The organism is Streptomyces sp. NPDC001634 (assembly GCF_040298185.1).
Classification (GTDB): domain Bacteria; phylum Actinomycetota; class Actinomycetes; order Streptomycetales; family Streptomycetaceae; genus Streptomyces.
In genome coordinates, this window is record NZ_JBEOZU010000004.1 from 1 (window position 1) to 56,728 (window position 56,728).

The window sequence follows — 56,728 nt, forward strand, 5'->3', positions numbered from 1 at the left end:
GGCGCCGCCCGGTCCCGGTGGTCCGCGGGGCCGGCCGCCCGGTGCCGCTGCGCGGCGCGGGCCGGGCCCCGGAACGGCTCGTGTTGCGCTGGGCCGCCGTCGGGCGCGCCCCCGGCCGTGAGCCGTTGCTGCGGGGCGGGGGAGTACCCGGCCCCTGCGCACGCCGTACGGTGCGCTGCTCGGCGTACTGCTCCGCCAGGCGCCCCGACGGCCGGTCCGGCCCGCCCCGCTGGGCGGACGGCCGTACCTCCGTGAGCCCCTGGGCCTCCCGGGCCGCGATCTCCTTGAGCCGGAGCGAGAGTTGGAGGGTGCTGGGCCGCTCCTCGGGGTCCTTCGCCAGGCAGGCGCGGACGAGCGGGGCCAGGGCGTCCGGCACGCCGTGCAGCTGGGGCTCCTCGTGCACCACCCGGTAGAGCATCACCTCGGAACTGCCGTGCCCGAACGGTGAGTCACCGGTCGCCGCGTACGCCAGCGTGGCGCCCAGCGAGAACACGTCCGTGGCCGGGGTGACGGCGGCTCCGCGCACCTGCTCGGGGGCGAGGAAGCCGGGCGACCCGACGGCCGTGCCGACGTGCGTGAGCGTCGAGGCACCGGTCGCCCAGGCGATGCCGAAGTCGATGATCCGCGGTCCCTTCGGGGACAGCAGGATGTTGGACGGCTTGAGATCGCGGTGGACGACGCCGGCCTCGTGCACCGCCACCAGCCCCTCGGACAGGGCGGCGCCCACGGCCGCAACGTCGGCGGCCGTGAGGGCCCCCTCCTCGGCGACCTTGTCGTGCAGGGAGGGTCCGGGGACGTACTGAGTGGCGAACCATGGACGGTCCGCCTCCAGGTCGGCGGCCACGAGCCGTGCCGTACACCCGCCGCGGATCCGCCGTGCCGCCGAGACCTCACGTGCGAACCGCGACCGGAACTCCTGATCCTCCGCCAGATCCGGCCGGATCACCTTCAGCGCGACCCGCTGACCCCGCTTGTCGGAACCCAGGTAGACGACGCCCATCCCGCCCGCGCCGAGCCGCCGGTGAAGCCTGAACGAGCCGACGACACGCGGGTCCTCACGCCTCAGGCGCATCATCGCCATGTCCATCCCCGCTGCCCGGTCCGTTTGACGAGCCACAGCTTACGTTTCCACGGCCGGGTGCGCGCAGAGGCCGCGCCCTCTCGCCCCGATCGATTGTCAGTGCCGGGTGGGAGACTTGAAAGGTGGTCAGGAGGGATGCGAACAGGACGGCCGTGCGCCGCCTGTGATCCCAACCACCCACAGCGGAAGGGGGATTGAACCCGTGAAGGGTGATCGCGTGGAGATAGTCGTGGACGCCGGGGACACGACGCGCACGTACGAGGTGGTGGCGAGCAGGGCGGGCCGCCGAGTGGAGACGGCGGTGCGCAGGGGAGTCGTGGAAGTGAGCGAAGTCACCCGCAGCGGGACCGTGGTGCGGACGGCCCGCTTCATGGCGAACCGGGTGCTCGCGCTGGTGGAGCAGCCGGTTCCGCGGGAGGACGGCTCGGAGCAGAAGGGGCACTCCGGGCGTCCCCTCCGGGAAGACCCTGAGACCTAGGACCTCGTCTCCACCCAGGGGAGTACGCCGCAGGTCATCGCTCATCCTCCGGGAGGCCAGGCAATCGATACGAGGGCATGACGACCCCGGCCCTCCCCGAGCCTAGATTTGAGGTCAAGCGGCGGGTGCAGCACTCGTCCCCCGAGGTCAGACACCCGCCGCTGCCAAGGACAACAACACAACGGTCAGGAGAGGGACCATGGCCCAGACGGCACCGCGGATGCTGATCCGCACGCAGGGACGCAGGGTGTACGCCGCGTTCGGCAACCGCCGCCCGGGCCGCCGCCACCCGCTGGTGGCGACCGTGATGGTCCTCCCCCTGGCGGCCCTGCTCGTGTACGCCTTCGGCGGCTGGGATGCAGTGGTCACACAAGCGTCGTCCGTGGGCGTGATGCTGGGGCGCTGAGCGGCGCCCCAGGCCCGGAAGAGCGGTCCGGGCGGGGACATCCACCCATGAAACCCCGTGGGGACGGGGGTGCGGCGGACGGCACAAACGCCCGCGCAGCTGGGGAGCTGCGCGGGCGTTGTTTTTGCGTCGGGTGTCCTACCCGCGGGCATCCGTGCGGCTGGGGCGGCGCCCGCCAGACGTCGGTCGCCGTGGCTGCGGGCAGTCCTGCCGCTGGGGCGATGGGGGTCCCCTGCTCGAGCGAAGCCAAGAGCTTGGGGATGGGGGTGCAGCGGCATCCGCCCGGCGCCGGCAAGCGAAACCCACCCCGGCCGGCCCCAGTACCGGCTACAGCTCAAACACCGGTCACCCGACCACGTACGCTCCCCGACACAGCCGCACTCACCCAAGGGGAACCGTGAACGCACTACTGCCCGCGCTTGCCGCAAAAGTATGTGCCGCGGTGCACACGCCCCCCGGCAGGGACTGCCACTGCCCGACCTCCGACACCGTCCTCGCCGACCGCGCAGACGCGACCGTAGTCCGCCACGCCGATACGGTGGCCAAGGCCCACGCCCCCGGCACCGACCCCGCCGAACTCTCCCTGCGCCTCACCACCGCCGCCCGACTCCCCGGCACCCTCCTCGCCCCGCTCCACCCGAGCCCCGTCGACCTCCACGGCCGCCTCGTGACCTTCTGGCCGTACGGCACCCCCGTGGACCCCGGCACCCCTGAGGCCGCCCCCTGGGAGGAGGCCGCCACCCTCCTCGCCCGGCTGCACCTGGCCCCTGCTCCCGTCGGCCTCCCACCCATGCGAGGCCCCGCCAAGGCGGCCCGTGCGATGGGGCGCCTCCGTGCGGCCGGCCCCCACCCCGCCGCCGAGCCCGTCCTCCGCGCCTGGGCCGCCCTCCCCGCCTGGGCCCGCGCCGAGGCCCCCGCGCCCCCCTCGGGGACCCTCTGCCACGGCGACCTCCACCTCGGCCAGCTCGTACGTCATCCCGCGGACTGGGGCCCCTGGCGGCTCATCGACATCGACGACCTCGGCGTGGGCGAGCCCGCCTGGGACCTGGCCCGCCCGGCCGCCTGGTACGCCTGCGGCCTGCTCCCGCCCGACGAGTGGACCCGCTTCCTCACCGCGTACCGGAAGGCCGGTGGCCCCGCCGTCCCCGCCGCCGGCGACCCCTGGCCCGCGCTCGACGTTCCGGCCCGCGCCCTCACCGTGCAGACGGCGGCCCTTGCCATCGCCAAGTCCGTCGCCGCGGACCGTCCCTTGGACGAGGTGGAGCAAACGGTGGTCGACACCTGTGTCCGAATGGGCACCATTCCGCCGCAGTTGACGCAAGGACGTGCGACGTAGGCTGCAACCGGCCAGGCCGGGAGCGAGTCCCTCCCTGGCGAAGCACCACCGACCGGCGAGGAGTTGAGCCGACCATGCAGTGTCCGAAGTGTCATGCGCCGATGCACACGTACAACCGCAACGGCGTCCAGATCGAACAGTGCAGCGGCTGCCGCGGCATCTTCCTGGACTACGGGGAGTTGGAGGCGCTCACCCGCCTGGAGGCCCAGTGGGCGCAGCCCGCGCCGCCGGCCCCGCCCGCCCCGGGGGCCTACCCGGCCGCTCCCGCGTGGGGTGCCCCGCACGGCGGCCACCACGGAGGCCACGGACACTACGACCACCACCGCCACAAGAGCTTCGGCCACATGCTGTTCTCCAGCTGAGCCCACTCGGCCCACGAAGAAGCCCCCGGCCACAGGGCGAATTCGAGGGGTCGTTGCAACACTGCTGGTCGGCTGGCGGGATCCAGTAGCTTAGCGAGGCGCTCGGCTGGGGTTTCCCAGCCGAGCGTTGTGCGTGGGCGGCTGTCGAGTTCGGCGGCCACGGCCTCCAGGTGCTCGGGCGGGTGGACGGCCAGGTCGGTGCCCTTGGGGAAGTACTACCGTAGCAACCCGTTCGTGTTCTCGTTCGACCCGCGCTGCCAGGGGCTTGCCGGGTTGCAGAAGTAGACCGGGATGTCGGTGGCCATGGTGAAGGCCCGGTGGGCGGCCATTTCCGAGCCCTGGTCCCGGGCGCACCCTGCGTGACGGCACAGCCGTCCCGGCGCTGCCTCCGTCCCCCAGTCCACGCACCATCAGCGGGTGGATCATGCGCCGTCTGCAGAGTCAAGCTCCTCAAGAGAAGCATGTACGGCCGAGCGTCCTTCGCGCTCCTGAGAACCCGCATCCTCACACGGCACCGACTGGCTGGGGCGGCGTTCAGCGGCCCATCAAGGCGAATCCAACTGGCCCCAGTTCGCGGATGGTTTGTGAGGATCAGGCGTTGCGAAGTGGCTCCGGGTGGCGGCTTGTCCTGGGACCACCGGTCTCCAGATCGGTTGCCGGGACCGGCGCAGTTGTCACCGCGCGAGTCCAGGAGGAGCCGGGACGCCCACCTTCCGAACAGGGCCAGGTCCGCAGTCGGACGGAGAGCCGAAGGTAAACGACCCGACCGGCTCTGGTGCCACTGCAGGCACCCAGCAGATGCCGTCGAGGAGGTCTCCCGGCGGGACCGCCATCGAGCCGACCAGCTTGGTCAGGGTGTCGATCCGGCAGACCCGCCAGGGACCCCCGGGCCCTACGGCCCTCCGGCCTGCTCCAGGTTCGACTGGTGGGGGCCGGAAAGCCAGTCTGCATGCGGCCCGAGACGCGCGTCGACCGGTTCCTCTCCTCGCCGGAGCGCGTCGATGTAGGCATGATCGGCGGCGAGGCGGGCCGCCACCTCGGGACCTTCGGCAACGGCGCCGTGGCCGGGGACCACGACATCGACGTGCCCGGCGGCCTCACCCAGCCGGTCGAGCGCGGCCTCGTAGGCTCCCACCTGATCGTCTTGGCGAACGTCGAAGAGCGGGATCAGGACGTCGGAGAGCATGTCGCCGGCGAGCAGGACGCCACGGTCCGCGAGGAGGACCGCGGCGTGGCCGACAGCGTGCGCCTGATGCTCGATGATCTCGCCCGGCACCACCCCGCCGTCCGCGGGCAGCGGGGTGACTAGCGCGACCAGGTCGAGAGGGATGCCGGACGCGCTCTCCGCCGCCATCGCCTGCGCCCGCTCTCGGGCTTGACTGGCAACGTGGGCGGCTGCGGGGGTGGCATAGCGCGGCACGTCGCCGAACCGGGGATGCCAGAGCAGGTGGTCCCAGTGGGGATGGGTGGAGAACCCGGCGACCACCGGAATGCCGAGCCGGTCCACGTCATCGGCGAATTGGTTCAACTCGGAGCCATCGATGCCGGGATCGATCAGGATCAACCCATCCTCCCCGCGCACCGCGATGGAATTGGTCCAGACCCACTCGCTCTGCCGGACCCAGACGCCGTCGGCCACCTGATTCAGCTTGCCCATCTCCACTCCAATCGGTTGATTAGAGTGCTGAGACTGCGATCCGCAGCCAAATTCATCGCTTTCAGCGCCCGCTGGGCGCGATGTTGTGATTGAGGTGAAAGACGTTGTCGCCGACGTTCAGGTCATCCGCTGATCGGCCGTCCGCAGGGCGAGTTGGCCCGGATCTTGCATCAAGGTGACCGCCCCGGCCAGGAGGTGGTCCCGAACGCCGCCTTCGGGTCATGGACGAGCTGATCGAGGAGAAGCTGATCCGCCTCTGCGGCCCGAAGGGCAAGCACGACCCGGAGCGAGGCGCGAAGCGCCACGGCGCCCGGCAGGCCAAGGTGGTGCTCGGGGGCGCAAGGTCAAGGCCCGCCGACCCAGGGCCCGGACGACCGCGGGCGAGGAGGCGAAGCTCCGCACCTGGGAGCTGTTCGCATCCGAGGACGTGCTCAAGGAGCGGACCGTGGAGACGATGCTCGCCGGACTCTCGACCCGGCGCTACGAGACGGCGCTCGAGCCGACCGGCGAGCCCGGCTCTTCGACCTCGCGCTCGGCGGTCTCGCGCCGCTTCGTCAGGGGCACCCGCGAGTGGCTCGGCGAGCTGATGAGCCGGACCGTCCGCCGCTCCGATGCGAGACGTCAGTCGCCAGGCAACGTTTAGGCACGTAACGTCGCCCTCGAACCGGCCTCCTCCCCGGTCCTGACCATCGGCAAGCCCGGCCCACATCGAGTCGAAGGCATCGCCACCGGCATCGTTCTGCTGGAGGTACCGCGACGGACGAGCGGGCGGTTCCTGCGACTCCTGCGGAGCTGCGGGCGTTTGCCCGTGGTCCTGGTAGATCGGAGGAACCGCCTTGAGGCCCTTGCCGGGCGAGTGCTGGCCGTTGCGCCACTTCTTGCCCGTGCGGAGGTTGATCCCGACGATCCGGGCCGCTTCCCGCTTCCTGCCCCGGCCATCCGGTTCTTGCGGATCTCGAAGTCCATCGCACCCCTTGAACCGGGGTGTTGCAACGACCACTAGAACTGAAGCAGGGCCGAGGGCTTAGGTGTGTGGACGATACTGGGATTGAACCAGTGACCTCTTCCGTGTCAGGGAAGCGCTCTCCCGCTGAGCTAATCGTCCTTGGGAATCCACGATCCGAAGATCGTGGACACTGCGTGCGCGATACTGGGATTGAACCAGTGACCTCTTCCGTGTCAGGGAAGCGCTCTCCCGCTGAGCTAATCGCGCGGGATCCTTGCGAATCATACAGACCCTCGCGGGTCGCGGTCCGTGGGGACCAGTGGACGATACTGGGATTGAACCAGTGACCTCTTCCGTGTCAGGGAAGCGCTCTCCCGCTGAGCTAATCGTCCTTGGAGGTGGAGACGGGATTTGAACCCGTGTAGACGGCTTTGCAGGCCGTTGCCTCGCCTCTCGGCCACTCCACCAGGAGTGCAGGGGCTCGGGAAGATCCCCTGGTTCCTTCGAGCGGACGACGAGGCTCGAACTCGCGACCTCAACCTTGGCAAGGTTGCGCTCTACCAACTGAGCTACGTCCGCTTGTCGTTTCGGTCCGCTCCCGCGTCCCGGCGACGTGTTGAACTCTAGCGGATTCCCGGGCCAGCACAAAAACGCGTTTGTGCAGCGTGCTGCCCTGCGCCTGGTCAGGGACATCGTCGGGGCACCGTGAGGACACGACCGGGCCACCCGAAGGACACCCGCCCTAGACTCGACCCCGTGCTCGACCTCCCTCCTCTCGCCCGTTTCGGCGACCGCGTCGCCACCGGTCTCCTCGACGTCACCAGCGACCCCGCGGCCCTCGACTCCAGCGGCTTCTGGGCCGTGTGCGCGGACTACGAGGGACGTCTGACCTGCGCCCGCTTCAGGGACGTACGAAAAGAGCCCGTGCCCGCACCCGTGCCGGGCCGATGGCAGGGACCGGCGGCCGGTGACTGGACGTCCTCGCTCGACCGCGCCGCGTACACGGCCGGGGTACGGCGGATCCGCGAACTCATCGCGACCGGCGAGGTCTACCAGGTGAACCTCTGCCGTGTGCTCTCCGCCCCGATAGCACCCGACGCCGACATGGACGCCCTGACCGCCGTGCTGGCGCGCGGCAATCCGGCCCCGTACGCAGGAACGATTCGTCTGCCGGAGCACGGAGTGGAGATCGCCACCGCGTCTCCCGAGCTCTTCCTGCGCCGCGACGGAGGGGTCGTCGACTCCGGCCCGATCAAGGGCACCGGCCGTACCGAGGCGGACCTGTTGGAGAAGGACTACGCCGAGAACGTGATGATCGTGGACCTGGTCCGCAACGACCTCGGGCGCGTCTGCGTCACCGGGAGCGTGACCGTCCCCGATCTGTGCGCCGTCGAGAAGCACCCCGGCCTGGTCCACCTCGTGTCCACGGTCCGCGGCGAACTGCGGCCGGACGCCGGCTGGCCGGAACTGCTCGCCGCCACCTTCCCGGCCGGTTCGATCACCGGCGCCCCCAAGTCCAGCGCCCTGCGGATCATCGATGCCCTGGAGACCGCGCCCCGCGGCCCCTACTGCGGCGGCATCGGCTGGGTCGACGCGGACCGGCGGGTGGGGCAGCTGGCCGTCGGCATCCGCACCTTCTGGATCGACCGCACCACCACGGACCAGGCGGTCCTGCGCTTCGGCGCCGGCGCCGGCATCACCTGGGGTTCCGACCCCGAGAGAGAGTGGTACGAGACCGAGCTGAAGGCCGCCCGGCTGCTCGCGGTAGCGTCGGGGGAGTACCAGGACAGGGGAGCGGCATGAACCGGCTCACGTGCCGTGCCCCGACCGGAGGACGGCGCGCCCGGCCATGGCCCTGCCGCGGGTTCGGGCCACGGCCCTGCCGCGGGCTCGGAGCACGGCCCTGCTGCGGGCCGGACCCCCGGCCGGACCGATGCGTCGGAGGACGCTTCCGCCACCATCTTGCGAGGTAATGACCAGTGAAGCTCTGGCTCGACGGCGGGCTGCAGGACATCGAGTCCGCCCGCGTCTCCGTCTTCGACCACGGACTGACCGTCGGCGACGGCATCTTCGAGACCGTCAAGGCCGTCGAAGGACGGCCGTTCGCGCTCACCCGCCACCTCGACCGGCTCACCCGCTCGGCGCGCGGCCTGGGCCTTCCGGACCCCGACCTCGACGAGGTCCGCCGCGCATGCGCCGCTGTCCTGGAAGCCAACCCGATGCCCCTCGGGCGCCTGCGCATCACCTACACCGGCGGCCACGGACCGCTCGGTTCCGACCGCGGCGACCACGGTCCCACCCTCGTGGTCGCCCTCGGTGAGACCACCCGGCGCCCCGACTCCACCGCCGTGATCACCGTGCCCTGGACCCGCAACGAACGCGGCGCGCTGACCGGCCTCAAGACCACGTCGTACGCCGAGAACGTCGTCGCCCTCGCCCGCGCCTCCCAACACGGCGCCTCCGAAGCGCTGTTCGCCAACACGGTCGGACAGCTCTGCGAGGGCACGGGATCCAATGTCTTCGTCGTCCTCGACGGCGAGATCCACACCCCGCCGCTCGCCTCCGGCTGCCTCGCGGGCATCACGCGCGCGCTCACCGTCGAGTGGACCGGGGCCAAGGAGACCGACCTGCCGCTGGACGTCCTGGAACGCGCCGAGGAGGTCTTCCTCACCTCCACACTGCGCGACATCCAGTCCGTGCACCGTGTCGGCGGGCGCGAACTGCCGGGCGCGCCAGGCCCGGTGACCGCCAAGGCCATGCGGGTCTTCGACGAGCGCTCAGGGGACGACCTCGACCCCTGAGCGCCGCATGATCGCTCGGCCCGCAATCCGCGGATAATCTGCTGACCCGCGGCTCGACTCGGGGTAGAACACCCCTGATGACCACGACCCTGCGGCCGGTCGAGCCGCTTCAGCACCACGCGGACGGGACGCGTTCACGGCGCTACCAGGTGTGCGTGAACGGCCGTCCGGTGGGCGGCCTGCGCCTGTCCACCCACTCCGAGTACGGGCCCTCCGTGGCCCGTATCGAAGACCTGCGCATCGAAGAGCCGGATCGCAGAAGGGGCCGGGGCACAGTGGCCGCGCTCGCCTCCGAGGAGATCGCGCGCGGCTGGGGCTGCAAGCGCATCGAGGTGTCGGTGCCCGGGGACGCCGAGGCGGCCCTGAGGCTCGTCACGGCACTCGGGTACGTCCTGCGCAACAGGAACATGGCAAAGCGCCTGGACGACACCCCGCCCCGACTGCCCGCCGGCAGCGTCGCCCGGCCCATGACCGAGACCGAGTACGGGCCGTGGCTGGCCTACGAGCGGGACGACTTCGCGCGAGACCTCATCGAGCGGGGTGTGCCCGAGACCGAGGCCTACGCCAAGGCGGACCAGGGGTACGCCCGGTATCTGCCGGACGGCCTGGCGACCGAGAACACCCTGATCAGCGTCCTGGAACACGAGGGGAGCCCGGTCGGCACCCTGTGGCTTGCCCTGTGGCCCGAGACGGCGTTCGTGCTCAAGATCGAGATACGGGCGCAGCAGCGGGGCCGCGGTCACGGGCGCGCGCTGATGCTGCTTGCGGAGGCACAGGCGACCGAGGGCGGCAAGAACGACATCGCCCTCAATGTCTTCGCGGGCAACACCCCGGCCGAACGGCTCTACGCCTCGCTGGGGTACGAGACGACCGAGTATCACCTGTACAAGGAGCTGACCTGAGCCTCGGGCCCGCTCCTTGTACGGGGAGACCGGTCTGAGCCTCAGGTTGTACGGGGAGACCGGTCTGAGCCTCAGGTTGTACGGGGAGACCGGTCTGAGCCTCAGGTTGTACGGGGAGACCGGTCTGAGCCTCAGGCCCCGTCGGCCAGAAGCCGGTCCGCGATCTCCTCGATGCGCTCGCGCAGTCCCTCCTGGCTCTTGCCGCCGTCCAGACGTTCGCCGCCGATGACGTACGTCGGGGTGCCGGTCACACCGATCGCCTTGCCCTCGGCCTGGTCGGCGTCGACGATCAGGATGTGCCGACCGTCGATCAGCGCCGTGTCGAACTCCTCGGCGTCCAGACCGAGTTCGCGGGCCACCTCGACCAGGAACGCCTCTCCCTTGCGGTCCAGTTCCTCGACCCGGCCGAGCACGGCCTCGACGTACGGCCAGCCCTGCCCCTGCTCCAGCGCCTCCTCGGCGGCCTGCGCGGCGGCGAAGGAGTGCTGGTGCTTGTCCAGCGGGAAGTGCCGCAGCCGCAGCTCCAGCCGGTCGCCGTAGCGGGCGCGCAGCGCGCGCAGGTCGTCGAGGGCGCCGCGGCAGTCGGGGCACTGGAGTTCGCACCAGACGTCCAGGACGGGGACGGCAGTGGGGGCGGGAGAGGAGTCACTCATGGTCACCAGTCTCCCAGCACCGCGGACGCGCCCCAAACGGGACCTTCGCAGCCGGGGTGGAGGCGTGACCCGGACCTGTGGTGTCACGGGTGGAGACGGGGCCGCACCCTGAGGAGGAGCTGACCCGGAGATGTCCCTGAGGTCCGGTCGGACCGTGGCATATGGGGCGCCGAGCGGTGCAGGATGGAAGGGACGAACCGACCCTGCCCGACCGATCTCCGCCTGGAGGACCGGATGATTGCCGAGACAGTCTGTTCCGCCGTCTCCGCGGCCGGCCTGGGCATTGCCGCGGTCACGGCCTATCGCAAGCGCTTCCGCGCCGCGGCCCGCATCGCCGCGTACGCACTCGTGCCCGTCGGCCTGGTGATGACGGGCGTCGTGGGCTGGCTGTCCGACACGGCGTTCAGCCCCACGGCATGGGCGGGCTTCGGCGTGCTCGGTGCCGCCTGGGTGCTGTTCGCGACCACCCGGGCCGTGGAGCGCCGGGGCGGCGGGACCCGCAAGGAGCGCAAGGCGGCGAAGACCGCGCAGAGTAGCGATGCGGTGGCTCCTTCGACCTCTTCCGCGCCCGCGCTGGGCGCCGCGGGCAGCCCTGCGGTCCGGCCCACGGCCAAGCCCCGGACGCCCGCCTCCACGGACGACTTCAGCGACATCGAGGCCATCCTCAAGAAGCACGGCATATGACGGTTTGAAACGACACAGCGCCGGCTGATGGCGCGCGGTGATCAAGGGCGATCAAGGGAGCGCATACCGAGATCATCTTCGTTCCGTACGGCGCGGATATTGGCGAACTCCCGGGCATTCCGGGCGTGTTGATCGCGTGGCGGCTGTCAGCTGCGCCATCATCGCGGCGAGATGCTGGACACAACCCAGAGCGACACCGCTGCTCCTCCCGAGGAGCGCCGGGGTTGTCTCTTCGCGCTTTCCCAGCCACCGCTGATGATCTTCCTTGCGGTGATCGGCTGCCTGCTGCTCATGGCATCACTGCACGACCTGCTGATGCTCTGAGCCGTATGCGGAGCCCCTGGCGCCACCCGCCGAGGGCTCCGTCAGCCCCACCACCGGATCGCGACGAAGGGGTGTCCACACCGGCTCGTACGGCACCTCGGCCAAGTCGAGCGAGGGGACCTGACCAGACCCCCGGGGGCCGGGCTCCACATTCAGCCCGCCGCTTCCTTCCGGCGTGCCCGGTACGCGGCCACGTGAAGCCGGTTTCCGCAGGTGCGGCTGTCGCAGTAGCGGCGGGAGCGGTTGCGGGAGAGGTCGATGAAGGCGCGCCGGCAGTCGGGCGCCTCGCAGCGGCGCAGCCGCTCCTGTTCCCCGGCCACCACGAAGAATGCCAGCGCCATACCGCAGTCCGCGGCAATGTGATCGGCGACGGAAGCGCCGGGCGCGAAGTAGTGCACATGCCAGTCGTAGCCGTCGTGGTCGGTCAGCCGGGGTGTGGTCCCCGCCGCCGCGACCAGCTCGTTGATCAGCCCGGCCGCGGTCCGGGCGTCCGTCGCGGCGAAAACCGCGGCGAACCGCCCGCGGATCTTGCGTACAGCCGAGAGGTCGAACTCCGACAGGACGCCGACATCGCTCATGTCGTGCCGGTGCACGAAATCGCCGAGGGCGGCGACATCCGGGAGGCCGTCCGTCTCGTCGCCCTCGGGTGTGGTGTTCACCAGATCCACCACGAGGTCGAGCGCGCACCGGGTGTCATGGGTGATCAGCACGTGTCGCTCCCTGGCCTGGGGGGTCGGGCGGGCGCCCGCCGATGCTGGCCGAGCCTAGCGGCTCACCGCCGCCACGGGACGGCCACAGGTCAAGACGGATCATCTCGTGACAACCGCTGAGGCTCAGTGGCATCCGAGAGGTGGTGCCCATCACAAGCCGGATCACCATCGTCACCCTCCGTACGCACCCGGGCGCCGCCTCCACGAGAGATCGCGGCGGCGGCGCCCGGGTGTGCCGTATGCGGTTGTCCTGGCCCGAGCCGTCTCCCCGAGTGGACGGCGCCGGGCGGCTTGAGGGTCTTGCGCTAGCTCTCCGCCAGGATGTGGGAGAGCTCTGTGTCGAGATCGAAATGGCGATGCTCGGTGCCGGGCGGCACCGCGGCATCCGTCCGCTTCAGAAACGATTCCAGGGCCCGCGCCGGGGCCTCGAGGAGGGCCTCGCCCTCAGGGGAGCTCAGCGCGATGCAAACAACGCCCTGACCATGACTGCGGGACGGCCAGACGCGGACGTCTCCCGTCCCTGTGGGCCGATGCAGGCCCTCTGCGAGGAGGTCGCGGGCGAACACCCACTCGACGGTCTCCTCGGCTCCGGTGTGGAAGGTGGCGTGCACGGCGTAGGGATCGGCCGTGTCATACCGCAGTCCTGCGGGAACAGGGAGTGAGGACTCGCTCGACACAACGAGGCGCAGGTGCAGCTCGCAGCTGACCGTGGTGTTCATAAGCGCCAAGGCCTTTCGCTCAGTGTGCGCTCGGGGATTCGCACGTCGGCGAAATCGACATGCCACCTACGATGCCGTTGTAAACCCCTCTGAGTGTTTTGCCTGTCTTTACGTAGCTCATCCGGCCGAGACATCGTTCGCCCGATACGGCCATTCCGGTGACTGGTTTCTCTCCGGTAGGATCGCGCCGTATGAATACGGGGAGTGACGAGCGGGGTGAGGCCGCTGTGGTCGCTGAGGAATCGAGGGCCGAGTGGGCACTCGGTTCCAGGGCGCCGCAATTCATCAAGGCGCGACGGGCACTGCATCTCAGCTGGCAGGTGGGCGTATTCGTGGTCGGCCTCGCGGTCGTCGTCGCCGGCGTGATCATGCTTCCCCTGCCCGGCCCGGGCTGGCTGGTGATCTTCGCCGGTATGGCGATCTGGGCGACCGAGTTCGTCTGGGCCCAGCTGGTGCTCCGCTGGACGAAGCGCAAGGTCACCGAGGCGACCCAGCGCGCGCTCGACCCCAAGGTGCGCCGCCGCAACATCATCCTGACGACGGCCGGTACGGCGATCGCGGCCACTCTCGTCGGCGTCTACCTCTGGAAGTTCGGCCTTGTGACGCCCTGGAACATCAGGGAAGAGTGATCCGGTACTGGTCGGAGGCATCCCCTGACATGGGGTAATGTTCTTCCTGCGCCCGGGCGATTAGCTCAGCGGGAGAGCGCTTCGTTCACACCGAAGAGGTCACTGGTTCGATCCCAGTATCGCCCACAGCAACGAGGGCGGCGGGTATCCGCGGACAACGCGAGCACCCGCCGCCCTCGTCGTGTACCCCCACGGATTTGCGTGTGACCCGACTGCGGGCAGGGAAGGCGGAGCGGTCGTCGCACGTCCTGTCGGCGCGCCGCTGGTCGAAGGGCCGGGGACGGCTGTCACAGACCTCTGCAGGATGCCGTTGAACGCTCCTGCCGCCGCGGAGTGAACGGGTTGGGGTGCGGCTGCGGAGAGCTCGGTTGGGGCGCCATCGGCGGGCTTTGCCTGCGTGTGTGACCGCTGGTTGAGGGTGGGGGGCGGCTGGTTGAGGGTCGGGGGCGGCATGCTTGCGCGTGGGTACGCCGGTGGCTGAAGGAGCTGGGGTGCGGCTGCCCCAGGTCTGGGGTGGGGCGCCGTCGGCGGGCTCTGCTTCCGCGTGTTACCGCTGGTCGTGGGCGGGTCGGGGTGGCATTCCCGTGCGTGGGTGCGTCGCGGATTGACCGGGTTGGGGGTGCGGCTGCCCCGGGGCAGGTCGCCGTCGGCGGGCTCTGCTGCCGCGCGTGCCCGCTGGTCCTGAGCGGGTCGGGCGGCATCCGGTGCGTGGGTGCGTCGCGGATTGACCGGGCTGGGGGTGCGCCTGCCCCGGGCCCGCGGCAGGCCCCCTCGGCGGCTCTTGCTCGCGCGTGTGACTGTTCGCTGTCCACGGGCCGGGCGCGGCATGTCCCGCGCGCGGGTACGCCGCGGAGCGAACGGCTCGGGTGCGGCTGCCCAAGGCCCCGCGCAGCTCGCCCCGGCGGCCCATGCTCGTGCGCGTGAACGCACGTCGCCCGTGGGCCGGGCCTGCCACGCCCCACCGATACGCCGCTGGTCGCAGCGCTGGAGGAGTGTGCCGGCCGACGGACCTCAGGATGCCCGGCGGGCGGTCGATTCCCCGGAGAACGGCCCCAGCCCGGAGGGCTCCGCGCCAACCCGACCCGCTCACCAGCACCCCGCACCGCCGTCCCGCGGCCCCACCCACTCACCCGTCCACCCCACGCCGGACACCCCCACATGCCCGCCGCCATCCTCAACGCCCACCCCACCCCCGCTCTCCCCTCGTCCCCCCGGCTCTCCCCTCGTCCACCCGCCCGACCTGCGCACTCTCCGCCTCGCGCAGCTCGCCCCCGGCCCCGGAGGCCACCCCCGCCGCCCAACCCCGTCCCATCAATTCCTGTCCGAATCATTGACGTGCCCGGAGGGCCTCCGTACCTTGTGCCAGCAAGCGCTTACTTGAAACGATTCACGAACGGCTGGCGCCCTGGCGCGAGGAGGCCTGATCATGCGTGAGAACGGGAAAGTCGAGCGACGGACGGTCCTGAAGGCGGCCGGTGCCTCGGTGGCCGCGCTGGGGCTGGCCACGGCGACCGGCTGTGGCGGGAACAGCGGCACGGGGGACGGGGCGGTCACGATCCGCTACGCCTGGTGGGGTGCCGACGAGCGCGCGAAGAGGATCAACCAGTCCATCAAGCTCTTCGAAAAGAAGTACCCGAAGGTCAAGGTCAAGACGGACTTCCAGGATTACGTGGCCTTTTGGGAGAAGTTCCAGACCCAGGCGGCGGGCGGAAATCCCCCGGACGTATTCCAGAATGCCGTCGCATTTCTTCGGAAGTACGACAAGAGAGGTGTTCTGCTCGACCTCAAGTCCCAGGTGGACGCCGGGAATTTGAGCCTGGACAACTTCCGTGCCGACGTCACCAAGGTGGGCGAGGTCGACGGAAAGCAGCTCGGGATTCCCGTCGGCTCCAACACCATGGCACTGGTCATCGACAAGAAGGTCTTCGACAAGGCCGGCATCGACCCGCGTGCGGGCTGGACCTGGGACGAGTACTTCAAGGCGCTGAAGACGATCAAGGGCAAGACCGGGGTCCCGGGCGACACCGGCTACTTCAGCATCATGTACCTCTACGACCTCTACCTCCGCCAGCACAGCAAGGCGTTCTTCACCAAGGACGGACTCGGCTTCGACCAGTCCGATCTGACGGAGTGGTGGACGGACGGCTACAACCGCGTCAAGGCCGGCATCGTCACCGACCCCAAACGCGTCGAGCAGGACAAGCCCAAGTCCTCGGTGACCGCGGGGCACGGGGCCTCCGAGTTCACCTGGGACAACTTCACCGTCCGCTACACCGCCGAGGGCACCAGCACCTACGGCCTCGCCCCGATCCCGACAACGGACGGCAAGCAGACGGGCCAGTACCTCGCCTCGCTGATGCTCAGCGCCTCGGCCCGCACCTCGCACCCCAAGGAAGTGGCCCAGTTCATCGACTTCATGGTCCACGACCCGGAGGTCGGCAAGATCATGGGCTATGACCGCGGGATCCTGGCGAGCAAGGAGCAGTACGAGGCGTTCAAGCCTACCGACGCGGTGAACAAGGAGATCGCCCAGTACGAGGACGACACCGCGAAGGCAGGCGTCCTCGGCACGATCACCCCGCACCCGTCCGGCGCCGACACCGTCGAGTCCGCCTTCCTGCGCATCGGCGGTGACATGTCTCAGGGCAAGACCAAGGTCTCCGACGCGGTCAAGCAGTTCTTCTCCGAGGCGCAGTCCGCCTTCTCCGCCTGATGGGAACCGCCGTGACGCTCGTCAAGGACACTCCGGCGAACGCCCCGGAGATACGTTCCGCCGGCCCCGCCGCCGTAAAGCGGCGGGGCCGCAGGGAGAACCTCGCCGGTTATCTGTTCATGTCCCCGTGGATCGCGGGCTTCCTGCTGCTGACCGCGGGCCCGATGGTCGCCTCCCTCTACTTCGCGTTCACCGACTACAACCTCTTCAATTCACCGAAGTGGGTAGGCGTCGACAACTTCACCAAGATGTTCGACGACCCGCGGTGGCAGAAGTCGGTGGAGGTGACCGCCAAGTACGTCGTCATCGGCACACCGCTCAAGCTGCTCCTCGCCCTCGGTGTGGCTCTGCTGCTCGCCCAGAGCCGCCGTGGACAGGCCTTCTACCGAGCCGCGTTCTATGCTCCCTCGCTGATCGGCGCGAGCGTCTCCGTCGGATTCGTCTGGCGGGCCCTCTTCTCCGACGACGCGATCGTGGACCGCACGCAGTCGGTGTTCGGACTCCATGTGGGCGGCTGGGTCGGCAACCCCGACTGGGTGCTCTACAGCCTGGTCGCCCTCACGGTCTGGCAGTTCGGCGCGCCCATGGTGATCTTCCTGGCCGGGCTCAAGCAGGTACCGAAGGAGCTCTACGAGGCCGCCGAGGTGGACGGCGCGGGGCCCCTCCGGCGGTTCTGGAACATCACCCTGCCGATGATCTCCCCGGTCCTCTTCTTCAACGTCCTCCTTGAGACCATCCACTCCTTCCAGATCTTCGGCTCGGCGTACGTCGTCTCGAACGCGACCTGCGGACCGGCCGACGCCACGCTCGTCTACACCTGCTACCTGTACCAGAAGGGCTTCAAGGAGGCCCAGATGGGCTTCGCCTCCGCGATGGCCTGGATGCTGCTGCTCGCCGTGGCTCTGGTGACGGCCGTCCTCTTCTGGTCGCAGAAGCGGTGGGTGCACTACGAGGAGGACGTCCGATGAGCTCGACCACGACGAAACCCCTGGCCCTCGGCCGCAGGCGGACCGGCTCGCTCGCCTGGCACCTCGGCGCCCTGGCCGTCCTCGCGGTCGTCCTCTACCCGGTCGTCTGGGTCATCGGCGCCTCGTTCAAGCCGAGCAAGGACATCATCGGCAGTCTGGAGCTGTTCCCGCCGAAGCCCGTCCTGGCCAACTTCACGGGACTCGCCGACGGCATCGCCGACATCTCCGTCCTGACCTTCTTCCAGAACTCCCTCTTCTACGCGCTCGGCGCGGTCGTCGGCGTCCTGATCTCCTGCTCGCTGACCGCATACGCCTTCGCGCGCATCCGGTTCGCGGGGCGGAACCTGCTGTTCTCGCTGATGATCGGCACGCTCCTGCTGCCGTACCACGTGCTGCTGATCCCGCAGTACGTGATGTTCCAGAAGATGGAGCTGATCAACACCTACGTCCCGCTGCTCATCGGCAAGTACCTGGCCACCGACGCGTTCTTCGTCTTCCTGATGGTGCAGTTCATGCGGAACCTGCCCAGGGAACTGGACGAGGCGGCGCGGCTCGACGGCTGTGGGCACCTCCGGATCTACTGGTCGATCGTGCTGCCGTTGTGCCGCCCGGCCCTCACCACCAGCGCCATCTTCACCTTCATCAACGCCTGGAACGACTTCATGGGCCCGTTGATCTACCTCAACGAGCCCGGCAAGTACACCGTGTCGCTCGGCATGATGATGTTCCGCGACCAGGAGGGCGTCGCCAACTACGGCGGCATGATCGCGATGTCCCTGGTCGCGCTGCTGCCCGTGCTGCTCTTCTTCCTGGCGTTCCAGCGGTACCTCATCGACGGTATGGCGACCTCCGGACTGAAGGGCTGACATGGCCACCCACCAAGTGCGCCCCAAGCCCCGCAGGGAGTCCGTCCTCGCCGAGAGGTTCGCCCTTTTTGCCGAGTGTCTGCTCACCGGGGTGTGGATCGCCGTGGCCTCGCTGCCGCTCGTCACCTATCCCGCCGCCTTCGCCGCCGGCGCCCGGCATCTGCGCCGGCGTACGGCCCATGAGGGCGGCGGCCTGCGGGAGTTCGCCGCGGATTTCGCCGCGGCCGTGCGCCGGGGCTGGCTCGTCGGGCTCGCCGGATGGGCGGCGGCTGTCGCGGTGTGGGTGGACGTCCAGGCGGTGCGTGCCGGGCTGCCCGGTGGCCCGCTGGTCGGTGCCGTCGGGCTCTTCGCCCTGATCGGCGGGGCCGTCGCGGGGCTGCGCGCGGCTGCGGCCTGGACACCGGGCGCCTCGTGGCGTGTCCTGCTCGCGGCTGCCGCCCGCCGGACCGTCCTCGACCCGGCCGGGTCCTTCCTGCTCGTCGGCGGACTGGCCGTCGTGCTCTGTTCCGCGATGTTCACTGCGCCGCTCGCGGTCCCCGTCCTCGGGGCCGTCGCGGCGGCCGCCGTCGCCGTCGAGGAGCGTCACCGCCGCCGCTGACCCGCGGTACCCCCTGACCAGGTCGGCGCCCTGGGTGCCGCACCTCTCTCTGTCATGCCCCTGACCTCTCTGCACGACCCGCACGGAAAGGAAAGGACATGTCTCCCATCCCCCGCAGGTCCCTCCTCAAGGCCGCCGCCGTCGCCGGAGCCGCCGCCCAGTTCAGCTGGGCGCTGGGGGCGAAGGACGCGCAGGCCGAGCCGAGAGCCGAGGCCGCCGTCGCGGATCCCGTGACCCTGGACTGGCTGGAGGACGGCGGACTCGGCGCCGCCCCCGGCTCCACGGTCGGTGTGCCCTGGCCGAAGGGCGCGTACCAGGAGGACCAGACGTTCGCGCTCACGGACGCGGCCGGCAAGACCGTACCCGTGCAGTCCTGGCCGCTCGCGTACTGGCCGGACGGCTCCCTCAAATGGACTGCGCATGCGGTCGGTTCGGGCTCCGGCAAACTCACCCTCGCCGCCGGCACGCCCGCCGCGCCCGACAAGAAGGTCACCGTCGACAGGAGCGGCGGCACGATCGACATATCGACCGGAGTCATCACCGCCAAGATCGGCAAGTCCGGGTCCACGCTGGTGAAGTCCGTGACCCGCGGTTCCACCGAGATCGCCAGGAACGGCCGCCTCGTCCTCATCCGCCAGCCGGAGATCGAGGACGAGGACCAGGGCACGGTGAAGACCGAGCGCTTCGAGAGCGCCATCTCCGAGGTCACCGTCGAACAGGAGGGCCCGGTCCGAGCCGTGGTCCGGATCGACGGCAAGCACCGCAAGGGCGACCGCAGCTGGCTGCCCTTCTCCATCCGGCTCTACTTCTACGCGGGCGCCGACTCCTTCCGCATGGTGCACACCATCACGTACGACGGCACCCAGGAGCCCGGCAAGGCGAGCGGCGACTTCATCCGAGGGCTCGGCGTCCGCTTCGGCGTGCCGATGCGGGACGCCGCGTACGACCGCCATGTCCGCATCGGTGGCGACGCCACGGGTCTGCTGCGGGAGGCAGTGCAGGGCATCACCGGGTTGCGCCGCGATCCGGGAGCGGCCGTGCAGGCGGCGCAGTTCGCGGGCCAGAAACTGCCCGACCCGTCGACCTGGGACCAGCGGGTGACGACCAGGCTGCAGTACATCCCCCAGTGGGGCGACTACACGCTCGCCCAGCTCTCCGCCGATGGCTTCACCCTGCGCAAGCGCACCAAGAAGGGGTACGGCTGGATCGCCGCGGGCGGCGGCAAGCGGGCCGCCGGCTTCGGCTACGTCGGCGGGCCGAGCGGCGGATTCTCCTTCGGCCTCAGGGACTTCTGGGAGAAGTTCCCGGCCCAGCTCGACATCCGCGACGCCCACACCGACGAGGCCGAGGCCACGCTCTGGCTCTGGTCGCCCGAGGCGCAGCCCATGGACCTGCGCTTCTACCACGACGGCATGGGCCAGGACACATACGCGAAGCAGCTCGAAGGCCTCAACATCACCTACGAGGACTACGAGCCCAAGTTCGGCACCCCCTACGGCATCGCCCGCACCTCCGAACTCCTGTTCTGGGCCAACGACTCGACGCCCACGCCCGAGGAGCTCGCCCAGCAGATCGAGGCCGTCCGTGTGCTGCCGCAGCTCGCCGCCCCGCCGGGGCAGCTCATCAAGGCCAAGGTCTTCGGCCCCGGCCTCTACTCCGAGCCCGACCGCTCCACTCCGGCCAAGGCCAGGATCGAGGACCACCTGGACTTCCTCTTCACCTACTACAAGCAGCAGGTGGAGATGCGCCGCTGGTACGGCTTCTGGGACTACGGCGACATCATGCACTCGTACGACCCGGTCCGGCACCAGTGGCGCTACGACGTCGGAGGCTATGCCTGGGACAACTCCGAGCTCTCGCCCGACCTGTGGCTGTGGTTCGCGTACATCCGCTCGGGCCGGGCGGACATCTTCCGCTTCGCCGAGGCCCTGACCCGCCACACCGGCGAGGTCGACGTCTACCACCTCGGCCAGTGGGCGGGCCTCGGCACCCGGCACGGTGTGCAGCACTTCGGCGACAGCGCCAAGCAGCAGCGCATCGCCAACACCACCTACCGGCGCTACTACTACTTCCTCACCGGCGACGAACGCGTCGGCGACCTCATGCACGCCAACGTCGACTCCGACGAGACGTTCCTCGTGCTCGACCCGCAGCGGAAGGTGCGCACCGACCCCTACACGCCCGACCCGCACGCGCTGTCCATCGGCTTCGGCACCGACTGGAGCGGACTCGTGTCGGCGTGGCTCACCGAATGGGAACGCAAGGGCCCCAAGTGGGAGAAGGCCAAGGCGCGCGTGCTTTCCACGATGGAGACGATCGCCGCCCAGCCCAACGGCTTCGTCCAGGGCAGCGGGCTCTACGACCTCGACACCGGCAGGTTCGCCGTCGCGTCCAAACCCGTTGTCGCGGTCTCGCACCTGTCGGCGGTCTTCGGCCTGGGCGAGCTGTGCGCGGAACTGATCGACCTGGTCGACATGCCCAGGTTCAAGGAGGCCTACCTCGACTACTGCCGCTACTTCAACGCCACCAAGGCGGAGCAGAAGGCGCGGTACGGCTCCGACTTCGGCACGCTGCTGCTGTTCCAGGGCCACTCGCGGCTCGACGCGTACGCGGCCGTCCAGACCGGGGACGACACGCTTGCCAAGCGCGCGTGGACGAAGTTCTACAGCTCCGACGGCTACAGCGAGTCCCTGCCCTGGAAGACGGAGGAGCTGAGCGGCCCGGTCACGCTCGTCCCGGGCAGCGAGGCCAACTGGGTGTACACCAACGACACCGCGCTGTACGGGCTCGCCGCCATCGAGAACCTGGCGCTGCTGGGGGACAGGATGCCGTCGTAACCGCCTCTCAGCGCATCCGCCCCAGCACCTCCCGCACCCGCCGGGCGTCCCGGATCCGCTGCTCGTACGTCGCACCCAGCGCGAGGAGCAGCAGCCCGGCGAGCGCGGGAGGCAGCCAGCGGGGCAGTGCGCCCGCCAACTGCACCAGGTAGGGGGCGAGTTCGTGCAGCGCGACCGATACGAGCACGCCACCGCCGAGAACGAGCGGCGCCTGCAGTCGGTGGCGGGCGCCCAGCAGGGTCAGGGCGAGAGCCGCGGCGCCGAGCAGCAGCGGACGAGGCCAGTCCGCGTCGCCCCACGCCGTCAGCAGACTCGGCAGGAGCGTCATCGAGAGCCCCGGACCGTACGCCGTCCACGAGGAGGCCAGCGGGTCCCGGCGCTGTCGGACGAACCCCACGACGAGCGCCGGGACGGTCACCGGCAGGGTGTACGCCTCCGGGGCGCCCACGGCCCAGGACCCGAGCCGCACCCAGGTGGCCAGCACGAACAGCGTGGCCGCTACGTATCCGGCCTGGCGGCGCTCCGCGCGCACGGCGGTGCCGGCGGCGATCACCCCGCACACGGCAAGGACGAGCGCCAGAGCGGGTCCGTCGGTGAGGGCGAGGCCGATGGCCACGAGACCGGCGACCACTGCCGTGGCCTCGGCCGGAACCGCGATCCGCGGGAACCGGGCCGCGAGCAGGGCCGCGACGGCCGGGACGGCCAGGACGAGCAGCGCGGTGTGCGCGGTCGGCCAACCCGCGGCGGCACCCACCGCACAGGCCAGGCCGGTCGCACCGGCCAGGGACGCGCTCGCGCAGACCCCGGCCGGACGCCGGCGCACGGCGGCGAGGCCGAAGAGCACGGTCAGCGCGGCAAGCACGGCCAGGGTGGCGCCCTGGGAGGCGAGGGCGAGAAGAGCCAGGCCGGCCGCGGTGAGGAGGGAAAGCAGGAGGGCGGTCACGGATGCCGGTGCCCGACGCGCGAACGCCGCCACGGCCAGCGTCACCACAGCCGTCAGTCCCTGTAGGAACATCCCCACGGGGTAGGAGAGTTCCAGCGTCGACGGGAGCACGAGCACGGTGGCCCAGGCCGTGACCACGGCACCGGTCGTGGCCCGGACCTGCCACGCCGGTATCGTGCGGGCCACCCAGGCCAGGACTGCCGCGACGACGGCGAGCACCAGCGGCGCGGTCGCCGTGCCGGCCGGCCAGGGCGCCCAGACCGTCACCGCGGCGCGCAGGTCCGAAGGGACCCCGGACCAGACGCGTCCCGTCCAGGCGAACGGACCGAGCAGCGCGACGACGACCAGGGGCAGCGCCCACACCACCGCCAGGACCTGCACGGACCCCGAAGCCCGGGCGAAGCCACGCCGCACCGGCTCCGGGAGCGGGTCGCGTACGGCCGCAAGCAGCGCGACCCCGAAGGCCAGATAACCGGGCGTCACCCACACCTGAGGCAGCGTCGCGCGCGGAATGCCGCCGAGGGCCGCCACCAGGCACAGCCCGCCGGTCACCGCGGTGCCGGTGGCGAGGCCCGGCTTCGGGGCCCGCCACGCGACGCCCAGCGCGATCGCCGCCGCGAGGGTGAGGAGCGCCGCCGCACGGGCGGCGGCGCCCGGGCCGGTCGCCTCCCAGGAGAGCAGACCGGCCGCCAGTACGCCCCAGCCGCCCATGCCGTACGCACCGACGGCGGCGGCGATGCGTACGGACCTCAGCGGCGTCCGGAGCGCGACAACCGTGTCGAACCCGGCCGTCAGCAACAGCGCGGCCGTGATCGCGTACGGGCCCGCGCCCGCCGCGACCGCCCACAGCAGCAGAGGCAGTTGGGCGGCGGCCAGCGCGGCCGGGAACGGCATGCGCAGGGAACCGAGCCCCCTGCCGTACGCACCCCACACCCCGGCCAGCACCGCCGCCGCGACGGCCGCGTAACCCGTGCCGTCGGTGGCCCTCAGCGCCACCTCGTGCAGCGCGTATGCGTCGAGCACCGTCAGCGCCAGACCGAGAGCGGACACCGCCTCGGCGGTCGAGCGGAGCCCGCGCTTCAGGAGCGGTACGGGCGCGCCGAGCGCCGCCGCAGTCACCGCACCCAGCACCAGCGACCGCCCGGCGATCCCCAGATGCCCCCAGCTGACCAGCGTGAACGCAATCGCGGCGACGGTGAGCAGGACGCCGCCGAGGACGAGTAGCACGTTCTGCACCCGAGGCGCCGTGGTCTCGGGCCGCCGAGGCGCCGGGGGAGCGGGCGGAAACGGCTGCTGGAGGCGACCGACCAGCAGAGCTCGGCGCGCCAGCAACTGCGCCCGGCGCGCATCCAGTTGCCACAGCTCGGCATCGAGGATCCGCAACTCCTCGGCCGGGGGCGGTATGTGGGTCATACCTTCGAGTGTGGCGCGTATCACGCCGCGTGGCATGAGCGCGCGTACTCAGACCGTACTCAGAACCCGCCCGGCCGCGGCCCGGCAGACTCGGTACATGGACTGGAACCATTACCGCTTCCACAGCCTGTGGCAGCTGCCCGTCCCGCCCGCCCGCGCGTACGCCGTGCTGGAGCGGGCCGAGGACTATCCCCGCTGGTGGCCCCAGGTCCGCGCGGTGAACCGGGTCGACGCCACGACCGCCGTGATCACCATCCGCTCCCTGCTGCCGTACGGCATCACCGTCACCGCGCGGGAGACGCGGCACGACCCCGCCGCAGGCGTGCTGGAGATCGCCATGTCCGGCGACATCGACGGCTGGGCCCGCTGGTCGGTCACCGCGGCCGGTCCCGGGACCCTCGCCCGCTACGACCAGGTGGTCGACGTCAACAAGCCGGTGTTGCGGCGACTGGCCGTGCCCGGACGGCCGTTCTTCCGCGCCAATCACCGGCTGATGATGCGGGCGGGGCGGCGCGGACTCGTGGCGTACCTCGAAGCGGTTTGAAGGGAGGCCGCCGGGACCTGTATTGTTCAGTGCGTTCCCGGGCGATTAGCTCAGTGGGAGAGCGCTTCGTTCACACCGAAGAGGTCACTGGTTCGAACCCAGTATCGCCCACCAGATCGAGGGCGGCGTCTGCTCGCAGAAAGCGCGAGCGGCGTCGCTCTCGTCGTTTTTGCGCGACTTCGTCGCGCGTTGCGGGGGCTTCGCCACCCGCACCCCCGTCCCGGCACGCCGGGGTGGGCCAGGGGCCGAGCAGCCACAGGCACGCTCCACTCCGAGGAGGCCGGTCCGTCATCGACGGACCGGTCTTTGCTGCTCAGGCCGCTGCCGGCAGCTCCGGGCGCAGTGGCCACGCCGGGTCCACCGTCTCCTCGGTACCGCTGCGCGCGAACCACGCCTGCAGCCCCCGGGCCTGCGCCGCGTGCCAGCCCGTCTGCAGGGTGTGCAGCTCGGTCGGTGTCAGCCGTTCCAGGCGGGCCGCGAAACGGCGCCCCACCGCCCGTACGACCTCCATCGCGGCCAGTGCGTCCGCGGCCGCGTCGTGCGCGCCCTCCAGCACGACCCCGTAGTGCGCACACAGGTCGGTGAGCGTGCGGCGGCCCTTGCGGTAGCGGTCCAGGTGCTTGTCGAGGACCCGCGGATCCAGCACGCACAGCGGCGCCGACGCATACCAGCGCTCCAGCGAGGACGCGCGATGCCGGCGCAACTCCCGGTCCAGGAGCGTCAGATCGAACGGTGCGTTCATCACCACCAGCGGCCGGCCCATCGCCGCCTGCTCGCCCAGCTCCCTGGCTATCTCCTCCATCACCGGCGACGGCCAGCGGCCGTTGCGCTGCAGATGTTCCTCCGTCAGCCCGTGCACCGCCGTCGCCTCGGCGGGCACCGGCACCCCCGGGTTCACCAGCCAGCGGCTCATGCGCGGCCGCGTCCCCGGGGCGTCCTGGACGACGACGGCGGCCGACACGATCCGGTCGGTCTCGACGTCCACGCCCGTGGTCTCCGTGTCGAAAGCGGCCAGAGGCCCCTCGTACCAGCACGTCATGCGGACACAACTCCTCGTTCACCCTTGGCAGCTGACGCACCGTCTTCTGCCCGTTTGGTGATACCCGGGCTGTTTGCGCCGTACGCCGGAAGGAGACAACAGGAGTACGGGTCTTTGCAGTTCAGCGGCCCCCACGGGGACTCACTCAGTTTGGAAGGCTAATTGGTCATGGCGATAGCGCAGCCCGAGCGGGGCGGGCTGCTGCCCGAGCGGACGGCACCCCATCGCGGCACACTCGCCACCACCGCCTGCATGGAGACACTGCAGGTGGGCTATCTGCACGCGGTCGCCGCGGCGGCCGGCTGCTCGCTGTCGCAGCCCTTTCCGGACAACGGCATCGACTGGCACGTCAGTCACAGCGCACCCGGCCACACCGTCGACGACGAGGTCACCATCAAGGTGCAGCTCAAGGCGACATATCAGATCCCGCCGCACCCTCCGGGCCGCTTTTTCTCCTTCACGCTCGACAACGAGCACCTGGCGAAGCTCGCCCGCACCCCGGTCTCCGTGCACAAGATCCTCGTCGTGATGATCGTTCCGCGGTCGCAGGAGCAGTGGCTGAGAGCCGGCCACGACCGCCTCGACCTGCGGCACTGCTGCTACTGGACCAACCTCGCCGGACACCCGATCACGGGCCGGCGCCGCACCACCGTGCGCATCCCGACCTCGCGCATCTTCGACGACCGCGCCCTCTGCGAGATCATGACCCGGGTCGGAACGGGAGGCAGACCGTGACACACCGTCCCCTCGAGGAGGCGGCCCGCGCCGTCCGGCCGCACCCGGTCGAGCCGCTGTGGAACCAGCCGCCCGCGCCCGATCAGGTCGACCCGGCCGTGCTCAGCGCCCTGCTGCGCCGCCACGGCTGGCAGCGCCGCGGCGGAGCCCCCGGGCGCTACGGCCGGTGGACCCCGCCGGGCCCCGGCAGCAGTGGTACGAGCCTGCTGGTGCCGGAGAGCCGGGCCTTCCCCGACTGCGACGACCTCCTCGGCGAGGCCCTTGTCGCCCTCTCCCGCAGCGGCTCGCCCTCGGCCCGCGACGTGCTGGTCGGTCTCACCGTGCCCAGCGACGAGATCCACTGGTGGCGGGATGTACCGACGGGACCCGTGGGCGCGGCCCCCTGGACCGTCGAGGACCAGCTGCGCAGCGCCGCCCGCCGGATGCTGCTCGCGGGCGCGCTCGCGACACGCGCGCGTGCCGGCTACTACGGCGCCCGGCACCGCAGGCCCGCCGCCGCGTCCCTGGAGAATGTCCTGGTCGGCGCAGCCCCCGGTGGCCGTCGGCTCACCGCCTTCGTGCCCGTGGCCGTGGGCCGGCCGCTCGCGGTGCGTCTGCACGAGGCGCTCTACGCGGCCCGGGAGGCCATCGACTACCAGCGGGCAACGGGAGGCATGGACGCCTTCGACGCCGCGGTCGAGGCAGGCGTGAGCCACGAGCTGACCGAGGCGCTGGTCGCCCTCGTGCGAGGGTCCGAGGGCGCCAGGATCGCCGTGGAGTGGGCGCCCGCCGCCGGAGTACCCGAGGGCGGCGCAACGCCCGCCGAGCCGGTCGAGTTCTCGCCCGGCGACCTGCCCGCGCTACGCGCGGCCGGGGCGCGCTATCTGCGCGAGGAGCCGTCCGTGCCGGTGCGCCTGACCGGGGCCGTCGTCCGTCTGCGCAGGTCGGGGCCGCGCGGCGAGGGCACCGTACGGCTGCGGGTCATCGCCGGGGCCGAGGTGCCACACGTACGGATGACACTGGACGAGGAGTCCTACCGGATAGCGGGCCACGCCCACCTCGTCGGACTGCCGGTGCGGGTGCACGGGCGGCTGGAGAGCCGGGGCGGCTTCCGGCGGCTCACGGGCGCGTCCGGGGTGGCGCCGGTGCAGGTCGACGAGGCGGAGCGGGACCGGCTGATGAAGTCGCTCCAGGAGAACCTCGACTTCTTCGAGGAGGCATGCGGCGGCGACTGACGCCGGCTGTTTCGCCGAGGGTGGCCGCGGGTCGGTACGATCCCAGTCATGCGCGCGCTCCAGGTATGGCGCCGCATCCACCAGCAGTCAGGAGAGACCGGTGTCAGACGTCCGTGTGATCATCCAACGCGATTCCGAGCGGGAAGAGCGCGTGGTGACGACGGGCACTACGGCCGCTGACCTCTTCGCCGGCGAGCGCTCGATCATCGCCGCGCGCGTGGGCGGGGAGCTCAAGGATCTCGCGTACGAGGTGAAGGACGGCGAGACCGTCGAGGGCGTCGAGATCTCCTCCGAGGACGGCCTCAACATCCTGCGCCACTCCACCGCGCATGTGATGGCCCAGGCCGTGCAGGAGCTGTTCCCCGAGGCCAAGCTGGGCATCGGCCCGCCGGTCAAGGACGGCTTCTACTACGACTTCGACGTCGAGAAGCCGTTCACGCCCGAGGATCTCAAGGCCATCGAGAAGAAGATGCAGGAGATCCAGAAGCGCGGACAGCGCTTCGCGCGCCGCGCCGTCACCGACGAAGCCGCCCGCGAGGAGCTGGCGGACGAGCCGTACAAGCTGGAGCTGATCGGTCTCAAGGGCTCCGCGTCCAGCGAGGACGGCGCGGACGTCGAGGTCGGCGCCGGCGAGCTGACGATCTACGACAACCTGGACGCCAAGACCGGCGAGCTGTGCTGGAAGGACCTCTGCCGGGGTCCTCACCTGCCCTCCACCCGCAACATCCCGGCGTTCAAGCTGATGCGCAACGCGGCCGCCTACTGGCGCGGCAGCGAGAAGAACCCGATGCTCCAGCGCATCTACGGCACCGCCTGGCCGTCCAAGGACGAGCTCAAGGAGTACCTCGACTTCCTCGCCGAGGCCGAGAAGCGCGACCACCGCAAGCTGGGCAACGAGCTGGACCTGTTCTCCATCCCGGAGCAGATCGGCTCCGGCCTCGCCGTCTTCCACCCCAAGGGCGGCATCGTCCGCCGCGTGATGGAGGACTACTCGCGGCGCCGCCACGAGGAAGAGGGCTACGAGTTCGTCTACACCCCGCACGCGACCAAGGGGAAGCTCTTCGAGACGTCGGGCCACCTGGACTGGTACGCCGAGGGCATGTACCCGCCCATGCAGCTCGACGAGGGCGTGGACTACTACCTCAAGCCCATGAACTGCCCGATGCACAACCTGATCTTCGACGCGCGCGGCCGCTCGTACCGTGAACTGCCGCTGCGCCTGTTCGAGTTCGGCACCGTGTACCGGTACGAGAAGTCGGGCGTCGTGCACGGCCTGACCCGCGCCCGTGGCTTCACCCAGGACGACGCGCACATCTACTGCACGCGCGAGCAGATGGCCGACGAGCTCGACAAGACGCTCACCTTCGTGCTGAACCTGCTGCGTGACTACGGCCTCACGGACTTCTACCTGGAGCTGTCCACCAAGGACCCGGAGAAGTTCGTCGGTTCCGACGAGGTCTGGGAGGAGGCCACCGAGACCCTCCGCCAGGTCGCCGAGAAGCAGGGCCTCCCGCTGGTCCCCGACCCGGGCGGCGCCGCCTTCTACGGCCCGAAGATCTCGGTCCAGGCCAAGGACGCGATCGGCCGTACCTGGCAGATGTCGACGGTCCAGCTGGACTTCAACCTGCCGGAGCGCTTCGACCTCCAATACACGGGCCCCGACGGCTCCAAGCAGCGCCCGGTGATGATCCACCGCGCCCTCTTCGGCTCGATCGAACGGTTCTTCGCGGTGCTCCTTGAGCACTACGCGGGCGCGTTCCCGGCCTGGCTGGCCCCGGTGCAGGCGGTCGGCATCCCGATCGGCGACGCGCACGTCGAGTACCTGGAGAAGTTCGCCGCGGCGGCCCGCAAGAAGGGCCTGCGGGTCGAGGTGGACTCCTCCTCGGACCGCATGCAGAAGAAGATCCGCAACGCCCAGAAGCAGAAGGTGCCCTTCATGGTCATCGCGGGCGACGAGGACATGTCGGCCGGCTCGGTGTCCTTCCGCTACCGGGACGGCTCGCAGGAGAACGGCATCCCGTTCGACGAGGCCATCGCGAAGATCGTGAAGGTCGTCGAGGAGCGGGCGCAGGTCTGACGCGTATGTGCCGGAGGGCCCCCGGGGGAGTTCAGCTCCCCGGGGGCCCTCCGTCCTTCTCCCGCAGTGCGAACCGCTCCATCAGCCACGACGAGAACGAGCCGGTCACCGCGCCCAGCAGGCCCAGGCCACAGCCCATGAGCACCACCGCCACCAGCCGCCCCGGCAGCGTCACCGGGACGGCGTCGCCGTAGCCCACCGTCGACAGGGTGGAGGCGGCCCACCACAGCGAGTCGCCGAACGTGCGGATCGTCGTGTTCGGGACGGTGTGCTCCTCGTGGTAGACGGCGAGTGCGGCGATGAAGCCGAGCAGCGCGGCCGACATGCCCGCGTACTGCATCACCCGCCCCTGGAGGGAAGTGCGGGGAGGTTGCCCTTTCCGGCGCTGCACGGCGTCGTAGACCCGCACGACGCGCACCGGCCGCAGAAGGGGCAGCAGTACGACCACCGAGTCCAGCCAGTGCCGGTGGACGAAGTGCAGCCCTTCGCCGCTCAGACGCCAGCGCACGGCGTAGTCGACGACGAACAGCGCCCAGCTCGTGTAGGTCACCGCCAGACACACATCGCGCACCGCCCCCGGCAGCCCCTCGCCCAGGACCCGCACCGTGTACGAGGCGAGATAGAGGAGTGAGGCCACCCCGAGCGGGATCCCGGCCCGCCGCTCCCAGCGGGCCGTACGGCTGTCGTCGTCCATCGGCCCAGCTTCGCCCGTGACGGATTTGCCCGAGCCCCGCCGACACGCCGCGAACGGGCGAAGCCATATGCTGCACATCATGACGAGTGAGCCGGAGCAGCAGATCGGAGTGGGGACGCAGGATGCGTTCCAGCGCCTGTGGACGCCCCACCGGATGGCCTACATCCAGGGCGAGAACAAGCCGACCGGTCCGGGGGCCGAGGACGGCTGCCCGTTCTGCTCGATTCCGGCCAAGTCCGACGAGGACGGGCTGATCGTCAAGCGCGGTGAGCAGGTGTACGCGGTACTCAACCTGTACCCGTACAACGGCGGCCATCTGATGGTCGTGCCCTACCGCCACGTCGCCGACTACACGGACCTGACGGAACCGGAGACCGCGGAACTCGCCGAGCTGACGAAGCAGGCGATGACCGCCCTGCGCAAGGCCTCCGGGGCCCATGGCTTCAACATCGGCATGAACCAGGGCACGGTCGCGGGCGCGGGAATCGCCGCCCATCTGCACCAGCACATCGTCCCGCGCTGGGGCGGCGACACGAACTTCATGCCGGTGGTCGGCCACACGAAGGTACTGCCACAGCTCCTGGCCGACACGAGGAAGATGCTGGCGGAGGCGTGGCCCACGCAGTCTGCGTAGCTGCGGGCACCCGTCAGCGGGTGGCGCGCCCTCCCGCTGCAGCACCGGGTGCCCTCCAAAGCGAGGGTTACCGCTACGCGTCGTACAAGTCGGCCTTCCGCGGCGCCGCATCCTGAACCTGCGTGCTGAGGAACGACGACCGCGTCCCGAACTGCTCCACGTCCACCCCGTTCTCCTTGAGGACCCGGATCGCCGCCGCATGCACCACGCGCAGCACCGGCGTGGCCGCGCGCAGCGCGTCGTCGGCCATGAAGCGGTGCCGCCAGGGCTGGTCGGCCCAGGCGTGGCGCAGCCCGAACGGCTCGGGCAGGGTCAGCGAGCCGCCGAGCCAGTTGAGGAGCGGCGGATACCAGGTGAGCGGGGCACGCGCGGCGAGCCGTACCACCTCGTCGGCGTCGACCAGCGGCAGCTTCACCTTGCGGGTCTCCCAGAACTTGACCGCCTTCGCCACCTCCTTCTCCTTGGCCGCGGGCTTCGTGGTGAACAGGGAGTTGACCGGTCCCAGGGCGTGCCCGGTGACCTCGATGCGCAGGGTGTCGTGCAGCACCGTCACCGTGATCAGCATGGTGATGATCAACTGGCCGTCCCACAGTGTCCACTGGACGCCCAGGTAGTGCCGGTCACCGCTGCCGAACTGCTGCTTGTTGCAGATGTCCTGTATCGCGTGGGTCTTGATCGTGTACGCGTCCACGTCGGTGCCGCTCGGCCGGGACACCTCCTTCGCGTTCTCCCCGATCGGTGTGACGATCCAGTGCGTTATCGAGGGCTTCGGGAAGCCGCCGGTGTTGATGGAGGTCCGCTCCAGCATCGCCAGGCCACCTTGGATCGCGGTGATGACGTCCCAGCTGCGGAAGGGGTGGAACTCCTTGCCCGGCTCGGCGGAGACCAGGTCCTCGGCCAGCTGCCAGCTGCCCCAGCGTGTGCCCATGCCGAGGATGCCCTTGGGACCGGCGTAGAAGACGGAGTTGGAGCGCTGCTCGGCGCTCAGCCGGGCGAGCTCCTTGCGCAGCTGCTCGGCCGCGTCGCCCGGGCTGCCGGGCACCGCCTCGGGGATCTTGGCGCCCAGGCCACCGCCGGCCAGCAGACTGTCCCAGCGCTCGCGCAGGTCCTTCGCGGTGCGTTCGCAGATCTGCTTGGCCCAGAACCAGCCGACGACCGGCATGACGACCGCCCCGCGCGCGTACCACGCCCAGAAACCCGTGAACGGCATACGGATCAGGAAGATCACGGCGAGGGCGCCGACGGCGACCAGGAGGGTCGTGGCGAGGGCACCGGCGCGCTTGTCGTCGCGCTTGCCGAGGACGGTCCGGATCTGGAACACCAGGAGCCACCCGAGGAGTCCGGGCAGAAACAGGATCCCGCACAGGACCATCACCGCCGTGAGCCAGTTGTCGCGCTCACGGCGGATGCGGTAGGCCGCCAGGCAGTGCTCCACGACGACCTGTGGCTCGGTGCCGAAGGACTGGATGAGGGGCTTGCGGCCGGCGCCCAGCATGCGGTCGATCACCGCGCGGGAGTAGGCCTCGCCGAGCCTGGGGCGAAGGATCTTCGCCCACGGACGCGGGTTCTTGACCGTGGACTGGTGCCACTCGTTGTCGGCCTCGAGGATCTTCGTGACCTCGTCGTCCTCCCGGTACGCCGCCGAGGCCAGGGCGAAGGTCGCCGCCGTCTGGCCCGCGGAGCCCGAGAGGGGCACCTGTGCCCCGGGGCTGAAATCGAAATCGAATCCGTCCGTCACTGCCGCCCCCATCGCCGCCGAACCCGCTCCTGCGGCCTTCCCGACTTCCGTGTTCTGCACACCTGTTGCACAGGTCAGCGTCCTGATCGCACCTCAAGATCGCGTCTCGGGATCGCATCTCGAAGTGATCAGGTGATCAGCGTATCCGCAGGCACCGACATCCGTCGGCGGACGGCCGAGAAGCCGTCCGTCGACGGGAGGGAGTCGAACGGAAGTCCAACTACGAGGCTTCCTGGGCCTGTTCGCGTACCTTCTGTGCGAGCTGTGGCGGCATCGGCTCGTGCCGCGCGTAGGAGCGGTTGAAGCGTGCGGTGCCGTGCGACAGCGAGCGGAGGTCGACGGCGTACCGGCCGATCTCGATCTCCGGCACCTCAGCCCGTACGAGGGTTCGGCCACCCGGCGTCTGCTCGGTGCCGAGCACGCGCCCGCGCCGCCCGGACAAGTCGCTCATCACCGCGCCGACGTAGTCGTCGCCGACGAGTACCGTCACTTCGGCGACGGGTTCCAGGAGGTGGATCGTGGCGTCGGCCGCCGCCTCGCGCAGGGCGAGCGCGCCCGCCGTCTGGAAGGCGGCGTCGGAGGAGTCCACCGAGTGCGCCTTGCCGTCGAGGAGCGTGACCCGGACGCCGATGAGCGGGTAGCCGGCCGCCACGCCCCTGGCGGCCTGGGCGCGGACGCCCTTCTCGACGGACGGGATGAACTGCCGGGGCACCGCCCCGCCGACCACCTTGTCCACGAACTCGATGCCGGAGCCGCCGGGCAGCGGTTCGACCTCGATCTCGCAGATCGCGTACTGGCCATGCCCGCCGGACTGCTTCACATGACGGCCGCGCCCGCCGGACCTGCCCGCGAACGTCTCCCGGAGGGAGACCTTGTGCGGAACCACGTCGACCTGGACGCCGTACCGGCTGCGCAGCCGCTCCAGGGCGACGTCCGCGTGTGCCTCGCCCAGACACCACAGCACCACCTGGTGGGTGTCCTGGTTCTGTTCGAGCCGCATGGTCGGGTCCTCGGCGACCAGCCGTGCGAGCCCCTGGCTGAGCTTGTCCTCGTCCGCCTTGCTGTGTGCCTGGATGGCGAGCGGCAGCAGCGGGTCGGGCATCTCCCAGGGCTCCATGAGCAGTGGGTCGTCCTTGGCCGAGAGGGTGTCACCGGTCTCGGCGCGGTTCAGTTTGGCTACGCTCGCCAGGTCGCCCGCGATGCAGTGCGACAGGGAGCGCTGCTGTTTGCCGAACGGCGCGGACAGCGCGCCGATGCGCTCGTCGACGTCGTGGTCCTCGTGCCCGCGGTCGGTAAGTCCGTGCCCGGACACATGCACCGTCTCGTCGGGGCGCAGGGTGCCCGAGAACACGCGGACCAGTGAGACACGGCCCACATACGGGTCGGACGACGTCTTGACGACCTCCGCCACCAGGGGCCCGTCCGGGTCGCACAGTTTGACCGCGCGCGGCTTGCCGTCCGGCGTGGTGACCATGGGCGCCTCCCGCTCCGGCGGGGTCGGGAAGCCGCCGGTGATCAGCTCCAGCAGCTCGACCGTGCCGAGGCCCTGGCGGGCACCGTCGGCGGCGGGCGCGGCGGCCAGGACCGGGAAGAAGACGCCCCGGGCGACGGCCCGCTCCAGATCCTGGATCAGTGTCTTCAGATCGATCTGCTCACCGCCGAGATAGCGGTCCATGAGGGTCTCGTCCTCGCTCTCCGAGATGATCCCCTCGATGAGCCGGTTGCGTGCCTCCTCGATCTGCGGCTGCTGATCGGGCCCCGGCTCCGACTCCTTGCGCTCGCCGGACGAGTAGTCGAACAGCATCTGCGTCAGCAGTCCGGTCAGTCCGGTCACGGGCGCGTGCCCATCGGGCCCCGGCGGGCCGTACAGCGGCAGGTACAGCGGGAGTACGGCGTCGGGGTCGTCCCCGCCGAACGCCTCCGCGCAGATCCGGGTCATCGCCTCGAAGTCCGCCCGCGCGGCCTCGAGGTGCGTGATCACGATGGCGCGCGGCATGCCCACGGCCGCGCACTCCTCCCACACCATCCGCGTCGAGCCGTCCACGCCGTCCGAGGCCGAGACGACGAAAAGGGCCGCGTCCGCGGCGCGCAGACCGGCCCGGAGCTCCCCGACGAAGTCGGCGTATCCAGGAGTGTCCAAGAGGTTGATCTTGATCCCGTCCCATTCGACCGGGACCAGGGAGAGCTGCACCGAGCGCTGCTGCCGGTGCTCGATGTCGTCGTAGTCCGAGACGGTACTGCCGTCCTCCACACGGCCCGCCCGGTTCACCGCTCCCGTCGTCAGTGCGAGAGCCTCCACCAGAGTCGTCTTGCCCGATCCGCTGTGGCCGACCAGCACCACATTCCGTACGGACGCGGGGCGGTCGGCCGCCGTAGCCCTGCCGGCGGCTCCGAGGTGTGTGTTCGCCTTGTCGCCCATGGCCTGTCCTCCCGTGCACGGTGAGGTCACTGTGGGCGCGGACATACGGATCCTCCTCCAGACTTCGTCCGGGAGGTGCCCCCAGCGATGGCGGCTCCGATGACGCCCGCGGTGACTTCGAGCTTCGCACTCCCGTCACGGTGCGTCCATACGAACGACGTGATCCCGCCGCCCGGCCGTGCTGCACCGGCAGCCATCGCCCCGTGACCACGGCGCCATCAGGACGTGACACGGGGGTGCGGGTGCCCGGCCGTCGCGCATGTGCGCGCGTGGCTACGATGGGCCAGCCGGTGGCCAGCAGGGGCCGCGCGGCCCACCGACCGTCGGGAAGGCCATGCTGAACAAGTACGCGCGTGCATTCTTCACGCGTGTCCTCACACCGTTCGCCGCGTTTCTGATCCGCCGGGGCGTCAGCCCCGACACGGTCACGCTGATCGGTACCGCCGGCGTCATCGCGGGCGCGCTGGTCTTCTACCCCCGGGGCGAGTTCTTCTGGGGCACGGTCGTCATCACCCTGTTCGTGTTCTCGGACCTCGTCGATGGCAACATGGCCCGCCAGCTCGGCCGCTCCAGCCGCTGGGGCGCCTTCCTGGACTCCACGCTCGACCGGGTCGCCGACGGCGCGATCTTCGGCGGCTTCGCCCTCTGGTACGCGGGCCACGGCAACGACAACGTCCTGTGCGCGGTGTCGATCTTCTGCCTCGCCAGCGGCCAGGTGGTGTCGTACACCAAGGCCCGCGGCGAGTCGATCGGTCTGCCCGTCGCCGTCAACGGGCTGGTCGAGCGCGCCGAACGCCTGGTGATCTCGCTGGTGGCGGCCGGTCTCGCCGGACTGCACAAGTTCGGCGTGCCCGGCATCCAGGTGCTGCTGCCGATCGCGCTGTGGATCGTCGCCGTGGGCAGCCTGATCACGCTGATCCAGCGCGTCGTCACGGTGCGCCGGGAATCCGCGGAGGCGGACGCCGCGGAGTCCGGGAAGAAGAGCGAGAATGCCTCGCAGGGGAGCGAGGCGGCGAAATGAACAGCCGGCAGGAGAGCGAGGCGGCGACGTGACCAGCCTCCAGGAGCGGCTGACGGACGGGCTCTACGGCCTCGGCTGGAGCACGGTCAAGAAGCTGCCCGAGCCCGTCGCCACCCGGCTGGGCAGGACCATCGCCGATCTTGCCTGGAAGCAGCGCGGCAAGGGCGTACAACGACTCGAAAGCAACTACGCGCGCGTGGTGCCGGACGCGACTCCGGAGCGGCTCGCCGAGCTCTCCCGGGCAGGCATGCGCTCGTACCTGCGCTACTGGATGGAGTCCTTCAGGCTCCCGGCGTGGAGCAAGGAGCGCGTCAGGGGCGGCTTCGACCCGAAGGACATCCACTACCTCACCGATGGACTCGCCTCCGGCCAGGGCGTCATCCTCGCGCTGCCGCACCTGGCCAACTGGGACCTGGCCGGCGCCTGGGTCACCACCAAGCTGGAGACGCCGTTCACGACGGTCGCCGAGCGGCTCAAGCCCGAGACGCTCTACGACCGGTTCGTCGCCTACCGTGAGGGCCTCGGTATGGAGGTGCTGCCGCACAGCGGCGGCTCCGCGTTCGGCACGCTGGCCCGTCGGCTGCGCGACGGCGGCCTGGTCTGCCTGGTCGCCGACCGTGACCTGTCCGCCTCCGGCATCGAGGTGACCTTCTTCGGCGAGACGGCCCGGATGCCCGCCGGACCGGCGCTGCTCGCCCAGCAGACCGGTGCGCTGCTGCTGCCGGTGACCCTCTGGTACGACGACTCACCCGTCATGCAGGGGCGCGTACATCCCCCGGTCGAGGTACCGGAGACAGGTAGCCGGGCCGAGAAGACGTCTGTCATGACACAGGCGCTGGCCGACGCCTTCGCCACGGGGATCGCCGAGCATCCGGAGGACTGGCACATGCTGCAGCGGTTGTGGCTCGCTGACCTGGACCCCGCGAAAGACCCCGAGAACGTACAGGACCCCGAGAAGGGGACGCCGTGAGGATCGGCATCGTCTGCCCGTACTCCTGGGATGTGCCGGGCGGAGTCCAGTTCCACATCCGCGATCTGGCCGCATACTTCATCCGACTCGGGCACGAGGTCTCCGTCCTCGCCCCCGCGGACGACGAGACGCCGCTGCCGCCGTACGTGGTCTCGGCGGGCCGCGCGGTCCCGGTGCCGTACAACGGCTCGGTGGCCCGCCTGAACTTCGGGTTCCTCAGTGCCGCGCGGGTACGGCGCTGGCTGCACGACGGCGAGTTCGACGTGATCCACATCCACGAGCCGACCTCGCCGTCGCTGGGCCTGCTGGCCTGCTGGGCGGCGCAGGGCCCGATCGTGGCGACCTTTCACACGTCGAACCCGCGCTCCCGGGCGATGGTCGCCGCGTACGCGATCCTGCAGGCGGCCCTGGAGAAGATCAGCGCACGGATCGCGGTGAGCGAGTACGCACGCCGCACGCTGGTCGAGCACCTGGGCGGCGACGCGGTGGTGATCCCGAACGGCGTGGACGTCGACTTCTTCGCGAAGGCCAAGCCCAATCCGGAGTGGCAGGGCGAGACGATCGGCTTCATGGGGCGCATCGACGAACCGCGCAAGGGCCTTCCGGTCCTCATGAAGGCCCTGCCCAGGATCCTGGCCGCGCGCCCGAAGGCGAGGCTGCTGGTCGCGGGCCGGGGCGACGAGGAGGAAGCGGTCGAGACGCTCCCCGTCGAGCTGCGCTCGCGCGTGCAGTTCCTCGGCATGATCAGCGACGAGGACAAGGCGCGGTTCCTGCGCAGCGTCGACCTGTATGTGGCACCCAACACCGGCGGCGAGAGCTTCGGCATCATCCTCGTCGAAGCGATGTCGGCGGGCGCCCCGGTCCTCGCCTCCGACCTGGACGCCTTCGCCCAGGTCCTCGACCGGGGAGCGGCCGGAGAACTGTTCGCCAACGAGGACGCCGACGCGCTCGCCGACGCGGCCGTGCGGCTGCTCGGTGACCCGGAGCGCCGCGCCGAACTGCGCATGCGGGGAAGCGCCCACGTACGGCGCTTCGACTGGTCGACGGTCGGGGCGGACATCCTGTCGGTCTACGAAACGGTGACGGACGGCGCGGCGGCAGTGGCCGCGGACGAACGTACGGGACTGCGGGCACGGCTCGGGTTGGCGCGGGACTGACACATTCAGCCCGTCTGGGGGTACCCCCTGCTCGAAGAGCTCGGGGGAGCTTGAGGACGAGGCCGTTCAGGCCGAAAGCGGGGGCCCGGGGGCGGCAGCCCCCGGACGACGGCCGCGGCAGGACGTCCGGCCAAGCCCAGCGGCAGCGCACCGGTAGCCTTGCCGCCCGTGACCGCAACCCTCATCTGGATCCTCGTCGCCCTCGTTGCGACCGGCCTTTATCTGAGCTGGACCGCGGGGCGCCTCGACCGGCTGCACTCCCGGATCGACGCGGCGCGGGCCGCGCTCGACGCGCAGCTGTTGCGGCGCGCCTCGGTCGCCCAGGAGCTGGCGACCTCAGGGGTGCTCGACCCGGCCGCATCGATCGTCCTGTACGAGGCCGCGCACGCGGCCCGGCAGGCGGAGGAGGAGCAGCGGGAGGTCGCCGAGAGCGAGCTGAGCCAGGCGCTGCGGGCCGTCTTCGGGGAGGCTCAGCAGGTGGAGGCGGTGCGGGAGGCGCCAGGGGGAGAGGCCGCCGCGCATGAGCTGACGGAGGCGGTGCGGAGGGTGCCGATGGCCCGCCGGTTCCACAACGACGCGGTGCGCGCGGCACGGGCGCTGCGGCGCCACCGCAAGGTGCGCTGGTTCCGCCTCGCCGGCCACGCCCCGTTCCCGATGGCCTTCGAAATGGACGACGAACCACCGGCGGCGCTCATGGACCGGTCCACGACGTGAGGCGCCGGGGCGGGTGGTGAGGCCCTGGGGCGGCCGTGTCCCGTGCCCCCACTCCCGGGCAAAACGATCCACCGCCTCCCCATTGGCCCTTGCCGTGGCCTGCACCTGTCCCGTTTCCTCGGTCGAGCAGAATTTCCTCTTTTCCAGAGTGAGGTCGAAACCCGTGTCCAGCACGCTCTCCACCCCCCAGACCCCCGAGACCGGCACCGCCCGCGTGAAGCGTGGCATGGCCGAGCAGCTCAAGGGCGGCGTGATCATGGACGTCGTCACGCCGGAGCAGGCGAAGATCGCCGAGGACGCGGGCGCCGTCGCCGTCATGGCTCTGGAGCGGGTCCCGGCCGACATCCGCAAGGACGGCGGGGTGGCCCGTATGTCCGACCCGGACATGATCGAGGGCATCATCAACGCCGTCTCCATCCCGGTGATGGCCAAGTCGCGCATCGGCCACTTCGTCGAGGCCCAGGTCCTGCAGTCCCTCGGCGTCGACTACATCGACGAGTCCGAGGTCCTCACCCCGGCCGACGAGGTCAACCACTCCGACAAGTGGGCCTTCACCACGCCGTTCGTCTGCGGCGCCACCAACCTCGGCGAGGCCCTCCGCCGCATCGCCGAGGGCGCCGCCATGATCCGCTCCAAGGGCGAGGCCGGCACCGGCAACGTCGTCGAGGCCGTGCGCCACCTGCGCCAGATCAAGAACGAGATCGCCCGCCTGCGCGGCTTCGACAACCACGAGCTGTACGCCGCCGCCAAGGAGCTGCGCGCCCCGTACGAGCTGGTCAAGGAGGTCGCCGAGCTGGGCAAGCTCCCGGTCGTGCTGTTCTCCGCCGGTGGCGTCGCCACCCCGGCCGACGCCGCGCTGATGCGTCAGCTCGGCGCCGAGGGCGTCTTCGTCGGCTCGGGCATCTTCAAGTCGGGCGACCCGGCCAAGCGCGCCGCCGCCATCGTGAAGGCGACCACCTTCTACGACGACCCCAAGATCATCGCGGACGCGTCCCGCAACCTCGGCGAGGCCATGGTCGGCATCAACTGCGACACCCTCCCCGAGACCGAGCGCTACGCCAACCGCGGCTGGTGAGCCACCGCATCGGACCGCATCCGACAGGACACCACGTATTCTCCGTAGGACATCACGTACATGACTGACGCACCCGTCATAGGCGTCCTGGCCCTCCAGGGCGACGTACGGGAGCACCTCATCGCCCTGGCCGCGGCCGACGCCGTGGCCAGGCCGGTGCGGCGCCCCGAAGAGCTCGCCGAGGTCGACGGCCTCGTCATCCCCGGCGGCGAGTCCACCACCATCTCCAAGCTGGCCATCCTGTTCGGGGTGATGGAACCCCTCCGCGCGCGCGTGCATGACGGCATGCCCGTCTACGGCACCTGCGCGGGCATGATCATGCTCGCCGACAAGATCCTCGACCCGCGCTCGGGCCAGGAGACCATCGGCGGCATCGACATGATTGTGCGCCGCAACGCCTTCGGACGGCAGAACGAGTCCTTCGAGGCGGCTGTCGACGTCCGGGGAATCGAGGGCGATCCTGTAGAGGGCGTCTTCATCCGCGCCCCCTGGGTCGAGTCCGTCGGCGCCGAGGCCGAGGTGCTCGCCGAGCACCACGGCCACATCGTCGCCGTACGTCAGGGCAACGCGCTCGCCACGTCGTTCCACCCGGAACTGACCGGCGACCACCGCGTGCACTCCCTGTTCGTCGACATGGTGCGCGCCAACCGGACACAGGAGTCCTTGTAGGATCTCTGGCGTTCGTTGCAGAGATGGGTTACGCGAAGGAGACAGGCAGATGTCCGGCCACTCTAAATGGGCCACGACGAAGCACAAGAAGGCCGTCATCGACGCCAAGCGCGGCAAGCTCTTCGCGAAGCTGATCAAGAACATCGAGGTTGCGGCTCGTCAGGGTGGCGCGGACCCGGACGGCAATCCGACTCTCTATGACGCCATCCAGAAGGCGAAGAAGCAGTCGGTCCCGAACAAGAACATCGACTCCGCGGTCAAGCGTGGTGCGGGCCTCGAGGCCGGCGGCGCCGACTACGAGACGATCATGTACGAGGGCTACGGTCCGAGCGGTGTCGCGGTGCTCATCGAGTGCCTCACCGACAACCGCAACCGCGCCGCCTCCGACGTCCGTGTCGCCATGACCCGCAACGGCGGCTCCATGGCCGACCCGGGCTCCGTGTCGTACATGTTCAGCCGCAAGGGCGTCGTGATCGTCCCCAAGGGCGAGCTGACCGAGGACGACGTCCTGGGCGCCGTGCTCGACGCGGGCGCCGAGGAGGTCAACGACCTCGGTGAGTCCTTCGAGGTGATCAGCGAGGCCACCGACCTGATCGCGGTCCGCACCGCCCTCCAGGAGGCCGGGATCGACTACGACTCCGCCGAGTCCAGCTTCGTGCCCTCCGTCCAGGTCGAGCTGGACGAGGAGGGCGCGAAGAAGATCTTCAAGCTGATCGACGCGCTCGAGGACAGCGACGATGTGCAGAACGTCTTCGCCAACTTCGACGTCAGCGACGACATCATGGAGAAGGTCGGCGCGTAACGCTGCCGCAGGTTCAACGGGCCGACGGGACATGCCCCGTCGGCCCGTCGCTTTGTCGGTCGTTGTCAGTGGCACCCGATAGCCTGCACAAACAGGAAAGCGAAGGGAGGGGCGAGCAGTGCGCGTACTGGGGGTGGACCCGGGGCTGACCCGATGCGGTGTCGGTGTCGTCGAGGGCGTTCCCGGGCGGCCGTTGACCATGCTCGGCGTCGGCGTCGTCCGGACGCCCGTGGACGCCGATCTGGGCCACCGCCTCGTCGCCGTCGAGCAGGGCATAGAGCAGTGGCTCGACGAGCACCGGCCCGAATACGTGGCTGTGGAGCGGGTGTTCAGCCAGCACAACGTGCGTACGGTGATGGGCACCGCCCAGGCCAGCGCCGTCGCCATGCTCTGCGCCGCCCGCCGCGGCATCCCCGTCGCCCTGCACACCCCCAGCGAGGTCAAGGCCGCTGTCACCGGCACCGGACGTGCCGACAAGGCCCAGGTCGGTGCCATGGTCACCCGGCTGCTCCGGCTCGACGCGCCGCCCAAGCCCGCCGACGCCGCCGACGCCCTGGCCCTCGCCATCTGCCACATCTGGCGTGCCCCCGCCCAGAACCGACTCCAGCAGGCCGTGGCCCTGCACGCATCGAAAGGCCGTACCGCATGATCGCCTTCGTCAGCGGCCCGGTCGCCGCCCTCGCCCCGGACTCCGCGGTGGTCGAGGTGGGCGGCGTCGGCATCGCCGTCCAGTGCACACCGAACACCCTCTCCGGGCTGCGGATGGGCCAGCAGACCAAGCTCGCCACGTCCCTGGTCGTCCGCGAGGACTCGCTCACGCTGTACGGCTTCGCGGACGACGACGAGCGCCAGGTCTTCGAGCTGCTGCAGACCGCGAGCGGCGTCGGCCCGCGACTGGCGCAGTCGATGCTGGCCGTGCACACCCCGGACGCGCTGCGCCGCGCCGTGGCGACCGGCGACGAGAAGGCGCTCATGGCCGTCCCCGGCATCGGCAAGAAGGGCGCCCAGAAGCTGCTCCTGGAGCTGAAGGACCGCCTGGGCGAGCCGATCGGCGCCCCCGCGGTCGGTACGGCGATCACGTCCGGCTGGCGCGACCAGCTGCACGCCGCCCTGATCGGCCTCGGCTATGCCACCCGCGAGGCCGACGAGGCCGTGTCCGCAGTGGCGCCGCAGGCCGAGGCCGCCGGGAGCACGCCCCAGGTGGGCCAGCTGCTGAAAGCGGCCCTGCAGACTCTGAACCGCGCCCGCTGACCCACCTGCGCCACCCCAGCTAGGAGACCTCAGTGAACTGGGACGACACGACCGACACTTCCGCCCCCGAGCGGCTGGTGGGCTCTGTCGCCGACCGTGAGGACCAGGCCGTCGAGGCCGCCCTGCGCCCCAAGGACCTGGACGAGTTCATCGGCCAGGAGAAGGTCCGTGAGCAACTCGACCTCGTGCTGCGTGCGGCACGCGCGCGCGGCGCCACCGCCGACCATGTGCTCCTGTCCGGCGCCCCGGGCCTCGGCAAGACGACGCTCTCGATGATCATCGCGGCCGAGATGGGCGCCCCCATCCGCATCACGAGCGGCCCGGCCATCCAGCACGCCGGCGATCTCGCCGCGATCCTCTCCTCCCTCCAGGAGGGCGAGGTCCTCTTCCTCGACGAGATCCACCGCATGTCCCGGCCCGCCGAGGAGATGCTCTACATGGCGATGGAGGACTTCCGCGTCGACGTGATCGTCGGCAAGGGACCCGGCGCCACCGCCATCCCGCTCGAGCTGCCGCCGTTCACCCTGGTCGGGGCCACCACGCGCGCGGGCCTGCTGCCGCCCCCGCTGCGCGACCGCTTCGGCTTCACCGCGCACATGGAGTTCTACGAGCCCGCCGAGCTGGAGCGCGTCATCCACCGCTCGGCGAACCTGCTCGACGTCGAGATCCACTCCGACGGTGCCGCCGAGATCGCGGGCCGGTCCCGCGGCACGCCCCGTATCGCCAACCGGCTGCTGCGCCGCGTACGGGACTACGCGCAGGTCAAGGCCGATGGAGTGATCACCCGCGAGATCGCGGCGGCCGCGCTCGGCGTCTACGAGGTCGACGCCCGTGGCCTCGACCGTCTCGACCGTGCCGTCCTGGAGGCACTGCTCAAGCTGTTCGGTGGGGGCCCGGTCGGCCTGTCCACCCTCGCCGTCGCGGTGGGGGAGGAGCGCGAGACCGTCGAGGAGGTCGCCGAGCCCTTCCTGGTCAGGGAGGGGCTCCTCGCCCGCACACCGCGTGGGCGCGTGGCGACTCCGGCCGCCTGGGCGCACCTCGGTCTCACCGCGCCACGCGGGGCGACCGGGGGAAACGGACAACAGGACCTGTTCGGGGCGTGACGGCGCGGGACTCGCACGGGCAGGAACCCGGGTGCCATGCTGAGCGTTGTTCCTTGCGTGCGGACTCGCTTAGACTCCGCCGATGCCGCCCCTGTGGGCGGCGCCGACCCCACCCCCATCCACCAGGCCGCGGATCCAGCGGTCGTGCGAAGGAAATTCCGTCCCGTGAATATCGTGACCCTCCTCCCGTTCATCGTGCTCATCGGGGCCATGTTCCTGATGACCCGCTCCGCCAAGCGCAAGCAGCAGCAGGCCGCTGACATGCGCAATCAGTTGCAGCCCGGCAGCGGCATCCGCACGATCGGAGGCATGTACGCGACTGTCAAGGAGGTCAACGAGGACACGGTCCTCGTTGACGCCGGCCCGGGCGTGGAGTTGCTCTTCGCGAAGAACGCGATCGGCGCCGTCCTCTCCGACGACGAGTACAACCGCATCGTCCACGGCATCGAGCACGACCTGAAGGCCGACGGCGCCGTCGTCCCCGACGACGCCTCCTCCCTCACCGAGACCGACGAGCCCGCTGCCGACGACTCTTCCGCCGCCTCCGAGGACAAGGCCGTCGACCTCGGCAAGAAGGACCTGGCCGAGGACGCCGCCGACGAGCCGGCCGAGGCGAAGACGGACGAAGCACAGCCGAAGAAGACCGACGGCGAGGCCGACGCGAAGTAGCCGCATCCCGGGACCGCGGCGCGGATACGCGCGCCTCGGCGCCCGGGTTGTGCGGTTTTCGCGCGGTATCCCGACACAATGGCATGGCCGCCCACGCGCTGACCCCGCGCGCGGCGGCCCGAGAGGGAGTACGAGAAGGTGGCAGCACCGAAGAAGGGCCGGAGCGCGAGTGCCCAGAGCAAGCCAGGGCGCTCACTGGCCCTCATCCTGATCGCCATCGCGGCGCTCACCGGGGGAATGTTCATCTCCGGTAACACCACTCCGCGTCTCGGCATCGACCTCGCCGGTGGCACGAGCATCACGCTCAAGGCGAAGAGCGGCCAGGAATCCGCGATCAACAAGACCAACATGGACACCGCGGTCGACATCATGAACCGCCGTGTCAATGGTCTGGGCGTCTCCGAGGCGGAGGTCCAGACGCAGGGTGATCGCAACATCATCGTCAACATCCCCAGGGGCACGAACTCCGAGCAGGCCCGGCAGCAGGTAGGCACCACGGCCAAGCTGTACTTCCGCCCCGTACTGGCCACCGAGGTCAGCGGTGCGGCCGCCTCGGCCAGCCCGACGCCGAGTGCCTCCAGCAGCGCCTCGAAGAAGGCCACGGGCACGGCGACGCCGTCCAGCTCCGCGAAGCCGTCCGGCTCCTCGAGCCCGTCGCCGAGCGCGACCTCGCAGGGCCGCCCGGTCACCGACGCGCTGAAGGCCACCTCGTCGCCGTCCCCGACCGGCTCCGCCAAGGCCTCCCCCAAGGCCTCCTCCAGTGCGAGCCCCTCCTCCAGCGCCTCTCCGTCGGCGAGCAGCGGTTCCGCCGCAGCCGCCAAGCTCCAGGCCCAGTACGCCACGCTGAACTGCGCCGACAAGGCGGTCCGCGCCACCGCCGGCGCGACGGCCAAGCCCACCGAGCCCACGGTGGCCTGCGGCCAGAACTCGCAGAAGCAGTGGCAGAAGTACCTCCTCGGCCCGGCCGAGGTCGCCGGCACGGATGTGAAGAAGGCCGCCGCGGTCTACGACACCCAGGGCGCCGGCGGCTGGAAGGTCACCATGGACTTCACGTCCTCGGGGTCCAAGAAGTTCGCGAGCATCACCGGCAAGCTGGCGAAGAACCAGTCGCCGCAGAACCAGTTCGCCATCGTCCTGGACGGCTCGGTCGTCTCCGACCCGTACGTCCAGCAGGCGCTGACCGGCGGCAACGCCGAGATCACCGGCAACTTCGACCAGACCGAGGCCAAGGACCTGGCGAACGTCCTGTCCTACGGTGCGCTCCCGCTCTCCTTCGAGGAACAGAGCGTCACCACCGTCACCGCCGCGCTCGGCGGTGAGCAGCTGCACGCCGGTCTGATCGCCGGTGCGATCGGCCTCGGGCTGGTCGTCATCTACCTGGTGGTCTACTACCGGGGCCTGTCGCTCATCGCTATCGCCTCGCTGATGGTCTCGGCGATCCTCACCTACGTGATCATGTCGCTGCTCGGTCCGACCATCGGCTTCGCGCTGAACCTGCCGGCGGTCTGCGGTGCCATCGTGGCGATCGGTATCACAGCGGACTCGTTCATCGTGTTTTTCGAACGCATCCGGGACGAGATCCGCGAAGGCCGCTCGCTGCGGCCGGCCGTCGAGCGGGCCTGGCCGCGCGCCCGGCGCACCATCCTGGTCTCCGACTTCGTGTCGTTCCTGGCCGCGGTGGTGCTGTTCATCGTCACCGTCAGCAAGGTCCAGGGCTTCGCGTTCACGCTCGGTCTCACCACGGTCCTGGACGTGGTCGTCGTCTTCCTGTTCACCAAGCCGCTGATGACGATCCTCGCCCGCCGCAAGTTCTTCGCGAGCGGCCACAGCTGGTCCGGCCTCGACCCCAAGCGTCTCGGCGCCAAGCCGCCCCTGCGGCGTACCCGTCGTCCCTCCGCCCCCGTCGACCCGAAGGAGGCGTGAGAGATGTCGAAGCTCGGCAACCTCGGCGCCAGGCTCCACCGAGGCGAGGTCAGTTACGACTTCGTCGGCAACCGCAAGATCTGGTACGGCATCTCGATCCTGATCACCATCACGGCCATCCTCGGCCTGACGGTGCGCGGCCTGAACATGGGCATCGAGTTCCAGGGCGGTGCCGTCTTCACCACGCCGAAGACAAGCGTCTCCGTGGCACAGGCGGAGACGTACGCGAAGGAAGCGTCCGGCCACGACGCCGTCGTGCAGAAGCTCGGCGACGGTGCCCTGCGTATCCAGATCGCCGGCATCGGCACCGCCGAGGCAGACCAGATCAAGGCGGACATCGCCAAGGACCTGAACGTCAACGCGGAGAAGCTCAACGCGGACCTGGTCGGCCCCAGCTGGGGCGAGCAGATCGCCAGCAAGGCCTGGCAGGGGCTGGCGATCTTCATGGTGCTCGTGGTGATCTACCTGGCGATCGCCTTCGAGTGGCGGATGGCTGTCGCGGCCCTGGTCGCGCTGATCCACGACATCACCATCACGACCGGTATCTACGCCCTCGTCGGCTTCGAGGTGACGCCGGGTACGGTCATCGGTCTGCTCACGATCCTCGGTTACTCGCTCTACGACACGGTCGTCGTCTTCGACAGCCTCAAGGAGCAGACGAAGGACCTCACCAAGCAGACCCGCTGGACCTACAGCGACGTCGCCAACCGCTCGATCAACAGCACCCTGGTCCGTTCCATCAACACCACCGTGGTGGCGCTGCTGCCGGTCGCCGGCCTGCTGTTCATCGGCGGCGGCTTCCTCGGCGCGGGCACGCTCAACGACATCTCGCTGTCGCTGTTCGTCGGCCTCGCGGCCGGTGCCTACTCGTCGATCTTCATCGCCACGCCGCTCGTCGCCGACCTCAAGGAGCGCGAGCCGCAGATGAAGGCCCTCAAGAAGCGCGTCCTCGCCAAGCGCGCCCAGGCAGCCGCCGAGGACGAGCTCGCCGGGGCGCGGGGTTTCGACGACGCCATCGCCGACGAGCCGCAGGACGCCGCGGTCGTCGGGCAGCGCACCCAGCCCGCCTCGCGCACCCGCGGACGTGGCCGACCCTCCGGAAAGCGCCGATGACCGAGATAAAGGACCTGCTGCTCAGCCGTATCCGCGACGTTCCCGACTACCCGGAGCCGGGCGTGATGTTCAAGGACATAACGCCTTTGCTCGCGGACCCGGCGGCGTTCACCGCGCTCACCGACGCGCTGGCGGAGCTGACCGTGCGGCACGGCGCGACGAAGATCGTCGGTCTGGAGGCCCGGGGCTTCATTCTCGGCGCCCCGGTCGCGGTCCGCGCGGGCGTCGGCTTCGTCCCCGTACGCAAGGCGGGCAAGCTCCCCGGAGCAACCCTCAGCCAGGCGTACGACCTGGAGTACGGCTCCGCCGAGATCGAGGTGCACGCCGAGGACCTGACCGCGGCCGACCGGGTGATGGTCGTCGACGACGTCCTCGCCACCGGTGGCACCGCCGAGGCCTCGCTCCAGCTCATCCGACGGGCGGGCGCCGAGGTCGCGGGTGTGTCCGTGCTCATGGAGCTGGGCTTCCTGGGCGGGCGCACCCGTCTGGAGCCGGCCCTGGACGGTGCCCCGCTGGAGGCACTGCTTCAGGTCTGAGACCGGTGCGGTACACCGCTGCGCCAGGTCCTGGAAGGCCGAACGACACCGAGAGGCGGGCCCGGAGGAATCCGGCGCCCGCCTCGTGCGTTTCTCTTGTAGAAGGCCGTCTCAGCGGCCTGGAGGCGAGCCTGGAGCCCGGGATCGCTACCATGGGGTCTCCGGAGCCTGACCGGGGGACCCGGATCGCGCACGAGGAGCCCTCTTGCCAGACGAGGCCCAGCCACTCACCGCCGCCAAGCCCGACCCGACTTCGGAGGCCGCGGCCACGCCCGCGCACAGCGCGAAGAACGCCCCGCACGGGCCGGTCGAGCACGCCCAGTCCGCGCCCGTCGACCAGGTGGCCGAGCAGCCGCGCCCCAAACCGGTCACGCCCGAGCGCGCCCCGGCAGTCCGCCCCGCTCCGGCCCCGCCCGCCCGCTCCGGCTCCTCCAATCGCGTCCCCGCCCGCCTCGCCCGCCTCGGCGTACAGCGCGCCAACCCGTACAACCCGGTCCTGGAGCCACTGCTGCGGATAGTGCGCAGCAACGACCCCAAGATCGACGCGTCGACACTCCGCCAGATCGAGCGCGCCTACCAGGTCGCCGAGCGCTGGCACCGCGGTCAGAAGCGCAAGAGCGGTGACCCGTACATCACGCACCCCCTCGCGGTGACCACGATCCTCGCCGAGCTCGGCATGGACCCGGCCACCCTGATGGCGGGCCTGCTGCACGACACCGTCGAGGACACCGAGTACGGCCTGGAGCAGCTGCGCCGCGACTTCGGCGACACCGTCGCGCTGCTCGTCGACGGCGTCACCAAGCTGGACAAGGTCAAGTTCGGCGAGGCCGCCCAGGCCGAGACCGTGCGCAAGATGGTCGTCGCCATGGCCAAGGACCCGCGCGTCCTGGTCATCAAGCTTGCCGACCGCCTGCACAACATGCGCACCATGCGCTACCTCAAGCGTGAGAAGCAGGAGAAGAAGGCGCGGGAGACCCTGGAGATCTACGCGCCGCTCGCTCACCGGCTGGGCATGAACACCATCAAGTGGGAACTGGAGGACCTCGCCTTCGCGATCCTCTACCCCAAGATGTACGACGAGATCGTCCGGCTGGTGGCCGAGAGGGCACCGAAGCGTGACGAGTACTTGGCCATAGTGACCGACGAGGTCCAGGCGGACCTGCGCGCCGCCCGCATCAAGGCGACCGTCACCGGCCGCCCCAAGCACTACTACAGCGTCTACCAGAAGATGATCGTCCGCGGTCGCGACTTCGCGGAGATCTACGACCTGGTGGGCATCCGAGTCCTTGTCGACACGGTCCGCGACTGCTATGCGGCACTGGGCACGGTCCACGCCCGCTGGAACCCGGTTCCGGGGCGGTTCAAGGACTACATCGCGATGCCCAAGTTCAACATGTACCAGTCGCTGCACACTACGGTCATCGGCCCCAACGGCAAGCCCGTCGAACTCCAGATCCGGACGTTCGACATGCACCGCCGCGCCGAGTACGGCATCGCCGCGCACTGGAAGTACAAGCAGGAGGCCGTCGCGGGCGCCTCCAAGGTCCGCACCGACGCTCCTCGTTCGAACGCCAGGGACAAGGACGCCGTCAACGACATGGCGTGGCTGCGCCAGCTGCTGGACTGGCAGAAGGAGACCGAGGACCCGAGCGAGTTCCTGGAGTCCCTGCGCTTCGACCTGTCCCGCAACGAGGTCTTCGTCTTCACCCCGAAGGGTGATGTCATAGCGCTGCCGGCCGGTGCCACCCCGGTGGACTTCGCGTACGCGGTCCACACAGAGGTCGGGCACCGGACGATAGGAGCCAGGGTCAACGGCCGCCTGGTCCCGCTCGAATCCACCCTGGACAACGGCGACCTGGTCGAGGTCTTCACCTCCAAGGCGACCGGCGCGGGTCCGTCCCGTGACTGGCTCGGCTTCGTGAAGTCCCCGCGCGCCCGCAACAAGATCCGTGCGTGGTTCTCCAAGGAGCGGCGCGACGAGGCGATCGAACAGGGCAAGGACGCGATCGCACGGGCGATGCGCAAGCAGAACCTGCCGATCCAGCGCATCCTGACCGGCGACTCGCTGGTGACGCTCGCGCACGAGATGCGCTACCCGGACATCTCCTCGCTCTACGCGGCGATCGGCGAGGGCCATGTGGCCGCGCAGAACGTCGTGCAGAAGCTGGTGCAGGCACTGGGCGGCGAGGAGGCGGCCACCGAGGAGATCGACGAGGCCGTCCCGCCCACGCGGAGCCGCGGCCGCAAGAGGCGCCGCAGCCAGGACCCCGGCGTTGTCGTGAAGGGCGTCGACGACGTGTGGGTCAAGCTGGCCCGCTGCTGTACGCCCGTCCCCGGCGACCCGATCATCGGCTTCGTCACACGCGGTAGCGGCGTATCGGTTCACCGCAGCGACTGCGTGAACGTGGAGTCACTGTCGCGTGAGCCCGAGCGCATCCTCGACGTGGAGTGGGCTCCGACCCAGTCCTCGGTCTTCCTGGTCGCGATCCAGGTGGAGGCGCTGGACCGCTCGCGTCTGCTCTCCGATGTCACCCGGGTCCTGTCCGACCAGCACGTCAACATCCTCTCGGCCGCGGTCCAGACGTCCCGCGACCGCGTGGCGACCTCCCGCTTCACCTTCGAGATGGGCGACCCGAAACACCTGGGCCATGTCCTGAAGGCGGTCCGGGGCGTCGAGGGCGTGTACGACGTGTACCGGGTGACCTCGGCGCGCAGGCCCTGACCCAGCGCACCCCACAGCCGACGGGGGAGCGACGTGGAAGGACGCGCACGGCACGGCTCAGGTGGTCACCTGCCGGTTCCGGACGGGCTGGGCACACGGGGACCCTGATCGCCGAGCGCTACCGCCTCCTGAGGATGCTCGGGCGCGGCGCGATGGGCGTCGTCCACGAGGCGGAGGGCACCCGGCTCGGCAGACGGTAGCCGTCAGGATGCTCGCCGCCGTCGAGGGCCTCGCCAGGGACGACGTCACCCTGGAACGGATTCTGCGGGAGGCCCGGGCGCCGGCGAGGATCGACCACCCGGGGTCGTCACCCTGTACGACAGTGGCGTGTACGCGACAACGACGTACCTCGTGATGCAGCTGCTCGACGGAATGAGCCTCGCCCGGCCGGTGTCGGAGGCAGGACCACCGCCGGCACCCGTCGTGTGCAGTGTGGGTCTCGGCATCGCGGAGGCACTCGCCGCCGCGCACGAGGCCGGGGTGCTGCACCGCGACGTCAAACCCTCCAACGTCGGCCTCACCCGTGACGGCCGCGTGGTCCTGCATGACTTCGGGCTCGCGCGGCCGGCCGACGAGGCGGTGATCACCCGGACGAGGGTGGTGAGCACCCCGCAGTTCATGGCGCCAGAGGCGATGCGCGGTGTGCTGCCGGGACCGCCGACGGACTGGTACGGCCTCGGCGCCTGCATGTATCCGATGCTCACGGGTGAGGTGCCGTTCGCCATGGGCGTCGAGATCGGGGCGATCGTGGAGCAGGCCCTGGACGACGGTGTGCCCTCGCTCCCGGGCCGTCTGCCGTCGTACCCGGAGGAACTGACACGCCTGGTCGACGACCTGCGCCGACAGGATCCCGCCGAACGGCCGCAACAGGTGGATACCGTCCGGAGCGTGCTCGGGGCGCTGCCGGACGACGGCACCGAGGTCCTCGTCGCCCTGCTGTCGCGGCGGTACCGCGAGCAGGCCTCTGCCGACGGCTCGCCGGTCTGCTCCAGGAGTCAGGCAACCATCTGCAGGCCCCCGAGGTCCTCGAACACGCCCTGGACATCGCCGAGCGGGGGAGTGCCCGGGTTTCGGCACACGCACCGGGGCGAGCGGCACCTGAAACGCGCGGCGGCCCGGCGGCAGGGATCCCTGCCGCCGGGCCGCACCCGGCCTATCCGGTGAGACCGGTCAGCCGCCGAACTCCTGTAGACCCTTCAGCGCCTGGTCCAGGAGCGCCTGGCGGCCCTCCAGCTCCTTCTCCAGCTTGTCGGCCTTGGCGTTGTTGCCCGTGGCCCGCGCCTGCTCGATCTGGCCCCTGAGCTTGTCCACGGCCGCCTGCAGCTGCCCCGTGAGACCCTCGGCGCGAGCCCGCGCCTCCGGGTTCGTACGGCGCCACTCGGCTTCCTCGGCCTCCTGGATGGCCCGGTCGACCGCGTGCATCCGGCCCTCGATCCTCGGCCGCGCGTCACGCGGCACATGACCGATGGCCTCCCACCGCTCGTTGATCGAGCGGAAGGCGGCACGGGCGGCCTTCAGGTCCGTGATCGGCAGCAGCTTCTCCGCCTCCTCGGCCAGTTCCTCCTTGAGCTTGAGGTTCTCGGCCTGCTCGGCGTCCCGCTCCGCGAAGATCGTGCTGCGCGCCGCGAAGAACACGTCCTGGGCGCCGCGGAAGCGGTTCCACAGGTCGTCCTCGTGCTCGCGCTGGGCACGGCCCGCGGCCTTCCACTCCGTCATCAGCTCGCGGTAGCGCGCGGCCGTCGGACCCCAGTCCGTCGAACTCGACAGCGACTCGGCCTCGGCGACCAGCTTCTCCTTGGTCTTGCGGGCCTCCTCGCGCTGTGCGTCCAGCTGCGCGAAGTGCGCCTTGCGGCGCTTGGAGAACGCCGAGCGGGCGTGCGAGAAGCGGTGCCACAGCTCGTCGTCCGACTTCCGGTCGAGCCGCGGCAGCCCTTTCCAGGTGTCCACCAGTGCCCGCAGCCGCTCACCGGCCGCCCGCCACTGGTCGGACTGCGCCAGCTCCTCCGCCTCGGTGACCAGCGCCTCCTTGGAGTGCCGGGCCTCGTCGGACTGCTTCGCCCGCTGCGCCTTGCGCTCCTCGCGGCGCTCCTCGACGGTCGCCACGAGTTTGTCCAGACGGGCCCGCAGCGCGTCCAGGTCACCGACAGCGTGGTGCGCCTCCACCTGCTCCCGCAAATGGTCGATCGCGATCTGCGCGTCCTTCGCCGACAGGTCGGTGGTCTGTACTCGCTTCTCGAGGAGGCCGATCTCGACAACCAGGCCCTCGTACTTGCGCTTGAAGTAGGCCAACGCTTCCTCGGGGGAGCCGGCCTGCCAGGAACCGACGACCTGCTCGCCATCGGCCGTACGCACGTACACGGTCCCCGTCTCGTCGACGCGGCCCCACGGGTCGCTGCTCACAGCGCCTCCTCCACATGATGCCTGCAGGGGGCCTCAGCACCCCCGGGCATCGTCCACAGTTTCGTCACCGCCAACATAGGCGACCGGCGGGGCGGCTGTCCGCATCCCGCGCGACCGAAATTTCGCAGTTGACGGTCAGGATTTCGTCACGCTCGCCTTGTTGATCACGACGGTTGCGTTCGGCGCTCCATCGCCCGCGCCCGTGTTCTCACCTGCGGCGGCGATTTTCTTCAGGACCTTCAGACCGGCCGCGTCGATCGTTCCGAACGGTGTGTAGCTGGGCGGCAACTGACTGTCCTGGTACACCAGGAAGAACTGGCTGCCGCCGGTGTGCTTCTGCCCGGTGTTCGCCATCGCGACCGTACCCGCCGGATACACGTTCCCCTTGAGGCTTTTGTCCGTCAGGTTCTCGTCCGGGATGGTGTAGCCGGGGCCGCCCGTACCGGTGCCCTTCGGGTCGCCGCACTGCAGCACGTAGATGCCGTTGGTGGTGAGCCGGTGGCACTTGGTGTGGTCGAAGAAGCCCTGGGCCGCCAGGAAGTTGAACGAGTTCACCGTGTGCGGGGCCGCGGCCGTCTTGAGCGCGATGCCGATGTCACCACAGGTCGTCGCCAGCTTCATCGTGTACTTGGCGGACGTGTCGATGGTCATCGCCGGCTCTTTCTTCCAGCTCAGCGACTTGACAGTGCCCGTGGCGGGCTTCTCGCAGGGGTCCGGCGCCTTGCTGGCCGCCGAGGCGCTCGGGGAGACCTCCGCGCCTGCTTTTGCCTTCTTGTCGTCGTTCTTGAAGACCCCGGTCGTGTACGACACCACGCCGCCCACGACGACCACGCCGAGCACTGAGGCGATCACGGAATTGCGCGTGCGTGCCTTGCGCCGCGCATCCGTGCGCCGCTGCTGCTGCCGCAAGAACTTCTCCCGGGCGAGCTGTCGCCGCCGCTGTTCCTGGGTGACCACGGGGTTTTCTCCTCATGCGTCTCGTACGCCGACCGGTACGCGTGCGTCTGCTGTGCCGACAGCCTGCGTGTGCCCCGTACCGTATATGGGTTCGCTGAGGAATCGGCAGCGCCGGTAGGCTCTGACACCTGAGTCAGTCACTTCCCGTACGACATTACGAAGGACGATCGTGCTGATTGCCGGGTTCCCCGCCGGGGCCTGGGGCACCAACTGTTACCTGGTGGCCCCCGCGGCGGGTGAGGAGTGCGTGATCATCGACCCGGGCCACCAGGCCGCCCAGGGAGTCGAGGACGCGCTGAAGAAGCATCGGCTCAAGCCCGTCGCGGTCGTTCTCACCCATGGCCACATCGACCACGTGGCCTCGGTCGTCCCGGTGTGCGGCGCGCACGACGTGCCGGCGTGGATCCACCCCGAGGACCGGTACATGATGAGCGACCCGGAGAGGGCGCTCGGACGTTCCATCGGGATGCCGCTGATGGGCGAGCTGACCGTGGGCGAGCCGGACGATGTCAAGGAGCTGACGGACGGCGCGAAGCTGGAGCTGGCCGGTCTGCAGCTCTCCGTCGCACATGCGCCCGGCCATACCAAGGGGTCGGTGACCTTCGGCATGCCTGAGGCGGCGGACATCCCGCCGATCCTCTTCTCGGGCGACCTGCTGTTCGCCGGCTCCATCGGACGCACCGACCTGCCCGGCGGTGACATGGCCGAGATGCTCGACTCGCTGGCCCGCGTGTGCCTGCCGCTCGACGACTCGACCGTGGTGCTGTCCGGCCACGGCCCCCAGACGACCATCGGCCAGGAACGCGCCACCAACCCGTATCTGCGGCAGGTGGCGGCCGGCCAGGGAGCTTTCGAGGCTCCCCGACGAGGAATGTGACGAGAGACCTTCCGTGAGTACCTTCAAGGCCCCCAAGGGCACGTACGACCTGATCCCGCCGGACTCCGCCAAGTACCTGGCGGTCCGCGAGGCGATCGCGGCCCCGTTGCGCAACTCCGGCTACGGCTACATCGAGACGCCCGGCTTCGAGAACGTGGAACTCTTCGCGCGCGGTGTCGGTGAATCCACCGACATCGTGACGAAGGAGATGTACGCCTTCGAGACGAAGGGCGGCGACAGGCTCGCGCTGCGTCCCGAGGGCACGGCGTCCGTGCTGCGCGCTGCGCTGGAGGCTAATCTCCACAAAACGGGAAACCTGCCGGTCAAGCTCTGGTACTCGGGCTCGTACTACCGCTACGAGCGCCCGCAGAAGGGCCGCTACAGGCACTTCTCGCAGGTCGGCGCCGAGGCGATCGGTGCGGAGGACCCGGCGCTGGACGCCGAACTGATCATCCTGGCGGACCAGGCGTACCGCTCGCTGGGCCTGCGCAACTTCCGCATCCTCCTCAACAGCCTGGGCGACAAGGAGTGCCGTCCGGTCTACCGGGCGGCGCTCCAGGACTTCCTGCGCGGTCTGGACCTCGACGAGGACACCCACCGCCGCACCGAGATCAACCCGCTCCGTGTCCTGGACGACAAGCGGGAGTCGGTCCAGAAGCAGCTGACGGGAGCGCCCCTCCTCCGCGACTACCTGTGCGACGCCTGCAAGGCGTACCACGAGGAGGTCCGTGAGCTGATCACCGCGGCGGGTGTGACCTTCGAGGACGACCCGAAGCTGGTGCGCGGCCTGGACTACTACACACGTACGACGTTCGAGTTCATCCACGACGGTCTGGGCTCCCAGTCTGCGGTGGGCGGCGGCGGCCGGTACGACGGGCTGTCGGAGATGCTCGGCGGCCCCGCGCTGCCGTCCGTGGGCTGGGCGCTCGGCGTCGACCGCACGGTGCTGGCCCTGGAGGCGGAGGGAATCGAGCTCGAACTCCCCGCGTCCACGAGCGTGTTCGCGGTCCCGCTGGGCGAGGAGGCCCGCCGGGTCCTCTTCGCGAAGGTCACGGAGCTGCGCAAGGTGGGCATCGCGGCGGACTTCTCGTACGGCGCGAAGGGCCTGAAGGGCGCGATGAAGAACGCGAACCGCAGCGGGGCGCGGTACACGATCGTGGCCGGCGACCGGGATCTGGCCGATGGCGTGGTCCAGCTCAAGGACATGGAGTCCGGGGAGCAGATCGCGGTCGGCGTGAACGAGATCGTGGCGGAACTGGAGTCCCGCCTGGGCTGACCGCCGCCCCCAGCTTCGCCGTTGACGGCGTCCTCAAACGCCGGACGGGCTGAAGGATTCACCCCGCCCGGCGTTCGCTGAAGACCAGCCCCTCCAACTCAGAGGGGACCCAGACCCACCCTCCGAGAAAGTAGCCGCTCCGCCGTTGGAGGAACGGCGGTTTGGGGGCTGGTCCGTGTACGGGATTGGGCGCGGAGCCTGAGCGGGGTGGCGGCCTGGTCGCCGAACGAGGTCCGGGGCGGAGCCGAGGCGGGGGGGTGTGGTTGGGGCCAGCTCCTGAACGGGGTGTGGGGTGGACCCCAAGCGGGGTGTGGGGGCTGGTCCGTGAACGAGTTGTGGGGCGGAGCCCCGAATGCAGTGCGGGAGGCGGACC

General features: G+C 70.2%; 50 protein-coding genes, 7 tRNA genes and 3 pseudogenes. 41 read left to right on the plus strand and 19 right to left on the minus strand.

The window, feature by feature from the left end; all coding sequences use genetic code 11:
* A partial coding sequence (locus ABT186_RS03460) for a serine/threonine-protein kinase (protein WP_351923501.1) occupies positions 1-1,087 on the minus strand: 1,087 nt, incomplete at its 3' end.
* Between the two features lie 196 nt (positions 1,088-1,283).
* Between ABT186_RS03460 and ABT186_RS03465 the strand changes: the two genes are divergently transcribed.
* The 4 genes from ABT186_RS03465 (at position 1,284) to ABT186_RS03480 (ending at position 3,663) form a co-directional block, all read left to right on the plus strand.
* Positions 1,284-1,559, plus strand: coding sequence for a DUF8836 family protein (locus ABT186_RS03465; protein WP_351225275.1), 276 nt, complete (start codon positions 1,284-1,286; stop codon positions 1,557-1,559).
* 199 nt (positions 1,560-1,758) lie between these two features.
* Positions 1,759-1,965, plus strand: a complete 207-nt coding sequence (locus ABT186_RS03470; RefSeq protein WP_351923405.1) for a hypothetical protein — start codon at positions 1,759-1,761, stop codon at positions 1,963-1,965.
* A 442-nt stretch (positions 1,966-2,407) separates the two neighbouring features.
* Positions 2,408-3,301: a phosphotransferase family protein gene (locus tag ABT186_RS03475; RefSeq protein WP_351225279.1), complete on the plus strand. Its 894-nt coding sequence runs from the start codon at positions 2,408-2,410 to the stop codon at positions 3,299-3,301.
* 74 nt (positions 3,302-3,375) lie between these two features.
* Positions 3,376-3,663, plus strand: a complete 288-nt coding sequence (locus ABT186_RS03480; protein WP_351225281.1) for a TFIIB-type zinc ribbon-containing protein — start codon at positions 3,376-3,378, stop codon at positions 3,661-3,663.
* 83 nt (positions 3,664-3,746) lie between these two features.
* Here the strand turns inward: ABT186_RS03480 and ABT186_RS03485 are convergent.
* Both ABT186_RS03485 and ABT186_RS03490 read right to left on the minus strand, forming a co-directional pair.
* Positions 3,747-4,007, minus strand: a pseudogene (locus ABT186_RS03485) (IS30 family transposase); the annotation flags it as partial.
* A gap of 548 nt (positions 4,008-4,555) precedes the next feature.
* Positions 4,556-5,320 carry an MBL fold metallo-hydrolase gene (locus ABT186_RS03490; RefSeq protein WP_351225283.1) on the minus strand — a complete coding sequence of 255 codons (765 nt, stop codon included), beginning with the start codon at positions 5,318-5,320 and terminating at the stop codon, positions 4,556-4,558.
* Positions 5,321-5,765: 445 nt separating this feature from the next.
* On the opposite strand from ABT186_RS03490, the gene ABT186_RS03495 reads away from it, so the two are divergent.
* Complete coding sequence (locus tag ABT186_RS03495) at positions 5,766-5,963, plus strand: hypothetical protein (RefSeq protein ID WP_351225285.1); 198 nt, start codon at positions 5,766-5,768, stop codon at positions 5,961-5,963.
* Between the two features lie 90 nt (positions 5,964-6,053).
* Here ABT186_RS03495 and ABT186_RS47895 read toward each other — a convergent pair.
* The 6 genes and pseudogenes from ABT186_RS47895 to ABT186_RS03520 form a co-directional block, all read right to left on the minus strand.
* A pseudogene (locus ABT186_RS47895) lies at positions 6,054-6,286 on the minus strand (IS30 family transposase); the annotation flags it as partial.
* Between the two features lie 67 nt (positions 6,287-6,353).
* Positions 6,354-6,425, minus strand: a tRNA-Val gene (locus tag ABT186_RS03500).
* A 36-nt stretch (positions 6,426-6,461) separates the two neighbouring features.
* Positions 6,462-6,533 (minus strand) — tRNA-Val (locus tag ABT186_RS03505).
* A 53-nt stretch (positions 6,534-6,586) separates the two neighbouring features.
* Positions 6,587-6,658 (minus strand) — tRNA-Val (locus ABT186_RS03510).
* Between the two features lies 1 nt (position 6,659).
* Positions 6,660-6,733 (minus strand) — tRNA-Cys (locus ABT186_RS03515).
* A gap of 39 nt (positions 6,734-6,772) precedes the next feature.
* Positions 6,773-6,845: transfer RNA gene (locus tag ABT186_RS03520), tRNA-Gly, on the minus strand.
* A gap of 177 nt (positions 6,846-7,022) precedes the next feature.
* On the opposite strand from ABT186_RS03520, the gene ABT186_RS03525 reads away from it, so the two are divergent.
* From ABT186_RS03525 to ABT186_RS03535, 3 genes are all read left to right on the plus strand, one after another.
* Positions 7,023-8,069, plus strand: coding sequence for a chorismate-binding protein (locus ABT186_RS03525; protein ID WP_351923407.1), 1,047 nt, complete (start codon positions 7,023-7,025; stop codon positions 8,067-8,069).
* Positions 8,070-8,245: 176 nt separating this feature from the next.
* Positions 8,246-9,067 carry an aminotransferase class IV gene (locus tag ABT186_RS03530; RefSeq protein WP_351225289.1) on the plus strand — a complete coding sequence of 274 codons (822 nt, stop codon included), beginning with the start codon at positions 8,246-8,248 and terminating at the stop codon, positions 9,065-9,067.
* Between the two features lie 77 nt (positions 9,068-9,144).
* The gene (locus tag ABT186_RS03535) at positions 9,145-9,969 is read left to right on the plus strand and encodes a GNAT family N-acetyltransferase (RefSeq protein ID WP_351225291.1); all 825 of its coding nucleotides are present in this window, start codon (positions 9,145-9,147) and stop codon (positions 9,967-9,969) included.
* A 131-nt stretch (positions 9,970-10,100) separates the two neighbouring features.
* On the opposite strand, the gene ABT186_RS03540 is transcribed toward ABT186_RS03535, so the two are convergent.
* A complete protein-coding gene (locus tag ABT186_RS03540) occupies positions 10,101-10,622 on the minus strand; it encodes a DsbA family protein (protein ID WP_351225293.1) in 522 nt (173 codons plus the stop codon).
* A 234-nt stretch (positions 10,623-10,856) separates the two neighbouring features.
* Between ABT186_RS03540 and ABT186_RS03545 the strand changes: the two genes are divergently transcribed.
* Both ABT186_RS03545 and ABT186_RS03550 read left to right on the plus strand, forming a co-directional pair.
* Entirely contained in the window at positions 10,857-11,306 is a 450-nt protein-coding gene (locus ABT186_RS03545) for a hypothetical protein (RefSeq protein ID WP_351225295.1), read from the plus strand.
* A 171-nt stretch (positions 11,307-11,477) separates the two neighbouring features.
* Positions 11,478-11,630 (plus strand): hypothetical protein, encoded by a 153-nt coding sequence (locus tag ABT186_RS03550; protein ID WP_189785967.1) that lies wholly within the window; start codon positions 11,478-11,480, stop codon positions 11,628-11,630.
* A gap of 152 nt (positions 11,631-11,782) precedes the next feature.
* Here the strand turns inward: ABT186_RS03550 and ABT186_RS03555 are convergent, their stop codons facing one another.
* Positions 11,783-12,340, minus strand: coding sequence for a CGNR zinc finger domain-containing protein (locus ABT186_RS03555; RefSeq protein WP_351225297.1), 558 nt, complete (start codon positions 12,338-12,340; stop codon positions 11,783-11,785).
* 305 nt (positions 12,341-12,645) lie between these two features.
* Positions 12,646-13,059 (minus strand): SsgA family sporulation/cell division regulator, encoded by a 414-nt coding sequence (locus tag ABT186_RS03560; protein WP_003959770.1) that lies wholly within the window; start codon positions 13,057-13,059, stop codon positions 12,646-12,648.
* Between the two features lie 191 nt (positions 13,060-13,250).
* On the opposite strand from ABT186_RS03560, the gene ABT186_RS03565 reads away from it, so the two are divergent.
* The 7 genes from ABT186_RS03565 to ABT186_RS03595 all read left to right on the plus strand — a co-directional run bounded on the left by ABT186_RS03565 (position 13,251) and on the right by ABT186_RS03595 (position 21,670).
* Positions 13,251-13,688 (plus strand): TIGR02611 family protein, encoded by a 438-nt coding sequence (locus tag ABT186_RS03565; protein WP_351225299.1) that lies wholly within the window; start codon positions 13,251-13,253, stop codon positions 13,686-13,688.
* Between the two features lie 54 nt (positions 13,689-13,742).
* A tRNA-Val gene (locus tag ABT186_RS03570) sits at positions 13,743-13,814 on the plus strand.
* A 1,300-nt stretch (positions 13,815-15,114) separates the two neighbouring features.
* Complete coding sequence (locus ABT186_RS03575; protein ID WP_351923409.1) at positions 15,115-16,401, plus strand: ABC transporter substrate-binding protein; 1,287 nt, start codon at positions 15,115-15,117, stop codon at positions 16,399-16,401.
* Positions 16,401-17,369 carry a carbohydrate ABC transporter permease gene (locus tag ABT186_RS03580; protein ID WP_351923411.1) on the plus strand — a complete coding sequence of 323 codons (969 nt, stop codon included), beginning with the start codon at positions 16,401-16,403 and terminating at the stop codon, positions 17,367-17,369. Before ABT186_RS03575 ends, ABT186_RS03580 begins: the two co-directional genes overlap by 1 nt.
* Positions 17,366-18,235, plus strand: a complete 870-nt coding sequence (locus ABT186_RS03585) for a carbohydrate ABC transporter permease (protein ID WP_351923413.1) — start codon at positions 17,366-17,368, stop codon at positions 18,233-18,235. The genes ABT186_RS03580 and ABT186_RS03585 overlap by 4 nt, the downstream gene beginning before the upstream one ends.
* A gap of 1 nt (position 18,236) precedes the next feature.
* Complete coding sequence (locus ABT186_RS03590) at positions 18,237-18,833, plus strand: hypothetical protein (protein WP_351225307.1); 597 nt, start codon at positions 18,237-18,239, stop codon at positions 18,831-18,833.
* 98 nt (positions 18,834-18,931) lie between these two features.
* A complete protein-coding gene (locus ABT186_RS03595) occupies positions 18,932-21,670 on the plus strand; it encodes an exo-rhamnogalacturonan lyase family protein (RefSeq protein ID WP_351923415.1) in 2,739 nt (912 codons plus the stop codon).
* A 7-nt stretch (positions 21,671-21,677) separates the two neighbouring features.
* Here ABT186_RS03595 and ABT186_RS03600 read toward each other — a convergent pair whose 3' ends face one another.
* Positions 21,678-24,026, minus strand: coding sequence for an SCO7613 C-terminal domain-containing membrane protein (locus ABT186_RS03600; RefSeq protein WP_351923417.1), 2,349 nt, complete (start codon positions 24,024-24,026; stop codon positions 21,678-21,680).
* Positions 24,027-24,123: 97 nt separating this feature from the next.
* On the opposite strand from ABT186_RS03600, the gene ABT186_RS03605 reads away from it, so the two are divergent.
* Both ABT186_RS03605 and ABT186_RS03610 read left to right on the plus strand, forming a co-directional pair.
* Complete coding sequence (locus ABT186_RS03605; RefSeq protein WP_351225313.1) at positions 24,124-24,570, plus strand: SRPBCC family protein; 447 nt, start codon at positions 24,124-24,126, stop codon at positions 24,568-24,570.
* Positions 24,571-24,609: 39 nt separating this feature from the next.
* Positions 24,610-24,684, plus strand: a tRNA-Val gene (locus ABT186_RS03610).
* A gap of 199 nt (positions 24,685-24,883) precedes the next feature.
* Here the strand turns inward: ABT186_RS03610 and ABT186_RS03615 are convergent.
* Positions 24,884-25,609: a 3'-5' exonuclease gene (locus tag ABT186_RS03615; protein ID WP_351225315.1), complete on the minus strand. Its 726-nt coding sequence runs from the start codon at positions 25,607-25,609 to the stop codon at positions 24,884-24,886.
* A 168-nt stretch (positions 25,610-25,777) separates the two neighbouring features.
* On the opposite strand from ABT186_RS03615, the gene ABT186_RS03620 reads away from it, so the two are divergent.
* The 3 genes from ABT186_RS03620 to thrS all read left to right on the plus strand — a co-directional run bounded on the left by ABT186_RS03620 (position 25,778) and on the right by thrS (position 29,635).
* Positions 25,778-26,344, plus strand: a complete 567-nt coding sequence (locus ABT186_RS03620; protein WP_351923419.1) for a DUF4365 domain-containing protein — start codon at positions 25,778-25,780, stop codon at positions 26,342-26,344.
* Positions 26,341-27,558, plus strand: coding sequence for a hypothetical protein (locus tag ABT186_RS03625; protein ID WP_351225319.1), 1,218 nt, complete (start codon positions 26,341-26,343; stop codon positions 27,556-27,558). The genes ABT186_RS03620 and ABT186_RS03625 overlap by 4 nt, the downstream gene beginning before the upstream one ends.
* Positions 27,559-27,658: 100 nt before the next feature.
* Positions 27,659-29,635 carry a threonine--tRNA ligase gene (thrS, locus tag ABT186_RS03630; protein ID WP_351225321.1) on the plus strand — a complete coding sequence of 659 codons (1,977 nt, stop codon included), beginning with the start codon at positions 27,659-27,661 and terminating at the stop codon, positions 29,633-29,635.
* 31 nt (positions 29,636-29,666) lie between these two features.
* Here thrS and ABT186_RS03635 read toward each other — a convergent pair whose 3' ends face one another.
* Positions 29,667-30,329: a potassium channel family protein gene (locus tag ABT186_RS03635; RefSeq protein ID WP_351225323.1), complete on the minus strand. Its 663-nt coding sequence runs from the start codon at positions 30,327-30,329 to the stop codon at positions 29,667-29,669.
* Between the two features lie 67 nt (positions 30,330-30,396).
* On the opposite strand from ABT186_RS03635, the gene ABT186_RS03640 reads away from it, so the two are divergent.
* Entirely contained in the window at positions 30,397-30,963 is a 567-nt protein-coding gene (locus ABT186_RS03640) for an HIT family protein (protein WP_351225325.1), read from the plus strand.
* Between the two features lie 73 nt (positions 30,964-31,036).
* Here ABT186_RS03640 and ABT186_RS03645 read toward each other — a convergent pair whose 3' ends face one another.
* Both ABT186_RS03645 and ABT186_RS03650 read right to left on the minus strand, forming a co-directional pair.
* Positions 31,037-32,713, minus strand: coding sequence for an AbeC-like domain-containing protein (locus ABT186_RS03645; protein WP_351225333.1), 1,677 nt, complete (start codon positions 32,711-32,713; stop codon positions 31,037-31,039).
* Between the two features lie 208 nt (positions 32,714-32,921).
* Positions 32,922-35,120 (minus strand): elongation factor G-like protein EF-G2, encoded by a 2,199-nt coding sequence (locus ABT186_RS03650; protein WP_351225335.1) that lies wholly within the window; start codon positions 35,118-35,120, stop codon positions 32,922-32,924.
* 334 nt (positions 35,121-35,454) lie between these two features.
* On the opposite strand from ABT186_RS03650, the gene pgsA reads away from it, so the two are divergent.
* From pgsA to ABT186_RS03730, 16 genes and pseudogenes are all read left to right on the plus strand, one after another.
* Complete coding sequence (gene pgsA / locus ABT186_RS03655) at positions 35,455-36,141, plus strand: phosphatidylinositol phosphate synthase (protein WP_351225327.1); 687 nt, start codon at positions 35,455-35,457, stop codon at positions 36,139-36,141.
* Positions 36,142-36,169: 28 nt separating this feature from the next.
* A complete protein-coding gene (locus tag ABT186_RS03660; protein WP_351923421.1) occupies positions 36,170-37,111 on the plus strand; it encodes a phosphatidylinositol mannoside acyltransferase in 942 nt (313 codons plus the stop codon).
* The gene (locus tag ABT186_RS03665; protein ID WP_351225331.1) at positions 37,108-38,268 is read left to right on the plus strand and encodes a glycosyltransferase family 4 protein; all 1,161 of its coding nucleotides are present in this window, start codon (positions 37,108-37,110) and stop codon (positions 38,266-38,268) included. The genes ABT186_RS03660 and ABT186_RS03665 overlap by 4 nt, the downstream gene beginning before the upstream one ends.
* 168 nt (positions 38,269-38,436) lie before the next feature.
* Entirely contained in the window at positions 38,437-38,982 is a 546-nt protein-coding gene (locus ABT186_RS03670) for a LemA family protein (protein ID WP_351235658.1), read from the plus strand.
* 163 nt (positions 38,983-39,145) lie between these two features.
* On the plus strand, positions 39,146-40,057 hold the full coding sequence (gene pdxS, locus ABT186_RS03675; protein WP_351923423.1) for a pyridoxal 5'-phosphate synthase lyase subunit PdxS: 912 nt from the start codon (positions 39,146-39,148) through the stop codon (positions 40,055-40,057).
* A gap of 60 nt (positions 40,058-40,117) precedes the next feature.
* On the plus strand, positions 40,118-40,726 hold the full coding sequence (gene pdxT, locus ABT186_RS03680) for a pyridoxal 5'-phosphate synthase glutaminase subunit PdxT (RefSeq protein WP_351235661.1): 609 nt from the start codon (positions 40,118-40,120) through the stop codon (positions 40,724-40,726).
* A 49-nt stretch (positions 40,727-40,775) separates the two neighbouring features.
* The gene (locus ABT186_RS03685) at positions 40,776-41,528 is read left to right on the plus strand and encodes a YebC/PmpR family DNA-binding transcriptional regulator (protein ID WP_351235663.1); all 753 of its coding nucleotides are present in this window, start codon (positions 40,776-40,778) and stop codon (positions 41,526-41,528) included.
* Positions 41,529-41,646: 118 nt separating this feature from the next.
* Positions 41,647-42,177 (plus strand): crossover junction endodeoxyribonuclease RuvC, encoded by a 531-nt coding sequence (ruvC, locus tag ABT186_RS03690; RefSeq protein ID WP_351235665.1) that lies wholly within the window; start codon positions 41,647-41,649, stop codon positions 42,175-42,177.
* Entirely contained in the window at positions 42,174-42,779 is a 606-nt protein-coding gene (ruvA, locus tag ABT186_RS03695; RefSeq protein WP_351923425.1) for a Holliday junction branch migration protein RuvA, read from the plus strand. The genes ruvC and ruvA overlap by 4 nt, the downstream gene beginning before the upstream one ends.
* A 32-nt stretch (positions 42,780-42,811) precedes the next feature.
* A complete protein-coding gene (gene ruvB / locus ABT186_RS03700; protein WP_351235669.1) occupies positions 42,812-43,882 on the plus strand; it encodes a Holliday junction branch migration DNA helicase RuvB in 1,071 nt (356 codons plus the stop codon).
* 165 nt (positions 43,883-44,047) lie between these two features.
* Positions 44,048-44,551: a preprotein translocase subunit YajC gene (gene yajC / locus ABT186_RS03705; RefSeq protein WP_351235671.1), complete on the plus strand. Its 504-nt coding sequence runs from the start codon at positions 44,048-44,050 to the stop codon at positions 44,549-44,551.
* Between the two features lie 138 nt (positions 44,552-44,689).
* The gene (gene secD, locus ABT186_RS03710) at positions 44,690-46,474 is read left to right on the plus strand and encodes a protein translocase subunit SecD (protein ID WP_351235673.1); all 1,785 of its coding nucleotides are present in this window, start codon (positions 44,690-44,692) and stop codon (positions 46,472-46,474) included.
* A 3-nt stretch (positions 46,475-46,477) separates the two neighbouring features.
* On the plus strand, positions 46,478-47,587 hold the full coding sequence (secF, locus tag ABT186_RS03715) for a protein translocase subunit SecF (RefSeq protein WP_351235675.1): 1,110 nt from the start codon (positions 46,478-46,480) through the stop codon (positions 47,585-47,587).
* The gene (locus ABT186_RS03720) at positions 47,584-48,123 is read left to right on the plus strand and encodes an adenine phosphoribosyltransferase (protein WP_351235677.1); all 540 of its coding nucleotides are present in this window, start codon (positions 47,584-47,586) and stop codon (positions 48,121-48,123) included. The genes secF and ABT186_RS03720 overlap by 4 nt, the downstream gene beginning before the upstream one ends.
* A gap of 205 nt (positions 48,124-48,328) precedes the next feature.
* On the plus strand, positions 48,329-50,845 hold the full coding sequence (locus tag ABT186_RS03725; RefSeq protein ID WP_351923427.1) for a RelA/SpoT family protein: 2,517 nt from the start codon (positions 48,329-48,331) through the stop codon (positions 50,843-50,845).
* Positions 50,846-51,154: 309 nt separating this feature from the next.
* A pseudogene (locus ABT186_RS03730) lies at positions 51,155-52,009 on the plus strand (serine/threonine-protein kinase); the annotation flags it as partial.
* Between the two features lie 6 nt (positions 52,010-52,015).
* Here the strand turns inward: ABT186_RS03730 and ABT186_RS03735 are convergent.
* A complete protein-coding gene (locus tag ABT186_RS03735) occupies positions 52,016-53,245 on the minus strand; it encodes a DUF349 domain-containing protein (RefSeq protein WP_351923429.1) in 1,230 nt (409 codons plus the stop codon).
* A 135-nt stretch (positions 53,246-53,380) separates the two neighbouring features.
* Complete coding sequence (locus ABT186_RS03740) at positions 53,381-54,202, minus strand: peptidylprolyl isomerase (RefSeq protein ID WP_351236317.1); 822 nt, start codon at positions 54,200-54,202, stop codon at positions 53,381-53,383.
* A 169-nt stretch (positions 54,203-54,371) separates the two neighbouring features.
* Here ABT186_RS03740 and ABT186_RS03745 point away from each other — a divergent pair, with 169 nt between their 5' ends.
* Both ABT186_RS03745 and hisS read left to right on the plus strand, forming a co-directional pair.
* On the plus strand, positions 54,372-55,079 hold the full coding sequence (locus ABT186_RS03745; RefSeq protein ID WP_351236319.1) for an MBL fold metallo-hydrolase: 708 nt from the start codon (positions 54,372-54,374) through the stop codon (positions 55,077-55,079).
* 13 nt (positions 55,080-55,092) lie between these two features.
* On the plus strand, positions 55,093-56,355 hold the full coding sequence (gene hisS, locus ABT186_RS03750) for a histidine--tRNA ligase (protein ID WP_351236321.1): 1,263 nt from the start codon (positions 55,093-55,095) through the stop codon (positions 56,353-56,355).
* Positions 56,356-56,728: the final 373 nt, after the last annotated feature.

What these genes read in the sequence shown, in the direction of transcription:
- ABT186_RS03470 (WP_351923405.1), top strand. Translation starts at nt 1,759, where the DNA reads ATGGCCCAGACGGCACCGCGGATGCTGATCCGCACGCAGGGACGCAGG.
- ABT186_RS03480 (WP_351225281.1), top strand. Translation starts at nt 3,376, where the DNA reads ATGCAGTGTCCGAAGTGTCATGCGCCGATGCACACGTACAACCGCAAC.
- ABT186_RS03490 (WP_351225283.1), bottom strand. Translation starts at nt 5,320, where the DNA reads ATGGGCAAGCTGAATCAGGTGGCCGACGGCGTCTGGGTCCGGCAGAGC.
- ABT186_RS03535 (WP_351225291.1), top strand. Translation starts at nt 9,145, where the DNA reads ATGACCACGACCCTGCGGCCGGTCGAGCCGCTTCAGCACCACGCGGAC.
- ABT186_RS03540 (WP_351225293.1), bottom strand. Translation starts at nt 10,622, where the DNA reads ATGAGTGACTCCTCTCCCGCCCCCACTGCCGTCCCCGTCCTGGACGTC.
- ABT186_RS03545 (WP_351225295.1), top strand. Translation starts at nt 10,857, where the DNA reads ATGATTGCCGAGACAGTCTGTTCCGCCGTCTCCGCGGCCGGCCTGGGC.
- ABT186_RS03550 (WP_189785967.1), top strand. Translation starts at nt 11,478, where the DNA reads ATGCTGGACACAACCCAGAGCGACACCGCTGCTCCTCCCGAGGAGCGC.
- ABT186_RS03560 (WP_003959770.1), bottom strand. Translation starts at nt 13,059, where the DNA reads ATGAACACCACGGTCAGCTGCGAGCTGCACCTGCGCCTCGTTGTGTCG.
- ABT186_RS03565 (WP_351225299.1), top strand. Translation starts at nt 13,251, where the DNA reads ATGAATACGGGGAGTGACGAGCGGGGTGAGGCCGCTGTGGTCGCTGAG.
- ABT186_RS03575 (WP_351923409.1), top strand. Translation starts at nt 15,115, where the DNA reads ATGCGTGAGAACGGGAAAGTCGAGCGACGGACGGTCCTGAAGGCGGCC.
- ABT186_RS03580 (WP_351923411.1), top strand. Translation starts at nt 16,401, where the DNA reads ATGGGAACCGCCGTGACGCTCGTCAAGGACACTCCGGCGAACGCCCCG.
- ABT186_RS03585 (WP_351923413.1), top strand. Translation starts at nt 17,366, where the DNA reads ATGAGCTCGACCACGACGAAACCCCTGGCCCTCGGCCGCAGGCGGACC.
- ABT186_RS03590 (WP_351225307.1), top strand. Translation starts at nt 18,237, where the DNA reads ATGGCCACCCACCAAGTGCGCCCCAAGCCCCGCAGGGAGTCCGTCCTC.
- ABT186_RS03595 (WP_351923415.1), top strand. Translation starts at nt 18,932, where the DNA reads ATGTCTCCCATCCCCCGCAGGTCCCTCCTCAAGGCCGCCGCCGTCGCC.
- ABT186_RS03600 (WP_351923417.1), bottom strand. Translation starts at nt 24,026, where the DNA reads ATGACCCACATACCGCCCCCGGCCGAGGAGTTGCGGATCCTCGATGCC.
- ABT186_RS03605 (WP_351225313.1), top strand. Translation starts at nt 24,124, where the DNA reads ATGGACTGGAACCATTACCGCTTCCACAGCCTGTGGCAGCTGCCCGTC.
- ABT186_RS03615 (WP_351225315.1), bottom strand. Translation starts at nt 25,609, where the DNA reads ATGACGTGCTGGTACGAGGGGCCTCTGGCCGCTTTCGACACGGAGACC.
- ABT186_RS03620 (WP_351923419.1), top strand. Translation starts at nt 25,778, where the DNA reads ATGGCGATAGCGCAGCCCGAGCGGGGCGGGCTGCTGCCCGAGCGGACG.
- ABT186_RS03635 (WP_351225323.1), bottom strand. Translation starts at nt 30,329, where the DNA reads ATGGACGACGACAGCCGTACGGCCCGCTGGGAGCGGCGGGCCGGGATC.
- ABT186_RS03640 (WP_351225325.1), top strand. Translation starts at nt 30,397, where the DNA reads ATGCTGCACATCATGACGAGTGAGCCGGAGCAGCAGATCGGAGTGGGG.
- ABT186_RS03645 (WP_351225333.1), bottom strand. Translation starts at nt 32,713, where the DNA reads ATGGGGGCGGCAGTGACGGACGGATTCGATTTCGATTTCAGCCCCGGG.
- ABT186_RS03650 (WP_351225335.1), bottom strand. Translation starts at nt 35,120, where the DNA reads ATGGGCGACAAGGCGAACACACACCTCGGAGCCGCCGGCAGGGCTACG.
- pgsA (WP_351225327.1), top strand. Translation starts at nt 35,455, where the DNA reads ATGCTGAACAAGTACGCGCGTGCATTCTTCACGCGTGTCCTCACACCG.
- pdxT (WP_351235661.1), top strand. Translation starts at nt 40,118, where the DNA reads ATGACTGACGCACCCGTCATAGGCGTCCTGGCCCTCCAGGGCGACGTA.
- ABT186_RS03685 (WP_351235663.1), top strand. Translation starts at nt 40,776, where the DNA reads ATGTCCGGCCACTCTAAATGGGCCACGACGAAGCACAAGAAGGCCGTC.
- ruvA (WP_351923425.1), top strand. Translation starts at nt 42,174, where the DNA reads ATGATCGCCTTCGTCAGCGGCCCGGTCGCCGCCCTCGCCCCGGACTCC.
- secF (WP_351235675.1), top strand. Translation starts at nt 46,478, where the DNA reads ATGTCGAAGCTCGGCAACCTCGGCGCCAGGCTCCACCGAGGCGAGGTC.
- ABT186_RS03720 (WP_351235677.1), top strand. Translation starts at nt 47,584, where the DNA reads ATGACCGAGATAAAGGACCTGCTGCTCAGCCGTATCCGCGACGTTCCC.